Annotated in this window: 46 protein-coding genes; 17 read left to right on the top strand and 29 right to left on the bottom strand. The window is 75.2% G+C overall.

The window, feature by feature from the left end; genetic code table 11:
• A partial coding sequence (locus tag AC067J_RS40655; RefSeq protein ID WP_478307845.1) for an AfsR/SARP family transcriptional regulator occupies window positions 1-1,403 on the bottom strand: 1,403 nt, incomplete at its 3' end.
• Window positions 1,404-1,579: 176 nt separating this feature from the next.
• Between AC067J_RS40655 and AC067J_RS40650 the strand changes: the two genes are divergently transcribed.
• Window positions 1,580-2,119 carry a hypothetical protein gene (locus AC067J_RS40650; RefSeq protein ID WP_478307844.1) on the top strand — a complete coding sequence of 180 codons (540 nt, stop codon included), beginning with the start codon at window positions 1,580-1,582 and terminating at the stop codon, window positions 2,117-2,119.
• Between the two features lie 113 nt (window positions 2,120-2,232).
• On the opposite strand, the gene AC067J_RS40645 is transcribed toward AC067J_RS40650, so the two are convergent.
• From AC067J_RS40645 to AC067J_RS40630, 4 genes are all read right to left on the bottom strand, one after another.
• The gene (locus AC067J_RS40645; protein WP_478307843.1) at window positions 2,233-2,712 is read right to left on the bottom strand and encodes an ATP-binding protein; all 480 of its coding nucleotides are present in this window, start codon (window positions 2,710-2,712) and stop codon (window positions 2,233-2,235) included.
• A gap of 133 nt (window positions 2,713-2,845) precedes the next feature.
• Window positions 2,846-3,238: an STAS domain-containing protein gene (locus AC067J_RS40640; protein WP_478307842.1), complete on the bottom strand. Its 393-nt coding sequence runs from the start codon at window positions 3,236-3,238 to the stop codon at window positions 2,846-2,848.
• A gap of 118 nt (window positions 3,239-3,356) precedes the next feature.
• Entirely contained in the window at window positions 3,357-4,292 is a 936-nt protein-coding gene (locus AC067J_RS40635) for an RNA polymerase sigma factor SigF (RefSeq protein WP_478307841.1), read from the bottom strand.
• A gap of 262 nt (window positions 4,293-4,554) precedes the next feature.
• The gene (locus AC067J_RS40630; RefSeq protein WP_478307840.1) at window positions 4,555-4,989 is read right to left on the bottom strand and encodes a WhiB family transcriptional regulator; all 435 of its coding nucleotides are present in this window, start codon (window positions 4,987-4,989) and stop codon (window positions 4,555-4,557) included.
• Between the two features lie 445 nt (window positions 4,990-5,434).
• Between AC067J_RS40630 and AC067J_RS40625 the strand changes: the two genes are divergently transcribed.
• Window positions 5,435-6,808 carry an MFS transporter gene (locus tag AC067J_RS40625; RefSeq protein ID WP_478307839.1) on the top strand — a complete coding sequence of 458 codons (1,374 nt, stop codon included), beginning with the start codon at window positions 5,435-5,437 and terminating at the stop codon, window positions 6,806-6,808.
• Between the two features lie 154 nt (window positions 6,809-6,962).
• Here the strand turns inward: AC067J_RS40625 and AC067J_RS40620 are convergent, their stop codons facing one another.
• On the bottom strand, window positions 6,963-7,643 hold the full coding sequence (locus tag AC067J_RS40620; RefSeq protein WP_478307838.1) for a polysaccharide deacetylase family protein: 681 nt from the start codon (window positions 7,641-7,643) through the stop codon (window positions 6,963-6,965).
• 315 nt (window positions 7,644-7,958) lie between these two features.
• On the opposite strand from AC067J_RS40620, the gene AC067J_RS40615 reads away from it, so the two are divergent.
• Window positions 7,959-9,683: a hypothetical protein gene (locus tag AC067J_RS40615; RefSeq protein ID WP_478307837.1), complete on the top strand. Its 1,725-nt coding sequence runs from the start codon at window positions 7,959-7,961 to the stop codon at window positions 9,681-9,683.
• 216 nt (window positions 9,684-9,899) lie between these two features.
• Window positions 9,900-10,121 carry a hypothetical protein gene (locus AC067J_RS40610; protein ID WP_478307836.1) on the top strand — a complete coding sequence of 74 codons (222 nt, stop codon included), beginning with the start codon at window positions 9,900-9,902 and terminating at the stop codon, window positions 10,119-10,121.
• 104 nt (window positions 10,122-10,225) lie between these two features.
• Here AC067J_RS40610 and AC067J_RS40605 read toward each other — a convergent pair whose 3' ends face one another.
• Window positions 10,226-11,758: an MFS transporter gene (locus AC067J_RS40605; protein WP_478307835.1), complete on the bottom strand. Its 1,533-nt coding sequence runs from the start codon at window positions 11,756-11,758 to the stop codon at window positions 10,226-10,228.
• A gap of 131 nt (window positions 11,759-11,889) precedes the next feature.
• On the opposite strand from AC067J_RS40605, the gene AC067J_RS40600 reads away from it, so the two are divergent.
• A complete protein-coding gene (locus tag AC067J_RS40600; RefSeq protein ID WP_478307834.1) occupies window positions 11,890-12,378 on the top strand; it encodes a MarR family winged helix-turn-helix transcriptional regulator in 489 nt (162 codons plus the stop codon).
• 284 nt (window positions 12,379-12,662) lie between these two features.
• Here the strand turns inward: AC067J_RS40600 and AC067J_RS40595 are convergent, their stop codons facing one another.
• The 3 genes from AC067J_RS40595 to AC067J_RS40585 all read right to left on the bottom strand — a co-directional run bounded on the left by AC067J_RS40595 (window position 12,663) and on the right by AC067J_RS40585 (window position 15,218).
• Entirely contained in the window at window positions 12,663-12,851 is a 189-nt protein-coding gene (locus AC067J_RS40595; protein ID WP_478307833.1) for a peptidoglycan-binding domain-containing protein, read from the bottom strand.
• Window positions 12,852-13,175: 324 nt separating this feature from the next.
• The gene (locus AC067J_RS40590; protein WP_478307832.1) at window positions 13,176-13,712 is read right to left on the bottom strand and encodes an AAA family ATPase; all 537 of its coding nucleotides are present in this window, start codon (window positions 13,710-13,712) and stop codon (window positions 13,176-13,178) included.
• 174 nt (window positions 13,713-13,886) lie between these two features.
• The gene (locus tag AC067J_RS40585) at window positions 13,887-15,218 is read right to left on the bottom strand and encodes a hypothetical protein (protein ID WP_478307831.1); all 1,332 of its coding nucleotides are present in this window, start codon (window positions 15,216-15,218) and stop codon (window positions 13,887-13,889) included.
• 268 nt (window positions 15,219-15,486) lie between these two features.
• Between AC067J_RS40585 and AC067J_RS40580 the strand changes: the two genes are divergently transcribed.
• Window positions 15,487-16,008, top strand: a complete 522-nt coding sequence (locus tag AC067J_RS40580) for a GNAT family N-acetyltransferase (RefSeq protein WP_478307830.1) — start codon at window positions 15,487-15,489, stop codon at window positions 16,006-16,008.
• A gap of 72 nt (window positions 16,009-16,080) precedes the next feature.
• On the opposite strand, the gene AC067J_RS40575 is transcribed toward AC067J_RS40580, so the two are convergent.
• The 7 genes from AC067J_RS40575 to AC067J_RS40545 form a co-directional block, all read right to left on the bottom strand.
• Window positions 16,081-16,725, bottom strand: coding sequence for a dihydrofolate reductase family protein (locus AC067J_RS40575; RefSeq protein ID WP_478307829.1), 645 nt, complete (start codon window positions 16,723-16,725; stop codon window positions 16,081-16,083).
• A 190-nt stretch (window positions 16,726-16,915) separates the two neighbouring features.
• The gene (locus tag AC067J_RS40570; protein WP_478307828.1) at window positions 16,916-18,076 is read right to left on the bottom strand and encodes a hypothetical protein; all 1,161 of its coding nucleotides are present in this window, start codon (window positions 18,074-18,076) and stop codon (window positions 16,916-16,918) included.
• 113 nt (window positions 18,077-18,189) lie between these two features.
• Complete coding sequence (locus AC067J_RS40565) at window positions 18,190-19,851, bottom strand: cytochrome P450 (protein ID WP_478307827.1); 1,662 nt, start codon at window positions 19,849-19,851, stop codon at window positions 18,190-18,192.
• Between the two features lie 102 nt (window positions 19,852-19,953).
• Window positions 19,954-20,574 carry a GTP-binding protein gene (locus AC067J_RS40560; protein ID WP_478307826.1) on the bottom strand — a complete coding sequence of 207 codons (621 nt, stop codon included), beginning with the start codon at window positions 20,572-20,574 and terminating at the stop codon, window positions 19,954-19,956.
• Complete coding sequence (locus AC067J_RS40555; RefSeq protein ID WP_478307825.1) at window positions 20,555-20,914, bottom strand: DUF742 domain-containing protein; 360 nt, start codon at window positions 20,912-20,914, stop codon at window positions 20,555-20,557. Before AC067J_RS40555 ends, AC067J_RS40560 begins: the two co-directional genes overlap by 20 nt.
• The gene (locus AC067J_RS40550) at window positions 20,911-21,318 is read right to left on the bottom strand and encodes a roadblock/LC7 domain-containing protein (RefSeq protein ID WP_478307824.1); all 408 of its coding nucleotides are present in this window, start codon (window positions 21,316-21,318) and stop codon (window positions 20,911-20,913) included. The genes AC067J_RS40555 and AC067J_RS40550 overlap by 4 nt, the downstream gene beginning before the upstream one ends.
• Window positions 21,315-22,916 carry an ATP-binding protein gene (locus AC067J_RS40545; RefSeq protein WP_478307823.1) on the bottom strand — a complete coding sequence of 534 codons (1,602 nt, stop codon included), beginning with the start codon at window positions 22,914-22,916 and terminating at the stop codon, window positions 21,315-21,317. Before AC067J_RS40545 ends, AC067J_RS40550 begins: the two co-directional genes overlap by 4 nt.
• Window positions 22,917-23,560: 644 nt before the next feature.
• On the opposite strand from AC067J_RS40545, the gene AC067J_RS40540 reads away from it, so the two are divergent.
• Window positions 23,561-24,703, top strand: coding sequence for a polysaccharide deacetylase family protein (locus AC067J_RS40540; protein ID WP_478307822.1), 1,143 nt, complete (start codon window positions 23,561-23,563; stop codon window positions 24,701-24,703).
• A 315-nt stretch (window positions 24,704-25,018) separates the two neighbouring features.
• The gene (locus AC067J_RS40535) at window positions 25,019-25,528 is read left to right on the top strand and encodes a hypothetical protein (protein ID WP_478307821.1); all 510 of its coding nucleotides are present in this window, start codon (window positions 25,019-25,021) and stop codon (window positions 25,526-25,528) included.
• 67 nt (window positions 25,529-25,595) lie between these two features.
• On the opposite strand, the gene AC067J_RS40530 is transcribed toward AC067J_RS40535, so the two are convergent.
• Window positions 25,596-26,198, bottom strand: coding sequence for a choice-of-anchor C family protein (locus AC067J_RS40530; protein ID WP_478307820.1), 603 nt, complete (start codon window positions 26,196-26,198; stop codon window positions 25,596-25,598).
• A gap of 687 nt (window positions 26,199-26,885) precedes the next feature.
• Here AC067J_RS40530 and AC067J_RS40525 point away from each other — a divergent pair.
• The 3 genes from AC067J_RS40525 to AC067J_RS40515 all read left to right on the top strand — a co-directional run bounded on the left by AC067J_RS40525 (window position 26,886) and on the right by AC067J_RS40515 (window position 30,362).
• Complete coding sequence (locus AC067J_RS40525; protein WP_478307819.1) at window positions 26,886-27,707, top strand: hypothetical protein; 822 nt, start codon at window positions 26,886-26,888, stop codon at window positions 27,705-27,707.
• Window positions 27,708-28,025: 318 nt separating this feature from the next.
• Entirely contained in the window at window positions 28,026-28,613 is a 588-nt protein-coding gene (locus tag AC067J_RS40520; protein ID WP_478307818.1) for a lytic polysaccharide monooxygenase, read from the top strand.
• A 696-nt stretch (window positions 28,614-29,309) separates the two neighbouring features.
• Window positions 29,310-30,362: a hypothetical protein gene (locus tag AC067J_RS40515; RefSeq protein ID WP_478307817.1), complete on the top strand. Its 1,053-nt coding sequence runs from the start codon at window positions 29,310-29,312 to the stop codon at window positions 30,360-30,362.
• Here AC067J_RS40515 and AC067J_RS40510 read toward each other — a convergent pair.
• Together AC067J_RS40510 and AC067J_RS40505 are read right to left on the bottom strand one after the other, a co-directional pair.
• Complete coding sequence (locus AC067J_RS40510) at window positions 30,356-30,778, bottom strand: DUF1801 domain-containing protein (RefSeq protein ID WP_478307816.1); 423 nt, start codon at window positions 30,776-30,778, stop codon at window positions 30,356-30,358. The genes AC067J_RS40515 and AC067J_RS40510 overlap by 7 nt on opposite strands.
• Window positions 30,779-30,897: 119 nt before the next feature.
• The gene (locus AC067J_RS40505; protein ID WP_478307815.1) at window positions 30,898-31,569 is read right to left on the bottom strand and encodes a hypothetical protein; all 672 of its coding nucleotides are present in this window, start codon (window positions 31,567-31,569) and stop codon (window positions 30,898-30,900) included.
• 197 nt (window positions 31,570-31,766) lie between these two features.
• Between AC067J_RS40505 and AC067J_RS40500 the strand changes: the two genes are divergently transcribed.
• Entirely contained in the window at window positions 31,767-32,678 is a 912-nt protein-coding gene (locus AC067J_RS40500) for a glutaminase (protein WP_478307847.1), read from the top strand.
• A gap of 66 nt (window positions 32,679-32,744) precedes the next feature.
• Here AC067J_RS40500 and AC067J_RS40495 read toward each other — a convergent pair whose 3' ends face one another.
• Window positions 32,745-33,209 carry an NTP pyrophosphohydrolase gene (locus tag AC067J_RS40495; protein ID WP_478307814.1) on the bottom strand — a complete coding sequence of 155 codons (465 nt, stop codon included), beginning with the start codon at window positions 33,207-33,209 and terminating at the stop codon, window positions 32,745-32,747.
• A gap of 51 nt (window positions 33,210-33,260) precedes the next feature.
• Window positions 33,261-33,584, bottom strand: a complete 324-nt coding sequence (locus AC067J_RS40490; protein ID WP_478307813.1) for a DHCW motif cupin fold protein — start codon at window positions 33,582-33,584, stop codon at window positions 33,261-33,263.
• Between the two features lie 170 nt (window positions 33,585-33,754).
• Between AC067J_RS40490 and AC067J_RS40485 the strand changes: the two genes are divergently transcribed.
• Window positions 33,755-34,513, top strand: coding sequence for a GNAT family N-acetyltransferase (locus AC067J_RS40485; protein WP_478307812.1), 759 nt, complete (start codon window positions 33,755-33,757; stop codon window positions 34,511-34,513).
• Window positions 34,514-34,616: 103 nt separating this feature from the next.
• On the opposite strand, the gene AC067J_RS40480 is transcribed toward AC067J_RS40485, so the two are convergent.
• The 4 genes from AC067J_RS40480 to AC067J_RS40465 form a co-directional block, all read right to left on the bottom strand.
• The gene (locus AC067J_RS40480; protein WP_478307811.1) at window positions 34,617-35,225 is read right to left on the bottom strand and encodes a Fic family protein; all 609 of its coding nucleotides are present in this window, start codon (window positions 35,223-35,225) and stop codon (window positions 34,617-34,619) included.
• Window positions 35,212-35,910 carry a hypothetical protein gene (locus AC067J_RS40475; protein WP_478307810.1) on the bottom strand — a complete coding sequence of 233 codons (699 nt, stop codon included), beginning with the start codon at window positions 35,908-35,910 and terminating at the stop codon, window positions 35,212-35,214. Before AC067J_RS40475 ends, AC067J_RS40480 begins: the two co-directional genes overlap by 14 nt.
• A gap of 261 nt (window positions 35,911-36,171) precedes the next feature.
• Entirely contained in the window at window positions 36,172-37,095 is a 924-nt protein-coding gene (locus tag AC067J_RS40470) for an aldo/keto reductase (RefSeq protein ID WP_478307846.1), read from the bottom strand.
• A gap of 2 nt (window positions 37,096-37,097) precedes the next feature.
• Complete coding sequence (locus tag AC067J_RS40465) at window positions 37,098-38,252, bottom strand: NAD-dependent epimerase/dehydratase family protein (protein ID WP_478307809.1); 1,155 nt, start codon at window positions 38,250-38,252, stop codon at window positions 37,098-37,100.
• Window positions 38,253-38,342: 90 nt separating this feature from the next.
• On the opposite strand from AC067J_RS40465, the gene AC067J_RS40460 reads away from it, so the two are divergent.
• Window positions 38,343-39,248, top strand: coding sequence for a LysR family transcriptional regulator (locus AC067J_RS40460; protein ID WP_478307808.1), 906 nt, complete (start codon window positions 38,343-38,345; stop codon window positions 39,246-39,248).
• Between the two features lie 234 nt (window positions 39,249-39,482).
• Here the strand turns inward: AC067J_RS40460 and AC067J_RS40455 are convergent, their stop codons facing one another.
• Complete coding sequence (locus AC067J_RS40455; protein ID WP_478307807.1) at window positions 39,483-40,274, bottom strand: MHYT domain-containing protein; 792 nt, start codon at window positions 40,272-40,274, stop codon at window positions 39,483-39,485.
• Window positions 40,275-41,062: 788 nt separating this feature from the next.
• Here AC067J_RS40455 and AC067J_RS40450 point away from each other — a divergent pair.
• Entirely contained in the window at window positions 41,063-41,542 is a 480-nt protein-coding gene (locus tag AC067J_RS40450; RefSeq protein WP_478307806.1) for a hypothetical protein, read from the top strand.
• A gap of 129 nt (window positions 41,543-41,671) precedes the next feature.
• On the opposite strand, the gene AC067J_RS40445 is transcribed toward AC067J_RS40450, so the two are convergent.
• The gene (locus AC067J_RS40445; protein WP_478307805.1) at window positions 41,672-42,769 is read right to left on the bottom strand and encodes a baeRF3 domain-containing protein; all 1,098 of its coding nucleotides are present in this window, start codon (window positions 42,767-42,769) and stop codon (window positions 41,672-41,674) included.
• 94 nt (window positions 42,770-42,863) lie between these two features.
• On the bottom strand, window positions 42,864-43,106 hold the full coding sequence (locus tag AC067J_RS40440) for an FxLYD domain-containing protein (protein WP_478307804.1): 243 nt from the start codon (window positions 43,104-43,106) through the stop codon (window positions 42,864-42,866).
• Window positions 43,107-43,167: 61 nt separating this feature from the next.
• Between AC067J_RS40440 and AC067J_RS40435 the strand changes: the two genes are divergently transcribed.
• Window positions 43,168-43,473 carry a hypothetical protein gene (locus tag AC067J_RS40435; RefSeq protein ID WP_478307803.1) on the top strand — a complete coding sequence of 102 codons (306 nt, stop codon included), beginning with the start codon at window positions 43,168-43,170 and terminating at the stop codon, window positions 43,471-43,473.
• A 497-nt stretch (window positions 43,474-43,970) separates the two neighbouring features.
• Complete coding sequence (locus AC067J_RS40430; protein ID WP_478307802.1) at window positions 43,971-45,155, top strand: M20 metallopeptidase family protein; 1,185 nt, start codon at window positions 43,971-43,973, stop codon at window positions 45,153-45,155.
• Window positions 45,156-45,278 lie beyond the last annotated feature (123 nt).

Genomic DNA, 45,278 nt, shown 5'->3' with positions numbered 1-45,278 from the left:
GGCGCCAACGGCGCCCCCACCGAGAACCCCTGCAGATCCGCATACAACTGACCACCCGGAAACCGACCCCGCACCCGGTGCGCCCACTGGACGACGAGGGTGCTCTTGCCGACACCGGCACTGCCCGAGACCACCCGGATCGGGGCCGCAGCGGTGGCGGTGGCCGTCCCGGCCGCGGCCCCGGGGCCGGTCTGCTCGGCGAAGCCGTCGAGTGCCGCCAGCTCCTCGTCGCGTCCGGTGAACGTGGCCAGTGGGGGCGGTAGTTGAGCCGGTTTGGGTATGGTCCCGGCCCGTCTCTCCACCTCGTCGCGTCCGGATCCGCCCTGCCAGGGACCGCCCTGCCCGGTGTCCCTCCAGTCGGTGTCTCTCCGGCCGGTGTCCGCCCGGCCCGCGTCCGCCCGGCCCGTGTGCCCGTCTCCGGTGCGCCCCTGCCCGGCGCCGCGCCGGCCGGAGGCGCGCCGGTCCGGCCCGCGCACGGTCGTACGACGTTCCTCGGTGCCGCCAGGGCCGCCGCTGCCGCCCGTCCCGCTCCTGTCCGTCCTGCTCCCGCTCCTCCCGTCGGCGTCCGGCCGTCGGCCGTCCGGTCGTGCCGGTCCGGTGGTCAGCAACTCCAGGTGCAGGCGCTGGAGTTCGGTGCTCGGGTCGAGTCCGAGCTCATCCGCGAGCCGTCCGGCGAAGCGGCGGTGGACGGCGAGGGCGTCGGCGGTCCGGCCGGAGCGGTGCAGGGCGCGCATCAGCTGGCCGACGAACCGTTCCCGGAGCGGGTGCTCGGCCACCAGCGCGGTCAGCTCCGGCACCGTCGCCCGGTGCCGCCCCAGGGCCGCCTCCAGGTCGAGGCAGTCCTCCCAGGCGGTCAGCCGCAACTCGTCCAGCGCGACGGCGCCCGCCGCCAGCAACTGCCCCGGGAGCCCGTCCAGGACCGGCCCGCGCCACAGCGCGAGCGCCTCCCGCAGACCCGCCGCCGCGGCGGAGGCTCCACCACCGGCGTTCCCACCACCGGCGTGCCCGCCTGCGTTCCCGTCGCTCGTCCCGTTGTCCTTCCCGCCGGCGGCGGCCGTGGCGCGGGCCTGCGCGACCTGGTCGGCGAAGGTCCGCGCGTCCAGCCGGTGGCCGTCCAGGGCGATTCGGTAGCCGTGGCCGTCCGTCAGCAGCACGGGCGGGCCGCCCGGATCGGCTCTGCCGAAGAGGCGGCGGACCATCCCGGCCAGGTTGCGGACCTGGCGGTCGGCGGTGGCCGGCGGATGGTCGTCCCAGACGGCGTCGACCAGGCGGGCGACCGGGACGGAGCCCTCCGCGTTCAGCAGCAGGGCTGCGAGCAGCCGCTCCTGCCGGTCGCCCCCCAGCCGGACCCGGTTGCCCGTGTCGGTCCGTACCTCCAGCGGTCCCAGAATCCCGAACTCCATGCGTTCCCCTCCTCAGGGTGCTGCACACCGCTGTCGGACCGTCGCTTTTGGTGACGATTCGATGACCAGATCATGCCAGATCGGTGCTGCGGATTGAGAGGGTCGGACACGCACCGGGCCTTCGAAGGTCCGGGAGCTTTCCCACTACTTGCCTGGAATCTCTGGAGGAACAGTCCATGAACCTCACCAAGCGCCTCGCCACCGCGGCGGCCGTCGCCGCGGCCCTGGTGGTCCCGCTGACCGCCGCCCCGGCGAACGCCGCGACCGGGCCGGCCACCCACTACGGGATGACCTGGCAGGTCCTCAACTACGGGCCGGACGACACCGTCCAGGTCGGCGGCCCGGGTGGCACGCCGAGTGACGCCTACCACGGCGACACCCCGCCGTCGGCCTCGCTGCCCGTGCTCTGCCTCAACGTGGACGGCAGCCCGGCACCGGCCGGGATCAGCATCGGCTTCTACAACGGCTGGGCCCAGGGCACCGTGGCGCTCAGCCGCCCGGTGAAGGGCAGCCGCCTGAACAGCCGCGCGGCGGCCGACAGCGTCTGCTCGTCCACCTTCGGTGCCGGCTGGCGCGAGGCCGAGTTCCACGACGGCCACTACGGCCCGGACCTCGCCCAGCCCGGCGGCTGGAGCTTCTGGGCCTACGGCGACATCCCCAACAACACCCGCTTCTGGACCGCGATCAACGACCAGCCCGCCAACCCCTGGAGCTGATCCCCGCACCGCCGCTGCCCGCGTCCGGACGCGGGCAGCGGCCCGCCACGGTTCCGCCGCCCGCGGCGGTCCCGGCTCCGGTTCCGCTTCCGGGGCCGGGACCGCCGGGTGGCTCAGGCCGGAGCCGGCAGCAGCCGTCGGCTGTCGATCTCCGCCCAGACCGCCTTGCCGCGTTCGTGTAGTTCGGCGCCCCACCGGTCGGCCGCCCGCTGCACGATGAACAGGCCGTGCCCGCCGGGCAGTCCGGGCAGGTGCGGCAGCCGGGGCTCCGGCAGGGCCGAGGACCCGTCGCTGACCTCGATCCGCAGACGCGTCTCCGAGGCGTCGAGCACCAGCTCCAACGGGCCTCCGCCGTGCATCATCGCGTTGGCCACCAGCTCGGCCACGAGCAGCACGACGTCGTCGACCACGTCGGGATCCGCGCCGTCCTCGGGCCGCAGCCAGGACCAGTCGGCCAGCGCCTCGCCGGTGAACGCCCGGGAGCGGGCGACCGGCTTGGGAATCCCGGCCAGCCGCAGCCGCCGACGCTGCCCGCTCGTCGGACGGCCGCTCCCGGACCGGCTGCCGTCGAGCGCGCCGCGGCTCGTCGCCATGGATGGCTCACCCCTTCCTCGCATGGCTGATGAGAGGTCGTCTGGTCGGTTTCCCCGGGGTACCGGAGTTATTCCTGCGCCTGGCGCGGAGGCCGGGCCCGCCGAGTCGCGCCGGGGAGCCCCGGTGCGCGGATCAGGCGGCGAGTGCGGCGGGCACCGTGTCGTGGATCGAGAAGACCGCACCGGCCCCGGTGAGCTCCAGCAGGCGGGAGACCTGCGGGGACGGCGCGGCGAGCCGGAACTCGACGTTCGCGCTGCCGGCGGCGAGCCGCGCCTTCAGCAGCAGGTTGAGTCCGGAGGAGTCGCAGAAGCCGACCTCGTGCAGGTCCACGACCATCCGCCGGGGGCGCCGGGCGACGAGCTCGGTGAGGGCCCGTTCGGCCGGCGCGAGGCTGTCGATGTCGAGATCGCCGCTCAGCGCGCAGACGGCCGACTCCGAGCCGGTGAGGCTGACCTCGACGCCCGGCGGGGTGGGCACGGTGGCAGCGGGGGCGGCCACCGGGTACTGGTCGTCCTGGGCTGGCATGGTTCGTGCCCTTCTCTCCGGGTGCTCCCGGTGACCTTACGCCGATGAGAGGCCGTCAGCCAGGGGCGTGGTGCGGTAAGCGGTCCCGGCCCCGGCGGCGGGTGGGGACGAGGGGCCCTCAGGGCTGGTCGAGGCCGTCGCGGAGCCGCTTCAGGATGCGGCTGAGCAGACGGGAGACGTGCATCTGGGAGACCCCGAGCCGGGCGCCGATCTGCGACTGGGTGAGTTCCTCGGTGAACCGCATCGAGAGGATCAGCCGGTCGCGCTCGGGCAGTTCGGCGATCAGCGGCTTCAGCGCGACGAGGCTCTCGACCAGTTCCAGCCGACCGTCCACACCGCCGAGGCGCTGCAGCGGCGAGTCAGTGGCGTCGGGGTCGGCCGAGGAGTCCAGCGAGCCGGCGGAGTGGCCGTTCGCCGCGGCGAGGCCCTCGACGATCTCTTCCGGTGTGAGGGAGAGCTCCTCCGCGAGCTCCGCCACGGTGGGCGCGCGGTCGAGCCGCTGCGCGAGCCGCTCCTGGGCCTTGGCCAGGGAGATCCGCAGCTCCTGGAGCCTGCGCGGGACGTGCACCGCCCACGTGGTGTCGCGAAAGTGCCGACGGATCTCACCGAGGATCGTGGGCATCGCGAAGGTGGTGAACTCCACGCCGTGGCTGTGGTCGAAGCGGTCGATCGCCTTGATCAGGCCGATGGTGCCGACCTGGAGGAGGTCCTCGTGGGGCTCGCGGCCGGAGGAGAAGCGGCGCATCGCGTACCGGACCAGGGACGTGTTGAGCTCGATGAGCGTGCCCCGGACGTACGAGTACTCGCGGGTGCCCTCCTCCAGGTCACGGAGCCGCAGGAGCAGGGTCCGGGTCAGCTCGCGGGCGTCGGCCGGGGCGACCCCGGACGGGTCCGGCACCTCGGGCAGCTCCGGCTGCTCCGGCTGCTCGTCGTGGCGCGGCTGCCCGTGCGGCGGAGCGGGCCGGTCGGTGGCGGGGGCGGCCTCCCTCGGTCCGGCCTGGCCGGGGACGGCCGACTGGACGGGGGCGAGGAGAGCATCACTGGGCGCAGCCATGTCAGTCCTTTCATCGGTTCCGCGATGACTCGGACGGCTCTACCCGGGACCGGCGGGGTGATGCCCCCCGGCCGTGTGGCGGTTTCGTGAAAGGGCGGGGCGGTTCGTGAAGCCGGGGGCCGGTGCGACGGCCTCCCGGGGGCGCTCGCGGGCGCTCAAGGCTGCTCAAGGCTGCTCGGGGACGGGGACGGGGACGGGGCCGGCGGCGGGACCGGCGGAGGGCGTGCGGGCCGGGTGGACCCGCGGCGGAGGCGGGGTCCCGTCAGGCCACGTCGTGGGAACGGCGGGGGACGGGCCGGTCGTGGTCGGTCCGGTCGGTGCCGGTGCTGTCGCGCTCCTTCCGCTCGCACTCCTTCCTCTCGCGGTCGGTCCTCTCACGGGCGGTCCGGTCGCGGTCGGTCCGGTCGCGGGCGGACCTGCCGCGGGCCGGCCGGAGCAGGTCGGCGCGTTCCGCCTCGGTCAGCCCGCCCCAGACGCCGTAGGCCTCGTCGGCCAGCAGGGCGTACTCCAGACAGGCCCGGCTGACCGGGCAGCGGGCGCAGACGCGTTTGGCGGCCAGGTCGCGGTCGTCGTGGGCCTGGCCGCGCTCGCCCGTGGGGTGGAAGAAGAGACGGCTGTCGGCGTGCCGGCAGGCCGCGCGGGTCTGCCAGCTCCCGTGGTGGTCGAAGACGCCGGGACGGCGGGGGAGGTCGCTCATGGCCCCCGTCTGACCCGTCCCGCCGGGAGTAAACCGCCGCCCGCTCCCCGGCGGGGCGGCCGGCCCGGGGCGGTGGTCCGGGGCGGCGGTCGGGTCGGCGGCCGGCCCGGGTCGGGCCGGTCCGGGGCGGTGGCCGGGGACGGCCGGCGGGGTGTCGAGCGTCACACCGCGCGGCCCGGACCGTCCGCGGACCCCCGGACGGCCCGTCACGACCGGGCGGACGCCGTTCCGGCAGGGGCCGAGGGCCCGTCCGATTCGGGACCTCCGTCCCCTCCCGTGCTGACCTTCGACCCCGCGGACGGGCCGCACGGGCGGGCAACCGTGGACGGTCGCCCGGTGGTTCCGGGCGAGCGGGCCACCTCCTCGGAGGCGGCCCGCCTACCGTCGTCTACGCGGCGTACGGGGTGCGGGAGCACCGCCGTACGCTCCGGAGGACCCGACTTCCATGTCACGCACCATCGACAACGCCCCGTATACCGCCTTCCACCGCAGGCTCGCCCTCGCCTGCTCCGGTGGGCCCCTGCTCGACGGGTACATCCTGAGCATCGTCGGCGTCGCCCTCATCGGCATGCGCCCCGAGCTCGGACTCTCGGCCACCGACGTCAGCCTGATCGGCGCCGCCGCCCTGATCGGCATGTTCGTCGGCGGCGCGCTCTTCGGCGTGCTGACCGACCGGATCGGGCGGGAGGTGATGTACACCGCCGACCTGATCGTGATGATCGTCTGCTCGGTCCTCTCCTTCTGGGTGGACGCCGTCTGGGCGATCACGCTGCTGCGTTTCGTGCTCGGCATGGCGGTGGCCGCCGACTACCCGATCGCGACCTCGCTGCTGGCCGAGTGGCTGCCCGCCAAGGACCGCGGACGGCTGCTCGGCCAGCAGATCGTGGCCTGGTACGCCGGCTCGGTGCTCGCCTACCTGACGGGCTACCTGTTCCTGCGGATCGGCGGGCCGGGCAGCTGGCGCTGGATGCTGGCCAGCTCCGCCGTGCTGTGCGTGGTGTTCCTGGTGATCCGCCGCGGCTCGCCGGAGTCCCCGCGCTGGCTCGCCGCCAACGGGCGGGTCGGCGAGGCGGTACGCGTCGTCGAGAAGCACCTCGGTGTCCGGGTGGACGGCCGCGAGCTGATGCCAGAGCCGGCCGAGCCGGGCCGCGCCACCGGACTGCGCCTGCTGATGACCCCGCCGTACCGGCGCCGCACCCTGTTCTGCGGCCTGTTCTTCCTCTGCCAGGTCGCCCCGCTCTTCGCGATGCTCACCTTCGGCCCGCAGATCCTCGCCGCCTTCGGCATGCCGGGCGGCACCGTGCTGGAGACGCTCGGCACCGGCCTGGTGAGCCTGGTGTTCCTGCTGGGCTGCTACCCGGCGCTGCGCCTGATCGACACCTGGGGCCGCCGGCCGGTGATCATCCGGTCGTTCGCCCTGATGATCGTCCCGCTGGCCGTCCTGGGCCTCTGGCCGTCCGCCCCGGCCGTCGTCGTGGTCGTCGCGCTGTGCGCGTACGCCTTCCTGTGCGGCGGACCGAACGTGCTCGACTGGACCTACCCCAACGAACTCTTCCCGACCGAGATCAGGGCGACCGCCGTCGGCGTCGCGACCTCCGTGAGCCGTATCGGCGCGGCGGTCGGGACCTACCTCCTGCCGCTGTCGCTGACCGGTCTGGGCACCGGGCCGACCATGCTCATCGCGGCCGGTGTCACCGCGGCCGGCCTGCTGGTCTGCGTGCTGTGGGCGGAGGAGACCCGGGGCACCGCCCTGGGCGCGACCGCTGCGCCGCACGCTGCGCCCGTCCGGGCCCGACGGGCCCCGCAGCCGGTGCGCTGAGAGCCGGCCGCCGGTGGGCCGGGACCGGTCCACCGGCGGCCGCGGCCGGGCAGGACGGGCGGCGGCCCGCCCTGCCCGGTCCTGTGCGGACCTCCGTGGCCCGGTCCGACTGCGGTCCGGCAGCCCGGCACGTCGGCGGCAGCTCGACTCCAGCTCAACGGCAGTTCAGGAGACCGAAGGAGTAGCCCCGGGCCTTCAGGGTGCGCAGGATGCCGGGCAGCGCCGCGACGGTCTGGGCACGGTTGCCGCCGCCGTCGTGCAGCAGGACGACCGCGCCCGGCTTGACGCCGTCGAGCACCCGCCGCTCGATCGCCGCCCGGCCGGGCAGCGACCAGTCCCGCGGGTCGACGCTCCACAGGCTCACGGTCTTGCCCAGCCCGGCCGCCCGGGACCGGACCGTCGAGTTCACCCCGCCGTAGGGCGGCCGCAGGCACCCCGGCGTCGAGCCGGTCTGCGCGCGGATCCGGGCGTCGGTCGCGGTGACCTGGTCCCGGAAGGCCGAGTTGGAGAGCGACCTGAGATCGGGGTGGGACCAGCTGTGGTTCTGGACGCTGTGCCCCTGCGCGGCCACCCGGCGCGTCAACTCCGGGTAACGGGCGACGTTCTGGCCGATCTCGAAGAAGGTGGCGCGCGCTCCGTACTGGGCCAGGGCGGAGAGGACCTGCGGCGTGTACGGGCCCGGTCCGTCGTCGAAGGTGAGGTAGACGACCCGGTTGCCGGCGGCGTGCGCCGAGGTCGCGGGCAGGGCGATCACGGCCGTGGCGGCCGCGGCCAGGGTGCTGACCAGGAGACGGGCGGTACGGCCGGGCCGGCCCGACCCACGAGGCGAAGACATCCGTCCTCCCAACGGCTGCGGGGCGCCGGCCGGACCTCGTGCCCGGGCGCGCGCCCGCATCCCGCCACCGTAGCCCCGGGGACCGCTCCGACGACCCGCCAAAACCGGCCTCGAACGGCGGGGACGCGTCCGACGCCCACCGCGCGCCCCCGCCCACCGCGCGTCCCCACCCACCGCGCGTCCCCACCCACCGCGCGTCCCCACCCACCGCGCGTCCCCACCCACCGCGCGCCCCCACCCCGGGACCGGGCCGCCGCGTCCGGATCGCGATATCGGCGTGGCATCGTCGTGTCCCGGACGCGGAAGACTCGACGCATGCGGATGGCGGGGGAGCGGGACGCGCTGCGCACGGTGGTGCGCTGGGCGGGGCATCCGGGGACGCTGGGCGCCGTCGTGGCGCTGCTCCTCAACGACCACGCGGGCAAACGGGCCTGGCCGGACACCCTGGTCACCGGCAAGGTCAGCGACCTCGCCTGGATGCTCGTCGCGCCCCCGGTCACGGCCCTGCTGGCGACCCTCCTGCTGGCGGCCACCCCGCTGCGCCTGCGCGGCGACCGGCCCGCGGTGGTCGGCCTGGCCGTCACGGCGGTGAGCTTCGGCTTCGCCAAGTCCGGGCCGCTGGGTGGCGAAATCGCTTCGGCCGTCTGGTCGTCGAGCGGGCTGCCGAGCCGGATCGAGGGGGACCCGACCGACCTGGCCGCGCTACCGCTGCTCGGGCTGAGCTGGTGGCTGTGGACCCGGGCCCGCACGGACCGGCACCAGGGCCGGCATCAGGAGCAGGGCCACGAGCAGGACCGGCACCGTGGCCGGCGCCGGTGGCCGTGGGCGGCACTGGTGGGGGTGCCGCTGGCGGTGGTCGCGATGGTGGCCACGTCGGAGGCGCCCAGCCCGGGGCCGATGCTCTGGTCGGCCGGACAGCAGCCGATGCTGGAGGTCGAGAGGGTGCGGTGGACGACGGCGGACGGCGGCCTCACCTGGACCCAGGTGAAGCGGTGGCCGCTCGTCACGGACGTCCCGCCGGACCGGAGGCCGTGGGCCCGTTCCTGTCTGACCGCCGAGCCCCGGCACTGCTTCCGTCTGCTCGACGCCACCTCGCCGATCGAGGTCACCGAGGACGGCGGCCGCGAGTGGCGGGTCGCCTTCGACCCCGGCTCGCCCCTGCGCCGGACGCCCCCGCCGCCGGCGCCGGCGCCGTCCACACCGGCGGCGCTCCCGACGCCCACCCCGTTCACGCCGCCCCAGCCCCTGCCGCCCCTCCCGGACATGCCGGTCCTGGAGAGCCCGGTGACGGCGGTGCCGGTGCCGGACCCGCCCACCGTCGATCCGCCCGTGCCGACACAGCCGCCGATCCCGCTCGACCCGACCCTCGCGCCGCCGCCCTCACCCCCGGCGAACACGGGCGCCTACCCCGCCGAACTGGTGGTCGCCGACATCCCCGGCGGCTGGGCGGTGCTCGCCGACTACTCCGGCTTCGGACTCGTCCGCGGAGACCGGAACGGCACCTGGACGATCCAGGACTATCCGGACCGCACGACCGCCGTCCGGGCCGAGGAGCCGCGCTCCTGGGCCCGGGGCATCCCGGTGGCGGTCATCGCCGGTTTCGCGGCGGCCCTCGCGGCCGCTGCCGGCCGCCTGCTGCGCACCACCGCGCGGGGCCACCGCGGCCGCCCCGCCCTCGGACTGGTGCCCCGTCAGGTGATCTGCCTGCTGTGGCTCTGGCTCGCGACCTGGCTCTGCGGGGGCCGACTCCTGTGGACCCTCTCCGGGGCGGGGGTGGCCGGGGTGCTGTCGCTGCTGCTGCTCCCGATCCTGGCCGTGCTGTCGAACGGTCCGCGGCCGCCCTGGCGCACCGTCCTCGCCCTGGTCGCCCTCGGCTCGGCGGTCGCCGCCGTCGCGTTGACGCCCTACCTCCTCTGGGCCGACGGGCAGGTGGGGGCCTGGTCCCACGCCTCGTACCTGGCCCTCACCTACGGCCTGGTGGGCACGGCCGTCGGCGCGGGCCTCGGCGTGTTCCTCGGACGGCCCCGACGGGCCGACTGACGGCCCGGACACCCGGACGCCCTTATGCCCGTACGTCCGCCCGGGCCCGCCCGGTTCGGCCCGGCGCCGCCGCTTCCGGTGCGTCCCGCGCGGGACCGGCCACTTCGTGCCGGACTGCGGGCCTCCTGCTGATTCGGACACGAGCGGGGAGGAGGCTCCCCGGTGGCACCGAGCGCGGAAGCCGGTGCCGTCGTCGCGAAGGAGGGACGCACCGTCATGGCAGTGCGCAGCGTGGTCTCCACCCTGGCCCTGGCCGGACTCCTGGCCGTCGGCGCCGGGACGGCCCCGGCGGACGCGGCCGGATGCGTGTCCTACGGCTACTACCCGAACGGCGCGGCCTGCCACACCGCGGGCCGGGCCCTGGTCGCGTCGGGGTGGACGACCGCCTACCGCTGCGACAGCGGACCGCGGGTGGCCCTCCTCTACGTCTGGCCCTGAGCGGCCGAGGCAGCGGGCTGGCACCGGCGGCGTCGGCGGTCGCCGGGACCGGCCGCGCCGGGGAACGTCCGCTCCGGACGGGCCCGCCGGCTCGCCCGCCGCCCTCAGACGTCGGTGACGGTTGCGGTGGCCGGGGTGGCCGGGGTGGCCGGGGTGGCCGGGGTGGCCGGGGTGGCCGGGGTGGCGCCGCCGTGCTGATCGTCCTCGGGGCGGCCCTTCGCGGGCAGCAGGAAGGTGACGGCGAGGAACGCGGCCAGCAGGCAGGCCTGGACGACGAGGGCGTGCCGGAACCCGCCGGTGAAGTCGCCGGTCCCGGCCCGGTCGAAGAAGACCGAGCCGAAGACCGCGACGCCGACGGACCCTCCGATGGCCTGCACGGCCGAGAGGACGCCGGAGGCGGAGCCGATCTCGTGGTCGTCGACGGCGGCGAGCACGAAGCTGAACAGTGCCGCGATCACCATGCCCGAGCCGATGCCTGCCACGACCACGCCGGGGGCGATGTCCAGGACCGAGAAGGACGCGGTGTCGTCCAGGCCGCCGAGTTCGAACCAGAGCAGGACCGCGCCGAGGAGCTGGACGAGCGGGCCGATCTGGAGCACCTTGCGGCCGATCCGGTCCGCCAGCACGGCGCCGCTCACCGCGCCGCCGATCGCGGTGCCGATCGCGAGCGGGAGGTTGCCGAGCCCGGCCTCGCCGGCGGTGAAGTGCCGGCCGATCTGCAGGTAGAGGGTCAGCACGAGCTGGGTGCCGACGAGCCCGGCGAAGAACAGGGCGATGCCGCCGAGCCCGACGGTGAAGGCGGGCTTGCGCAGCAGGTCCGGGGTCACCAGCGGTTCACGGCCCGCGGCGGCCGTCCGGCGCTGCCGGAGGGCGAACAGCGCGAAGCCGAGTGCGGACGCGGCCGTCGACAGCCAGGTCCACAGCGGCCAGCCGTCCTCCTGCCCCTGGTTGAGCGGCAGCACCAGCAGGGCGCAGGAGGCGACGACCAGTCCGGCGCCGACCAGGTCGACCCGTACCGTCCGGTCGCCGGGCCTCGCCGGGATGAACCTGGCCGCGACGACCAGGGCGGTGATGCCGATCGGCAGGTTGACCAGGAAGACCGAGCGCCAGCCCAGCCCGAGGAGGTCGCTCTCGATGAGGCCGCCGCCCAGGACCGGGCCGATGATGCCGCCCAGCCCGAGGACCGGGCCGAAGACGGCGAAGACCCTGGTGAGTTCCGGGCCGGAGAAGTTCTCCCGCAGCAGGCCCAGGCCCTGGGGGAGGAGCAGTGCCCCGGCGGCGCCCTGGAGCAGGCGGCAGGCGATCAGCGACCCGGTGTCCGGCGCGAGCGCGCAGAGCAGCGAGGTGGCGGTGAAGGCGGCCAGGCCGAGCAGGAACATGCGGCGGCGTCCGTAGCGGTCGCCGAGCCGGCCGCCGAGGACCAGCCCGGCTCCCAGGGTCAGGGCGTACCCGCCGATCACCCACTGGAGGCCGACGGGCGTCGCGCCGAGGGACTCCTCCAGGGCGGGGCCGGCGACGTTGACGATCGAGGCGTCGAGGAGGTCCATGATCTCCGCGACGAGCATGACCACGAGGATCAGCCACCGCCACCGGTAGGGCTCGGTTGCCGCGCGGGTGGTGGGGGACGGGTCGTGCATCGCGATACCTCCATCATGAAGTAATTCCATGGTGAAGGTAAAATGAGAGCGGTAGGTTGTCAAAGCGGATCCGTCGGAAGCGGGCCGTCGGAAGCGAACCGCGCGACGGGAGAGGAAGGGTGGCTGGCCCCATGGAGGAACCGGCGCGCGCCGAGGTGGCGGCGCAGCACGAGCGGTTGATGGAAGGGCTGCGGACCTACGGCGGTCACTACGCGGAGCTGAGCAGGCGCTTCGCCGCCTGGCTGGGCCTGCACTCCACCGATGCGACCGCCGTGCTGGAGATCGCCGCCGCCGAGGAGCGGGGTGCTCCGCTCTCGCCGGCGCGCCTGAGCGAGCGGATCTCCCTGTCCACGGGCGCCACGACCGCGCTGCTCAACCGGCTGGAGGCGGCCGGGCACATCACCCGCACCCGCGAGCACTCCGACCGGCGGGTGGTCACCCTGCGCGGCGGCGCCCACATCCAGGACCGGGCCGACGAGTTCTTCGGTCCGCTCGCCCGCCGTCTGGACGCCGCCATGGCCCACTACCCGCCGGACCTCCTGGACCGCTTCGAGTCCTTGGTGGCCGACCTGAACGCGACCGTGGATGCCCACCTCGCCGAGCCGGGCAGCGGCGACTGACGAGCGGCCGGGGTCGGGACCGGGGTCGGGACCGGGACCGGGGGCCGGAACCCGGGCCGGATGCCTGCGGTGCGGGGCGCCCGGCCGCCGGGTTCGGCCCCCGTCCGGCCCCGTCCGGCCCCGTTCGGCCCGGTCCGGCAACGCCCCGGCCCCTCTTGGGAGTCGGGGCCGACCCGCCGCCCGGAGGACTGCCCCCGTGCCCACTCCCGTCGGTACGCGTGACGCGGCCCGGCGCCCCGGACCGACCGGAGCACCGGGCCACGTCACGCGCCCCGGGGGAGGACTCAGCCCGGGTAGGGGTCGTAGCAGTCGGGGACGGGGTTGTAGAGGGCGTCCCAGGTGGCCGGGCCGACGATCCCGTCCCGGGGGAGCCCGTGACAGCCCTGGATCCACCTGATCTTGGTGCGGGTCGAGGGGCCGAAGACGCCGTCCACGGTGAGCTTGGGGACGCGCCCCAGACGTTGGTCAGGCACTGCGCCTGCTTGACGGCGGCGCCGGTCGAGCCCTGGCTGAGCACGGGGCGGTGGCTCGACGAGGTGTAGGAGCAGCCGCCGGGGACGGCGGCGGCGCCCTGGGGCGCGATCAGGCCGGCCGCGCCCAGGGCGAGCGCGGCGGTGAGGGCGGCGGCGACGGTTCGGCGTTGCACGGGCGGTTCCCCTTCGTCGGCGCGGGCCGCGACGGACCGTCACGGCCTTGCGCTCCCACCCTAGGAGCCCTGCTCCCGGGGTCGGCAGGGCGCGACAGGACGCGCACGGAGCGTTCTTCCGGCGCGGGGGCGGCCCCGCCGTCGGCCGGGTTCAGGGCCGGGGCGTCCAGCCGGGCGGGGTGAGCCCGGTGTCGGCGAGGATCAGCCGGACGGTGTGCTCCAGGCCGCTGGTCTGGGGGACCACTCGTTCGAGGCCGCCGGGCAGCACGTCCCCGGGGCGGTACCACTCCGCCATCTCCTCGGGGGAGAAGTCGGCGGACTGCGGTCGGGTGCCGTGCCGTCGAACGGTCTCGTCGAACGCGACCTCCAGGTAGTACAGCCGGCTGAGCCCCCGGTGGTCGGCGACGAGCCGGGCGAGCACGGGCCCGTAGTGGGCGGCGTACATGATGCCCTCGACGACGACGTGGAACCCGTGGTCGAGCGCGTGCCGGGCGACCACGTCGACGAGCCCGACGCAGGCCCCGCCCGGGACGTCGCGCTCGCGCAGGACCGTCCGGCGCAGGACATCCTGGGAGACGACCGCGAGGCCCCTGCCGTACCGCGCGCGGAGCTGTGCGGCGACCGAGGACTTCCCCGAGCCGCTGTTGCCGCGGACGACCACCAGTACTGTGTCCTGACCGCCTGTCACCCCGGCAGGGTACCGGGGTTCACCGCGACGGCCGCACGAATCGCACGGTCCGCGCGGGTCGCGGACCGCCGGTCGGGGCGGACGGGACGGGGCGGGGCGGACGGGACGGGGCGGCGCGGACGGAACGGCCGTCACCGCCCGGGGCCCGCGCGAAGCGTGCGGGGCCGGGCAGGCCTACCCGAGCGCGTGCACGATCCCGCCCAGCAGGTGTTCGAGGGCCGACCGCAGGGGCAGGACGAGTGGTCCCGCGGCCACGGCCACCGTCAGGGCGACGGCCAGCCGCGGGGTCTCCCGCCGGTGCGGGAGGACGCCGAGGACGAGCACCAGCGAGGCGATCACCAGGGGCGGCCCCAGCGCCACCACCCATGCCGGCAGCGGACCGAGCGTCACCGGGGAGTGCCGGGCACCGGACAGGCCCAGCCAGCCGACCGAGAGCAGCAGGCTGAGGTCGATCAGCCGGGGTACCGCCGGGGACACCCGGATCCGGCCGTCGAGGTTGCGCCGGAACGAGAACACCATCAGCAGCACCATGACGGACAGGACGGCCAGCTCGACGCGCAGGACGCCCGGGAGGTCGGGCGGGGGGAACCGTCCGGTGCTGAAGACCCAGGTGACGGCCGCGGCGGGCACACCGAGCAGCCCGGCCCAGAGCAGGCACAGCCGCAGGACCAGGGCCGGAGCGGGTCGCCAGATGCTGCCCCCCGACGGCACGGGCCGGTTCTGCGACCGGGCGAGCAGCGCGGCGATCAGCGCGTCCTCGGGCCGGTTCTCCAGGCCGTTCCCCGGCGCCTCGCCGCGCCTCCGGAAGCCGTGCTCCAGCGCCTCGCGGCGCCGACGCACGACGTGCGGCCGCACCTCGTGTCCGCGGCTGACGGCGCTGAGGTAGCCGAACACGAGGAGGACGGCGACGACCGCGACCGCCGCGGGCAGCCGGCCGGCGGGTCCCGCGCCGCTGGGCGGCGCCATCCAGGCGGCGGTGAACGCCACGACGAAGACCGCGATCAGGGCCATGCCGCGGACGGCGTCGAACGGGGCGGCCAGATCCGAGCGGCCGACTCCGGCGGACGTGCCCACCGCCAGCCAGAGCACGGAGAGCAGCAACCACTGGGTCGCGACGGCCATCGGCAGCAGGTCGGGCAACTGCCCGGAGAGGATGTCCCCGACGGCGGCGCCGAACGAGCGGGACTGCCCTCCCACCCCGAACGCGTAGGCCAGGACGAGCAGCAGCAACTGCGCCACGCCGAGCAGGCGGCCGGTGTCGTCCCAGAAGTCCCGGGAGGTGACGGCGCGCGCGATGGCCCCGGCCTGGACGCCCAGGAGGACGAGCACCAGCAGGACCGGCATGGCTATCACGCCGAAGGCGGCGTCCGGGTCCATGGTGGTCAGATGGGCGGGGATGCCGAGCGCGTCGGCGACGTGCTGCCCGCCCCGGATCACCGCGCCCATCCACGCGGGTCGGGCTTCGTCCGGCACCGTGGCGGCGCCGATGACCGTGACCGCTCCCACCTGTCCCCCTACGCTCGCGCCTGGACGGCCCCGTCCCGGGCCCGGGGCCGGCGTTCCGCCTTCGTCCGGACGGGTCGAGACGTCCGGACGCCAGCCCAAGAATGCTGCTGCGAACCGTGGTTGGGAACGGCGATCGGGTTCCGTTCACCGAGCGGGGACCGTCCTGTGACAGTGCGGCGGGACCGGGGGCGCGCCCGGTGCGGGTGGTGCGGGTGGTGCCGGGCACGCACGGGGCCGGCTGTCGGTCGCCCGGCCTAGGGTGGGTGCCATGGACGATGCCACTGCCGACCGCGTGACGCTGATGCCCTGGGCCGAGGGCGACCTGTGGGTGCTGCGCCGGGCCAACACGCCCGGGATGACGGAACACCTGGGAGGTCCCGAGGCCGAGGAGAAGCTGACGGCGCGCCATCGCCGCTACCTCGACCTCGCCGCCGGGCGGATGTACCGGGTGGTCCTGGCCGACTCCGGGGAGACCGTCGGGTCGATCGGGTTCTGGGAGCACGCGGCGGGCGACGAGACCGTGTGGGAGACCGGCTGGGCGGTGCTACCGGAGTTCCAGGGCCGGGGCCTCGCCGCGGCGGCGGCCCGCGAGGTCGTCGCCGCGGCGCGGTCGGCCGGGCGCCACCGCAGCATCCACGCCTACCCGGCCGTCGACCACCCCGCCTCGAACGCCGTCTGCCGCCGGGCGGGCTTCGAACTGCTCGGCCAGACCGACTTCGAGTACCCCAAGGGCCAGTGGATCCGGTCCAACGACTGGGCGGTGGACCTCGGCGGCGTCACCGGCACGTAGCGGCCCCGCCGCCCGGTCCCGACCGCCTCAGGCCCGGGGACGGTCCCGCGCGCCTCAGGCCCGGGGCGCGCCTCAGGCCCGGGTGAAGGTCAGGTGGGTGACGCCGCAGGGGCTGCTGACGGCTTCGGTGCGGAAGCGCTGTTCGAGGCCTTCGAGACCGTCCCAGAGCCGTTCGCCGCGGCCGAGGAGGATGGGCACGACGACCACGTGCAGGTGGTCGACCAGGTCGGCGGCGAGGTAGTCGCGGATCGTGGCCGGGCCGCCGCCGAGCCGGACGTCGAGGCCGCCCGCGGCCGCGCGGGCCCGGTCGAGCACCTCGGCCGGCGGGCCGTCGACGAAGTGGAACGTGGTGCCGCCCGCCATCTCCAGGGAGGGGCGCGGGTGGTGGGTCAGGACGAAGACCGGCGTGTGGAACGGCGGTTCCGGCCCCCACCAGCCGGTCCACTCCTGGTCCTGCCACGGGCCGCGCTGCGGGCCGAACTTGTTGCGCCCCATGATCTCGGCGCCGATCCCGTCGCCCCAGGCCCGTGCCATGGCGTCGTCCACGCCGGTGTCACCGCCCTCCTCGCCCTGCATCCGGCGGAAGGTCCTGGTCCGGAAGAACCAGCTGTGGAGCCGTTCGCCGGCGTGGCCGAACGGCGCCTCCAGGCTCTGTCCCTCGCCCGTGCCGTAGCCGTCGAGGGACACCGAGAAGTTGTGGACGCGTACCAGGGACACGGGGACACCCTCCGGCGGACGGTACTCCGGGGCGGACCGGCCGCACCGGCTCCGGGCCGACTCTAGCCCTGCTCCGGTCGTCCCGCCCGGCGCCGCGCCCCGGCGCGCCGCCGCCGTGTCGCGCCGCCGCCGTGTCGCGCCGAGCCGCGGCGGGCCTCCGGCGTCGCGCCGCCCCGGTCCTGGCCGGCTCTCAGCCGTCGGCCTGCTTCCGGCCGCGGGCGCGCAGCTGCAGGCGCCACGGGTCGCCCGGCTTGTCGGCGTGCAGCCTGATCAGGCCGGAGCGCGGGACGGAGAGAGTCCGCATGGCCTCGCCGTGCGCGCTGACGTACAGGGAGCCCTCGGTCGTCCAGCCCGTCCGCGGCGGGCACTTGCAGTCGCCGATCCGTTCGCCCTGCCAGCAGCTGCAGATGAACGTCGCGTTCCAGGAGGAGGAGTTGGCGTGGATGACGACCTCGGAGGGCGAGTCGGGGCGGATGGCCAGGACGGTGTCGCCGCAGCCCTCGCGGTCCTGGAACAGTTCGTCGATCTCCGAGGGCCCGAACAGCCGTACCGACCAGGCGCACTTGCCGGATCCCTCGACGCTGAGGTGAGTGGCCTCCCGGGGCACCACGGTGCGGGCCAGGCCGCGTTCCTCGCTGCCGTAGTGGAACAGCAGCGACGAGTGGGTCTCCACCTGGGTCGGGGTGCGAGTGACGGGGGTGACGGTGACGTGCCCCTCCTTGGTCGACGCTTCGACCCAGGCGATCGCCACGGCGTCGGGCTCGGGTTTCTCGATGCGGAACTCCAGGGCGGTCGGCTGGTTCCAGACCCCGGAGTAGTGGTGCTTCTCCCCCGCCCGGCGCTGGGGGACCGGGCCGGGCCGGTCCTTGGGCACCTGGACGCGGTGGAGGCGGGGGAGTCCGTCGTCCTCGGCGGAGGCGACCGTCGGCTCGGGTACTCCCTCCGCGGATGTCCCGTCCTTCGGCTCCGAAGGCGCGGGCCTGGCTGCGGGCTTGGCCCTGGACGCGGACTTGGACGCGGCCCTCGACGCGGGCTTCGCATCGGCTGCCGCCTTGGCCGCGGACTCCCGCTTGGCGGCGGGCGCGGCGGCGGGCGCGGCCCCGGCTGCGGGCGTGCGCGCGGCCCCCGCGCGTGCCGAACCGTCGGACGGGGCCCGGCGTCCCTTCACCGGCGCGGGCTCCTTGGCCTTCGCGGCCGTCGCGGCGGAAGCGGCGGAAGCGGCCGAAGCGGCGGCCGCCAGGGCCGACTCGGCGGCGCTCCGGGCGGCGTCGACGGCCTGCTTCCGCAGTACCGCCGCCGCGACCAGGCACCCCAGGGCGAACCCCAGGATCCCGACAGTGGCAACCGTCATCGTCCCCCCAGTGATCCACGTGTCCTCGGGGTGAGGTTAGGCCCTCGCTCGCTGCGACAACCAGCCTTCGTACAGGAGGAGTTGTGGCGGCTGCCGCTGCCGGGGCGCGCGATTCAGCGCCGGAACAGTCCGGTCAGGGTGCTCCACCAGCCGCGCCGCTGCCGGGGGACGGGCACCGGAGCGGCCGGTGCCCGCCCGGGCCGGTCACCGGCGGGTGAAGCCGGTGCTGTCGGTGCTGCCGCTGCCGCTGCCGCCGATGCCGACGGTGCCACCGATGGGCCCGATCGCGCGGGAGGCCGGACGGCCGACGGTGCGGCACCGGCGGCCGCCCCGGGCCGCGCCGCAGCGGGAGCCTCCTCCCCGGCCGGGTCGGTCCGCGGGGTGAACTCCACCGGCAGCGCGACCAGATGCCGCGAGAGCCAGGCCGAGGTCCAGGTCAGTTCGGACTCGGGAACGGCGAGCTGGAGGTCCGGCAGGCGGGTCAGCAGGATGTCGATCCCGGTCTCCGCGATGGCCCGGCCGATGTCCTGGCCGGGGCACTCGTGCGGGCCGCTGCCGAACGCCAGGTGGGAGCGGTTGCCGTGGAGCGGTTTGGTCAGGTCGGGGCGGACGACCGGGTCGACGTTCCCGGCGGCGAGGCCCAGCAGCAGCATGTCCCCGGCCTTGATCCGCTGACCGCCGAGCTCGGTGTCGCCGGTGGCCCAGCGGCCCGCGACGAGCGTCATCGGCGCGGAGTCCCAGAGAACCTGGTCCAGGGCGTCCGGCACGGTCATGTGCCCGCCGGAGAGGTGGGCCCGGAACCGTTCGTCGGTGAGGATGAGCTTCAGGGTGTCCGCGATCAGGTTGACGGTCGTCTCGTTCGCCGCCAGCAGCACGACCCGCAGGTGCTCCAGCACCTCGTCGTCGGTGAGTCCGGCCGGGTGCGCCATCAGCCGCGAGACGAGGTCGGGGCCGGGCGTGATCCGCTTGCGCTCCATCGTCCGGCGCAGCGAGGCCACGACGTAGTCGTTGCTGGCGATCGCCGTCTCGGTGCCCTTCATCAGGTCCCGGGCGGCGTCGACCAGCCGGGGCCCGTACTCCTCGGGCATCCCGACCAGTTGGGTCAGCACCAGCATCGGCAGGTGCTCGGCGAACCGGGTGACCAGTTCGCCGTGCCCGGTCGGGCCGAACTCCCGGACCAGCTGGTCGGTGAAGCGGGTGACGTAGCGGCGGATGCCGCGCCGGTCGAAGCCGTTCAGGCCGTCGTTGACGGCGCCGCGCAGGCGCCGGTGCTCGGCGCCGTCCGCGAACACGCAGAGCGGCTGCCAGGCGATCACCGGCATCAGTGGGGAGTCGGCGGAGACCAGGCCCTCCTGGAAGGCCGTCCAGCGGCGCGAGTCCCTGGAGAACCGGGAGGGGGTGCGCATGACGGTGAGATTGGCGGAGTGGCCGAGGACCAGCCAGGCGGGGAGGTCGCCGTGCAGCAGGACGGGAGCCACCTCGCCGTGCTCGGCGCGCAGCCGCTCGTACAGGCCCGCCGGGTCCGCCTCGGCCTCCGGGCCGTAGAGCCGCCGGAGGCCGGCGGTGCCGAACGCCCGGAGTCCGAGCTCGCGTTGTCCGAGGTCGGGCGGTCCGGCCTCGTGGAGCCCGAGGCCGTCGATCCCGAGTTCCTGGAGGCCCTGGAGCTCCTGGAGCCTCTTCAGGTCCTGGAGGTCCTGGAGGTCGGCGCCGGGCCGGTGGGCGGGGCAGCCGCTCGGCGGGACGAGGGCGGCGTCGTCGGGGAACGGGCTGGTCACGATGGCTCCGAAAGTCGTCGGAAGGCGGAAGGCGGAAGGCGGGGCGGGGCGGGGCACGGCGGTCGTCCGGGCCGGCGGGGAGCGCCCGCCGGCCCGGCGCGGTCACCGCACCGGCGGCGGCCCCGCGAGGTCGTACAGGTAGTGCATGAGGGCCAGCAGGACGTCCCGGCCGGACTCGCGGACCCGGGCGTCGCAGGCCACGATCGGCACCTCGGCTGGCAGGTCGAGCGCGAGCCGCAGCTCCTCCTGCTCGTACGTGGGCGACTCGGGGAAGACGTTGGCCGCGACCACGAAGGGCACGCCGCGGTCCTCCAGGCGTCCGATCACGTCGAAGCTGATCTCCAGCCGGCGGGTGTCGACCAGGACGACGGCACCGAGCGCCCCCTCGAAGAGGCCGTTCCACAGGAACCAGAACCGCTCCTGCCCGGGCGTGCCGAACAGGTACAGCACCAGTTCGTCGCTGATGCTGATGCGGCCGAAGTCCATGGCGACCGTGGTGGAGGACTTGCGCTCGATGCCGGCGATGTCGTCGACGTCCGCGCCGGCCTCGGTCATCGTCTCCTCGGTGGTCAGCGGGCGGATCTCGCTCACCGAACCGACCAGGGTGGTCTTGCCGACGCCGAAGCCGCCGACGACCACCACCTTGACCGCCGTGGCGGCCGAGTCCGGGAGCAGATCCGCGCTCGACGGCCCCAGCACCGTCTCAGAGCCTCTGAAGTCCATGCATCACCGCCTCCAACAGGGCACGGTCGGGGAGAAGCGCGGGCGGGACGGAGGCACGGGCCTCGATCCGCTCCTCGTCGAGGAGGTCCGCCAGCAGCACGGTGACCGCGCTGACGGGCAGCCGCAGGTAGGCGGAGACCTCGGCGACGGACAGCGGCGACCCGCAGATCCGCAGGATCGCCGCGTGCTCCGGCGGCATGGTCGGGGTCGGCTCCGAGCGGGCGACGATCAGGGTGACCAGGTCGAACGCGGTACGTCCGGCCGGACCACCGCGGCCGCGCGTGATCACGTAGAGGCGTTCCGGGGCCTCGTCGCCCCAGTCCTGGCCGGCTGTGCTCATACGACGGGCTCACCCCTGCGCGGAGGCGTACTGAGATGCTCACCGATCCGCGCGACCAGGTCCCGCATCCGCTGGCCCATGAGTCCGGCGTCCACGCCCTCGTCGGCCAGCACCGCGAGGTAGGCCCGGGCGCCGGCCGCCATCAGGTAGAAGAACCCGCCGCCCATCTCGATCACGACCAGCCGCATCCTGCCGTCGCCGTGCGGGAACTCGTGCCCCACGGCGGCGGCGAGGCTCTGCAGCCCGGCGCAGGCGGCGGCGAGCCGGTCGGCGGTGTCGGTCTCGGTCCCGTGCTGGGCCATCCGCAGGCCGTCGGCGGAGAGCACGACGACGTTGCGGACGTGCGGCACCTCCTCCGCCAGTTGCTTCAGCATCCAGTCCATGTTGGTTCGCTGGTGGATCACCGCTCGTCCCTCCCCGCCGACTCGTCGCTGCTGTGGCCCGCCGTGCCGGCGGACGGTGCGGTCCCGTTGACTCCCTCGTGGAAGGCGGCCAGCCACAGGCCGGGCTGTACCGCCCCGCCCGGGGGCTCGGCCACCGCCCGTGGAGGCGGGGGAGCGCCGCCGGTGCGGGAGGCCGCGGGGACTCCGTTCCGGGACGGTGCCGGGGCTTCGCTCCGGGACGGCGCGGCGGCGACACCCCGGGCGGGGGTGGCGGTCCGGGAGGGGGCGGCGTGCCGCCGGCGCCGCGGCAGGCCGTTGGCGGTCCGCTCGCCGACCACCGCCGGGGCCTCGTCCCCGGCCGGGACCGTCCCCGCGGCGGTCCGCCGCGCCGGCCCCGTGTGCGGCCGGCGGTCGTCCACCGGCAGCGGGCCGGAGGAGCCCGTGACGCCGATGCCGTGGGCGCGGCCCGTGGCGGGGGCGGTGGTGATGAGTTCCTGCGGCACGACCAGGACGGCCCGCACACCGCCGTACGCGGACGGGCGCAGTGAGACCTGGAAGCCGTACGCCCTGGAGAGCCGGCCGACCACGGCCAGGCCGAGCCGGGGCGTCTCGCCGAGGTCGTTGAGGTCGATGCCGGCCTGTGCCTCGCGGAGCATCCGCTCGGCGCGGGCCCGGCCCTCCTCGCTCAGGCTGAGGCCGCCGTCCTCGATCTCGATCGCGATGCCGGTCTGCACCTCGACGGCGGTCAGGTGCACGTTGGTGTGCGGCGGGGAGTAGCGGGTGGCGTTGTCCAGGAGTTCGGCTACCGCGTGGATGAGCGGTTCGACGGCCGGGCCGACGACGGCGACGTCCGAGACGGGGTGCAGCTCCACCCGCTGGTAGTCGAGGATCCGGGACATGCCGCCGCGCAGCACGCTGTACAGCGGCACCGCCTTGTTCCACTGGCGGCCGGGGCGCGCGCCGCCGAGCACGGCGATGCTGTCCGCGAGACGGCCGATCAGCGCGTTGCCGTGGTCCAGGAGGAGCAGGTCGTCGAAGACGTCGGGGTCGTTGCCGTGCCGGTGCTCCATGCCGCGCAGCTCACTGGCCTGCCGGTGGACGATCGCCTGCACCCGGCGGGCGATGTTGACGAAGGCCCGCTGGGCGGACTCGCGCATGCCCTCCTCGGTGTCGACCGCCTCCAGCACGGCGCGGAGCAGCGCGTGTTGGGCGACCCGGAACTCCGGTCCGACGAGGACGTCCTGCGATTCGTTCGCCGTGATGACGTCGTCCAGGGACTCGCCCCGCTGGAGGCGGACCACCGCGTCGGGCAGGCCGATCCTGGCCAGTCGGACCGTCTCGGCCTCCTGCCGCGACAGCCGGCGGCGCAGTTCGTCCTCCCGCTGGGCGCACCGTTCGCGCAGGGCCTCGGTCGCCCGGCCCCGGCGGGCGGCCTCGGCGGCCACCAGGGCCACCGCGAGCGTTCCGACCGCGGCGCACCAGGCGACCGGCGTGCGGGAGCCGGCGGAGGCCGTCGACACGGCGAGGACGGCGACGGTCGCCGTCACGACGGTGGGCAGGAGCCAGACGAGTACGGGAGCGGAGCGCCGGCCTCCGGGTGACGATCCAGCACCAAGCATTCAGCATCCTCATAGATGATCGGAAGAGTAGGGGGAGGGACGTGCGGGGCCGGTGCTCCGCGAACCGCCCTCGGGTCCCGGCGTCCGGGGCGGTGTTGGCACCAGGTTTACCGTGCCCGCGGCCCACCGAACCGCAGGCCGCGTCCAGTTCGCCAATGCGGGCGGTATCCCGGAGAACCGGCCACGCGGAGGGGGTGGTTCGTGCTAACGCGCGGTGCCGACCACACTGGGTCCACGCCCGCGGGGAGCCCTGCCGTGGCTCCCGCTCCCGCCGCTCCTGCTGTTGCTGTCGCTCCTGCCGTTCCCGCCGTTCCCGCCGTTCCTGCTGTTCCTGCTGTTCCTGCTGTTCCTGCGCCCGCCGCTCCTGCCGTTCCCGCTTCCGTCTCCTCGTGCCCGCCCCGGCCCGCCGGGGCGGAACTACCCCACAGGAGGTCTCGTCGCGCGCGCCGCTCGTCCGTATGATCGGGCTTCCTGCCGTTGGGGCTTGTGGGGGACGGGAGTTGCGCTGTCCGTTGTCCGCGGCGGCGCCTGTGGACCGGGTGGTCCCCAGTGTCATGCAGCAGTCACCAGCAGCCTCACCGGGCCGGGTCCGACCGGTCCGGGAGAGGTCCGAGGGAGGGGCGGGCGCCATGCGATTCGCGGGTGTGGGTCTGACGCGAGACGGATACCGGATAGCCGTCGTGGACGCGGCCGGCGGCCGGCCGGAAGCGGTCGAGGTGTACGAACACTGCCCTCTGGAGCGGCCGTTGGCGAGGCTCGCCGAGTTGGCGGAGCAGTCGCCCGCCGGCTTCGCGGTGGTCGTCGACAGTGCCAACGGGATCCTCGACGGCTCCCTCACCGCTGCCGGGATCACGGTACTCCGCGCCGACCCACCGGTTCTGACGGACGGTCGGATCACGGCGGAGGTGCTCGCCGAACTCGGCCGGTCCCGGTCGGACGAACTGGTGGCACTCGGCGCCGGGGGCTGGACCATGAGCGGCCGCGAGGAGGAGATCGCCGCCGCGGAGAAGGCGTCCGGCCCCGTCGAGCAGCGCCTCGCGGCGGAGGGCCGCTGCCTGCTGGGCGGCCCCGGCAGCGCGGACAGCACCGGCGGCCCCGAGACAACGGCGGGCTCCGCGCCGATGGTGGCCCTGACCTTCGACGACGGCCCGGACCCGGAGTTCACCCCGCAGGTGCTGGACGTGCTGCGCCGCCACGACGCCCCGGCGGCGTTCTTCTGCATCGGCCTGCACGTCCTGGCCCACCCCGACGTGGTGCGCCGGACCGCCGCCGAGGGGCACACCCTGGGCAACCACAGCTGGTCGCACGCCTACCTGCCCGACCTCGGCCCGGTCGGGCTGCGGGAGCAGCTCGGCTTCACCTCGGAGGCGCTCGCCGCGGCGGCCGGTCTGGACGCGCCGGTGGAGTGGCTCCGCCCCCCGTACGGAGGGCGGAGCCCCGAACTGCTGGAGCGGGTGGCCGAGTCGGGCCTCACCACGGTGCTCTGGGACGTGGAGACCAACGACTGGGCGCGGCCGGGGCCCGAGGTGATCGCCGAACGCGTGCTCCGGCAGGTCCGGCCCGGCTCGATGGTGCTGATGCACGACGGCGGCGGGGACCGTTCGCAGACCGTCGCCGCCCTTCCCGCGGTGATCACCGGGCTGCGCGAACGCGGCTACCGGCTGGTCGGCCTCGACGAGTTGCTCGCCGGCCGGTCGCCGGCCGGACGGGGCACCCCGGCGGGCGGACCCGTGGCCGCGGGCCCGCCCCGCGTCCCCGCGCCCCGCGCGTCGGCATCCCGGACGTAGGGCGGCGGGTAGACGTTCGCGGACGGTCCGGACCGGTCGGTCCGGTAGGGGGCCGGCGGCGGTCCGGCGGCTGCTAGAAGGGTGACGGGCGGGCGTTCGCCCGTCGTCATCAGCTGAGGGGGTTCCGTGATGACGGCAGTGTCGATGGAAGATTCCGGGTCCGCCGGGTCCGCCGGGTCCGCCGGGTCGGTCGGGTCGGTCGGGTCGGTCGGGTCGGTCGGGTCCTCCCGGCGGCCCGGGCGGCGCGGGAGGACCGGGTGGCTCGCCCGATTCGCCGGCCGTACCGCGCTGGCGGCCGTCGCCGCCCTCGCTCCGGTGCTCGTCGCCGTCCCGGCCGCGTCCGCCGCGCCGACGGGACTGGACGGCACCTGGTCCTGTTCGGTGCCGTCCGGCTACGTCTACGACCTGGTCGTCGCCGACTCCTCCTGCGGGAGCTACAGGCCCCTGTACCGCCTGCGCACCCCGGTGGACGGGCTCGTCTCGTGCGTCACCGCGCGCGGTTTCGTCTACGACCAGGCCGCGCTGACCTCCAACTGCAGCATGCTCAAGAGCTCGTCGTCGGCGTCCTACCGGCTGCGGGTCCCGGGGGACCTGGTCAGCTCCTGCGTCACCGCCACCGGTTTCGTCCACGACCTCGTCACCCAGCGCGCGGACTGCAGCATGAGTCCCGGGTCGACCAACCCGTCGTACCGGCTGCGCGTCCCGGTCGACGGCCTCTGGGCGTGCACCGTCCCCGGGGGCTGGAGCTACTCGGCCACCGTCACCAACCGCGACTGCAGCCACAGCATCACCGCCAACGTCACGAAGTACCGCCTCAAGGCGTGACGCCCGGCGGCGGGTGGAGCCGACGGCGCGCGCCGTCGGCTCCACCGGCGCGTCCTCCGGCGCCGGGTCAGCCGCAGGTGGGACAGGGCTGGCACGCCTGGACCTGGACGTTGTCCAGGACGGGGCCGGCGTTGCTGCCGGCGGTGGTGCTCCGGAAGGCCAGCGTGGTCGAGGGGTTGGTGGCCACGAAGGTGAACTGGCGGGTCACGTACCCCATGGCGGTGCGGGTCTTCCCGGTGATGTCGAAGGAGAAGGCCTGGAACTCCTGGCCGTCGACGAGCGCCTGGCCGGTCTTCAGGGCGGGCCCGGCGTTCGGGTTCCCGGCGATGGAGTAGCTCACCGTGTAGGAGGTGCCGGGCGTCGTCGTGAAGGTCTGCGAGACGGTGCCCGCGTTCGAGCCGTTGAGGTCGACCGACTGGTCGCCCTCGGCGGCCTGCCAGAACCCGGCGCCGATCAGGTCCACCGAACCGGCGGCGACCTGCCACGGCCCGATGCTCTGTCCGGCCCCGAGGCCCTGGAAGGTGTTCGCCGCCACCTTGGGCGTCTCGAAGCTGCCGTCGTCGAAGCGGCTGAGCGCGCGGGTCGCGCCCGCCGCGATCCCGCTCCCGGCGAGCAGCAGGGCGATGGCGGCGGCCGTGGCGGCGGTCGTGCGGATGCGCGAGATCGACATGGAATTCTCCCAGGGTGCGGGCCCGTTGCCGGGCCGGTGATCGGCCGGACACCCGAGATCGTCCGGGGTTCGTGGGGTCGGGGCCAAGGGTGGTGCGGCAGCGCCCCGTGGTGCGGACCTCCGCCGCCGGGCCCCCGCGCGCCGGTTTGCCGTCCGTCCGTGCGGTGCCGGGGGCGGGCGCCCGGTCGGTGGCGCGCTGACCTGCTCCTTCTCCGCCGGTGCGCAGCCGGCCGGCGCGCCGGGGCGCCGTCGTGCGGGCCGGCGGGCGGCGCCTCCGACGCGGTGGTCCAGTGGTGCACGAAGCTTCGTGCGCCGTCGATCCGATTCGTGCACGCCCCAGCGTGCGCGGGAGGCGCGGGGCCGGGTGTCCGGGCGGGTGTTCCGGTGGGCGCCCCGGCGGGCCAACTTGTGGATTCGGCGCCGAACCGTCCGTGCGCGCCGGTAGCCTCTCGACGGATGGTCGGCGTTCTCCCCGTACCGGCCCAAGGAGGCTTCTGTGGAAGGGACTTCGGTGCGAGGCCTGGAGCCGCGGAACCGGCCGGGCGCGCGGGGGAGGGCGTCCGGCGTCCGGAGACCGGCCGTCGAGTCCACCGGGACGACCGGGCAGGGCCGGCCGTGGGCGGGCCGGACGGCGCGGACCTGCGGTCGGCCGGCCGCGCTGTCCGCCGCACCGAAGGGCCTCGTCCGATGACCTTCCCGCGGCACCGGACATCCTCCCCGGTCGACGGCGGTCCGCGCCGGGGCGCGGTCGACCCCGTCCTGGCCGACCGCATCACCGACGCCGTGCTGCTCGCGGGCCTGCCGGTCGCCTTCGGCGACGAGGGTCCCGGCGTGCGCGTCCGCCCCGCGGAACCGGCGGACGACACCGACCGCTGCGAGGGCCTGGCCGCCGTCGACTGGCTGCCCTCCCGGCGCCTGGCCGACGCGGCCGCCATGGAGGATCCGCGGCACGCGGCGGGCTCCGCCCGGCAGGTGGTCGGGGTGGGCATGGTCAACGCGCTCGCCGAGTTCCTCCCGGCGTTCGGCCTCGACGTGAGCCGTGGCCGGTCCGGCCGGGAGCTCCGGGTGAGCGGGTCGGCGGGTGCCGGGCTGCGCGTGCCGCCGGACGTCCTGGTCCGCCGGCCGGCGGGGGCCACACCGGCCGAACTCGGCCTCGCGGAGGAGCTCGTGGACGCCGTCCGGCGCAGCGCCGTGCTCGCGGGACTGCCCGTCGCGGGGCATCTGGGCGCCGCCGGTGTCACCCTCGGTCCGTGGCCCGCCGGGGAGGGCGGGGGCGGTGCCGAAGGGGGCGCGGACATCGGCTGGAACCCGTCGCGGCGGCTCACCGATCTGGCCGACAGCGCCTCCGCGGGCGCCGGCCTCGCGGTGGCTGCCCGCGCGTCCGTCCACGCGGCGATGCTCCACGCGCTCGGCACGGTCCTCGGCGCGTGCGGGACGCAGCTGCGCTGGTTCCACGCCCGCAACCGGCTGCGCGCCCTCGGCGAGTCCACCCCCGCCATCCGGCACTGACGCTCGCCTGCCTGTCCGCCTGTCCGCCTGCGCGCCTGCCCACCCGCCTGCCCGGTGTCGCGGCGGCGGGTCCGGCCGCCGCCGTCCCCGCCGTCCCCGCCGTCCCCGTCGGACGGCGGGCCGGGTGCGTCCGGCGGGCCCTCCTTGCGGTTTGGTCTGGACCACATGTCGATCTGGTCCAGACCATTGACGGCCTATCGGGCGATGCCTACGGTATGGGGCACCTACCTGGCGCAGGCATGCCAAGATCTCGCGGACGGCGCACCCCCACGCGCCTCCTGCGTCGGGCGCACTCCCCATCCCCCACGGAGGAGAACCATGCGCAAACGCCACATCGTCGGCGCGGCCCTGGCCGCGGTCGCCGTGCCGCTCACGCTGGCCGTACCGGCCCAGTCGCACGGATTCATCAACCTGCCGCCGAGCCGCTCCGCGCTCTGCGGCGCCGGCGTCGTCAAGAACTGCGGCGACATCCAGTGGGAGCCGCAGTCGGTCGAGGGCCCGAAGGGCTTCCCGACCAGAGGCCCCGCCGACGGCACCATCTGCGCGGGCGCCGACGCGCGCTGGGCGCCGCTGGACAACCCGCGCAACGGAACCTGGCCGACCACGAAGGTGACGGCCGGCCAGCAGCTCACGTTCACCTGGGAGATCGAGGCCAGGCACTCGACCACCAACTTCAGGTACTTCCTCACCAAGCCCGGCTACAGCGCGACCCAGAAGATCACCCGGGCCGCCCTGGACCTCACCCCGTTCCTGACCGTCCCGTACAACGGACGGCAGCCGGCCGCCACCACCACCCACACCGCGACCCTCCCGACCGGCCGCACCGGTCACCACGTGGTCGTCGCGGTCTGGGACGTCGCGGACACGGCGAACGCCTTCTACTCCTGCACCGACGTCCTCTTCTGACCCCCACCACCGGACGACCCGCGTCACCGGACGACCCGCGCCATCCGGGCCCGCCGCCCCCGCCTACCGGGGCCGGCGGGCCCTCCGGGTGTCCGGGCGAGCCCGTCCCCCGGCCCGTGCACTTCCGTCCCGAACCGACGGTTGCGGGCCGTAGCGGCCCCCGGGCGCCGGAGCGAGGCCGCGTCCGAGCCGCGCTACCGGCCGGTGGCCGGGGCGCCGAGCTCGACCGATGGCGCCACGTGGCCCTCTCCACCTCCATCTGACGGGCGTCGGGCGGGCGCCCCCACCGCCCGCCCGACGGTGGGGCCCGCCTTCGGCTGCCACACCGGGTGAGGCTGTGGCCCGGGGTTGTGGCCTGGCGCTGTGACCCGGGGCTGTGACCTGGGTTTCTGCGTGGTGATCGGTGCTTCGGCGGGCCTGACCGGCCGGGGCCGGTGGCCGCCGCCGGCCGGTGGCCGCTGCCACCGGTGCCGCCGTGCCCGGACGGTTGCCCGGAGCCGCCCGCCATCTCGCCGCGGCCGTGCGGGGATCGGGCTGCCACGGGCGCGGGACCTCCGGTGACCGCGCGGTCCGCCGCCCGGAAAAGGACTGTCGCGGAAGGTAGTGGTGCGGTTATGGTGAGTGACGGTCGGGCTGTGTGCCGGCCGGCTGCGGCCGGCGGGGCGTGATCCGTCGTCGGGGCGGGAGGGTGCGGCAGTGGCGGTCACCGAGGTGAGGGTCGGCCGGGAGCGGGTACGGCTGGAGGCGGCGGAGCTGTGCGCCGTCCGCTTCGTGCCGACCGCCTCGGTGGTGCTGCCGGACCACGTGGAGGTCTACCGGATCGGGGTCGGCTGGGGCGAGCCGGTTCCCTGTTCGGAGGGCGACCGCGCACGCTGGGAGGGCGCCGTACGCACGTTCCTCGACTGTCTGTCACGCGCCCTGGAGGAGCTGTACCGGGCACACGGCGGCCACCGCGCCCACGTCGACCTGGCGAAGGGGTCGAGGGGCTGGCACGGCATCGGCCGACCGCGCAGGTGGCCCGGCTGGGAGCGGCGGGCCGCCGAACGGTCGGCGCACGCGCAGCAGGTCTTCGCGCTGGAGCTGTACCGGGCGACCGAGGCCTACCGGCCGGTGCTGGCGGAGCTCGAACGGCGGGAGTCGGAGGCGCGGGCGGCCAGGCTGGCGGCCGAGGAGGCCCGTCGGCGGGAGGCGCAGCGGAGGCGGGCGGTGGTCGAGGGGATCGCGGCCCGTGCGGTGTGGCTGCACCGGCCGGGAGGCCCGGGCGAGTCCGTCCGCATTCACCGCCGTGACGTGCCGACGGCGGAGCCGGTGACCGTACCGACGGAGCCGGAGGCTCCCCGGGAGCCGGTGACGGCGAAGGAACTGGCGACGGCCCTGCTGGCCCTGGCGTACGCAGCGGGCGGCCCGGGCAGCTCCGGCGGCTCCGGCAGTACCGGCGGCCCCTGCGAGTTCCGGTGGGACGCCAGGGCCCGCGCCGCGACCGAGGAGGAGTGCCGTGCACAGGGCGTCGACGTGACCTTCCACGACTGGTGGTGCGAGGCGGTCGGAGGCCATTGGCTCGCGGACCCCGCAGGCCCGCGACCGGCCGTCGCGGTCCCCGGCCCGAAGTGGCGGAGCAGCGGTCCCGGCCTCGGCGGCACCGGCCTGTCCGGCTCCGGAGGCTTCTCCGGCGGACACGGCGCCGGCGGCTACGGCGGGCACGGGGGTTTCGGCGGCTTCGGCGGCTTCGGCGGCTTCGGCGGTTACTGAACCGGCCCGGACGGCCCCTGCCGGTCGCGTTTGAGCACCCGCCAGCCGCCGGCCCGGTTGTCGGCGACGATCTGCCGGAACATGGCCGACAGCGCCGCCTCGTTGAGCGCCTCGCCCTCCCGGACGGCCACCGTGCGGGCGGTCTTGTTGTCGTGGCCGCCGGTGACGATGCCCTCGGGGTCGGGCACGATGCCGCCGTCGTAGAGGAAGACGTTGACGTGGTCCTTGGCCGCGAGCAGCGCGCAGATGTTGCCCTGGAGCACGAAGTACGGCTGGACGGTCCGTTTGACCGTTTCCGTGACCTCCGGGTCGGCCTCGTGGACGAGGTCCCTGACCCGACGGCAGACCTCCTGCTGCCAGCCGGGCAGGGCGTCGATGTAGGCGTCCACGCGGGGGTCGGTCTCGTAACCGGCCATGGCGCTGCTCCTCGGGACCGGGGCGGATGGGCTGTCCCGGACGATTCTGCTCCCGGTCCCGGCAGAGCGGGCGAACACCGCGCCGCCCCACCACCCGCCCCGCCACCCCGGCGGAACGGTCAGGCGTGCGCGGAACGCCGGGTGAGCCCGGCGCGGACGGCGACGTCCAGGGCCGGCTCCAGCAGCAGCAGCGGTGGGCGGTCGCCGTTCCCGGTGCCCGCCGCCGCCAGCAGCTCCGCCACCACGGCACTGTCGACGGTGCGGGCCTCGGCGCATCGCAGGAACCGGACCAGGGCCTCGGTGAACGCCGGCTCGTCCGCGCGCCCCACGGCGGCCAGGCCGATCGCCTCGCCGAGGAACTCCTCCTCGGAACCCAGCCACTCGGCGGCCCCGGACAGCCCGTCGTCCAGGACGGCGGCGGGGTAGGGGATGCGGTGCCAGGCGCCGTCCTCCCACCAGTAGAGGAACCCGAACAGGTTGCCCCGGGCGTCCTCGCGCAGCTGCTCCCAGGGCAGCCAGTCCGGGCCCCCGGCGAGGAAGTCGATCTGCTCGCCGTCGATGTGGGTCTCGCTCCCGTCGGAGTCCTGGCCGCAGAAGACCGCGTGCCCGTCGTCGAGCATGGTGACGCGCCACCAGTAGGACCCGGCGGTGGCGTCGCACCACACCCCGTGCTCGTCCAGCCAGTAGCCCTCGGGATCACCCGTGGCGGCTTCCAGCAGAGCGAAGGCGACGGCCCTCGCCCACACGCCGTCCGCGTGGTCCAGGTCCTCGGGCCGGCTCGGCCTGTGCATGGTGGTGTCCCCCTCCGTCGGATCCCGGACAGCCTGCCACATCCCACATCCCCGCCTCCCCGTCCCCCACCTCCCCGCACCCCCGCACCCCCGCACCCCTCCTCCTCGCACCCCTCTCCGGCCGGGGCTGCTCACGCGGGGCGGCCCCCGGGTTCTCGCAGGTCGGCGCGGTCGACCAGAATGACGGCGTGGACGATGTGGACTACCAGGTGCTGTTGCACGAGGCGATGGAGGCGGCCCGCCGGTCGCCGCTGCGCGGAAGGGTCGCCGACTACATCCCGGCGCTCGCGAAGGCCGACCCGGCGGGATTCGGGATGGCGATCGCCACCGTGGACGGTGAGGTGTTCGGGGCGGGGGACTGGCGGCACCCGTTCTCGATCCAGTCGGTGTCGAAGCTGTTCACCCTGGCCTTGGCCCTCGCCGAGGGCGGCGACGGGCTCTGGAACGGGGTGGGCCGGGAGCCGTCCGGAAACCCGTTCAACTCGCTGGTCCAGCTGGAGTCCGAGCAGGGCATCCCGCGCAACCCGTTCATCAACGCGGGCGCGCTGGTCGTGACGGACCGGCTGCTGAAGCTCACCGGCGACGCGGTCGGGGCGGTCCGGGAGTTCCTGCGCGCCGAGTCCGGCAACCAGGCCGTCGCGGTGGACGACTCGGTGGCGTCCTCCGAGGCGCAGCACGGGCACCGCAACGCCGCGATGGCGCACTTCATGGCGAGCTACGGCAACCTGCGCAACCCGGTCGACAGCGTCCTCGCGCACTACTACGCGCACTGCGCGATCGAGGCCAGCTGCCGCGACCTCGCGCTGGCCGGGCTCTTCCTCGCCCGGCACGGGGTGCGGGCCGACGGCTCGCGGCTGCTGACACGCAGCGAGGCCAAGCGGATCAACGCGGTGCTGCTCACCTGCGGCACGTACGACGCGGCGGGCGAGTTCGCCTACCGGGTCGGTCTGCCGGGCAAGAGCGGGGTCGGCGGCGGGGTGCTGGCCGTCCTTCCGGGCAGGGGCACGGTCTGCGTCTGGAGCCCGGGGCTGGACGCCGCCGGGAACTCGGTGCTCGGCGTCGCGGCCCTCGACGCGCTGACGACCGCGACCGGCTGGTCCGTGTTCTGAGCCGGCGGCCCGCCCCGGAGCCGGGCGCCGTACGGCCCATCGCACTCGCGGGCCGCACGGCGGCGTTCACACGGGCCGGACCGCCCGGGGCCCGACGACGTCGGCGCCGAGCGCGATGACCCGGGCCCGCAGGCCGCGATCCGCGGTGACGACCAGGCACTTCCGCCCGGGGACGGCGGCCAGCGCCGCTTCGACGAGGCCGACGATCCGGTCGTCACCGCTGCCGGGCGCGGTCTCGACCCGGACCGGCGGCGACGAGGCGACGCCGCGGGCTGCGCCCTCCACCACCAGGACCACCTCCAGCGGTCCGGAGTGCGCCCACACCGGACCGTCGGCCCGCGCCGCCAGGCCGTCGTCCGCGACACCGGTCAGGCCGTCGCGCAGCCGCTCCGCCGCGCCCCGCCGGTCGCGCCACCAGCCGTCGGGCACCGATCCCACGACGTTGGCTGCGTCCACGACCAGTAGCGGCACCGGCTGGTGCTCCTGCTTCTGCTCCTGCTCCGCGGTCCCGCCCGCATCGCCTTCACCCATGGCCCGCAAGTCTGCCACGGGCCGGCGGGCGCATCCGGCCCCGCACGGCTGTCAGTCGACGACGAACAGCCGCGCACCCTCCCGCGTGCTCGAACGGTGCGGCTCCATGTCGTTCCCGACCTGGTAGCTGCTGCCCGCGGTGATCGTGACGACCTCGCCGTTCGCCAGCTCCGTGGTGAGCGTCCCCTCCAGGACCAGCAGGACGTGGCCCCGGCTGCACCAGTGGTCGGCCACGTACCCCGGGCTGTACTCCACCATCCGGACGCGTACGGAACCGAACTCGCGCGTCCGCCACGTCGCCGTCCCGGAGTCGCCCGCGTGTTCCGTCGAGGGCACCGACGCCCAGTCGGTGGTTCCGAAGTGAATGCCCGTCATGTCCATCCGGCGAGCCTAGTGCGCGCCGCATGACGGCGCGGGCCCGCCCCCGCCCTGCTGTGGCGCCCCGCCGCAGGCCTGGCTGCCCGGCAGCGGACCGGGAGGACGTTCGACGGCCGGGTGCCGAAATCCACAGGCCGACGGGGTGCCCGGGGTGACAGGATCGGGCCATGCCGACGGATCGTGTGCTGGTGGAAGCCCGTGCGCTGTGGGAGGAACTGGCCGCCGTGCCGGTGTCGTTCGCACCGCCCGGGGGTGTGGCCGTGGCCGTGTCGCCGAAGTCGGGGCTGTGCCCGTCCGGCTGGGTGGGCCTGGTCGTCCTGGGCGGATCGGCGATCGTGACCGCGCCCGGGGAGGAAGCGGCCGCTGCGGTTCGCGAGGCCCTGGCGCCGCTTCCGGCGGAGGCTCTCGTCGACGCCGACGCGGTTCGCGGTGTGCTGCCGGTGGCCCGGGTCCTCGGCCCCGCAGCGCTGGCCTACGTGTCCGGGGACGCGTTCCGCCCCGTGCCGCCGGAGCAGCCGACGGCGGGGCGCCGGCCGGTGGCGGGGCACCTGCCGACGGTCGAGCACCTGCCGGCCGGGCACCCGGACCTGGTACGCCTGGAGGAGTCGGCGGGCGCAGAGGAAGCCGGGGAGGCGGGCCTGGACGAGATCACCTCTCCCGCGTTCGTGGTCCGGGAGGCCGGCCGGGTGGTCGCTGCCGCCGGCTACCGCGCCTGGCCGGCCCGGACCGCCCACCTCAGTGTGCTGACCGCGCCCGCCCGGCGCGGTCGGGGCCTGGCCCGGGCGGTGGGCTCGGCGGCGACGGCGCACGCGCTCGACGCCGGGCTGCTCCCGCAGTGGCGGGCCCGCGTACCGGCGTCCAGGCGGGTCGCGGCCGCCTTGGGCTTCCGGGAACTCGGCGCACAGCTGAGCATCGAACTCTCCTGACCTGCGCGGTCGCCGCGGCGTGCGGGTCCTGCCTGGCCTCCGGGGGAGGATCGGAACGGCCGGTGGCGGAAGCGGAAGTTGTCGGTGCTCGCGCCCGAACGCTTCAGTGCCGGCGGCGGTTGAGCACCCCGATGAGAATCGCAAGGTCGGCGGCGCCGGCCGGGTCGTCCGCGTAGCGGGTGGTCTGGAGGGGGCCGACCTCAGGAAGGACGATGTCCTCCCGGGCCAGGACGTGGACCAAGGTCAACAGCGCGGCGCGGGCATTGCCGTCGGCGAAGGGGTGGAAGAACGCCACATCGAGGTAGGCGCGGGCCGCGCGGGACGCCAGCGGGATGTTCGGGTCGGTCGTCTCGCGCAGGCAGGAATCGAAATCGGCCTGTGTGCGAGGGGTCAGACCGTAGCGCTCTCGGCCGGCCTTCGCATAGGCGTCGCTCACGCGGAACGGTGCCCCTGGCGCAGCGAGGACTTCGCGCTGCCAACCGGCCAGCAGGGCGAAGTCCAGCGGGGTGCGGCGTGCGGCATCTTCTCGGGCCGAGGCGTGTGCGGCGAGCAGACGCTCGGCGCGAATCGGGTCGCGCCGGCGCACCGTCCCCTCGCACCAGGACCGGAACCCATCGCGGTCGGGCGGGATCCGCTGCAGGGCCGGTGCGCGTTGCCAGTCGGCCTCACGGCGCACGCGCAGCCAGACCGAAAGGCTGTCAGTGGCGGTCATGGAGATCCTCCAGAGCCGCCCTCTCCTGGTGGTCCTGGTACGGGGCGTGGCCGGTGAGGCCGGCGGCGAGGTCCTCGCCGACGGATTCGATCAGCGTCCGTTCCGGGGTGACCCAGCTCTTGAACCGGCCGCCGATCGCGCTCTCCACCGCTCGCGCGGCTTCGGCCCGGTCCATGCCGGTGCTGGTGAGGAACCAGCCCAGGACGATCGAGGCCTGGCCGTGCCAGCCGCCCTCCGCGCCCGAGTCCAGCGTGTGGGTCACGAGCCGGACGCAGGCCCGTTCCAGGTGCCAGCTGCGATCCTCGGGCGAGGCGTCCGGCGGCGGCGCCAGCTCGGCGAAGCGCTGGGCTGTCCGCTCCAGCCACTCCCGCCACTCCAACAGCGCGGATACGACGCGTTCTGCGGTCTCGTCCGGGGTCGTCACCGAGCTCGGCCCGCTGACCCAGTTGCCGATGGGCCCGCCGTCGCGGTAGCACCAGCTCCATCCCCAGGCCCAGGTGCCGTACCGCTCCCGGATGATCGCGTCTATCTGACTCTCGCACCAGTGTTCGCCCTGCCACCAGCCGGCCATACCGGAGAGCACCGGTGGCACCCACTCGCGGACCAGCGAGCGGAGACGGGCTTCCTCGCCCTCGTCCCAGGCGAACGGGTGGCGGGCAGGGTCGAGCTCATCCCAGTTCCGCATGCCCTCATAGGTGGTGCGGGGCACACGGTTCTCGGGGAAGGGCAGGGTGTCACGGTTGTACGTCAGCGCTGGCCACTCTTCCGGTTCGATGTGATCGGCCCATCAGTCTCGGCTCAAAGCCCGTGGTACCGCGAACCGTTTTTCGGACCGCACCCCGTGCGGCGCCATGTGTTTCCGCTTGGTGCTGCGGCCCGGGGCTGTCCCGGCCTGCGGCTGCCCGGGTCTGCGGCTACCGCGGCCTCGGGTTGCATCAGCCTCGGGCTACTTCGGCCGGGCCGCCGTCGCGGGCGGCTGCGCCGGATCCGTGAACGGCACGGCGAGGGCGGTGAGTTCGTCGGGGCGGAGGACGAGGTCGGCGGCGGCCGCGGAGTCCCGGATGCTGGCGGGGCGGCGGGCACCGGGGATCGGGACGACGACGGGCGAGAGGGCGAGGAGCCAGGCGAGGCCGACCTGCTGGGGAGAGACGCCGCGTTCGGCGGCGATCCGGTGGAAGGCGGTGCGCGCGGCGGTGCCCTCCGAGGGGTCGTCCAGGACGCTGTGGGCGAGGCCGCCGAGCGGGCTCCACGGCAGGAACGCCAGGCCCAGCCGTTCGCAGAGCCGGAGCTCCGGCTCACCGGTGCGCACGGCGGGGGAGAACCGGTTCTGCACTGAGACCAGCCCCGGGCCGAGGACGTCCCGGGCCGTCAGGATCTGCTGCTCGTCGACGTTGGAGATGCCCGCGGCCAGGACCTTCCCGGCGTCCAGCAGATCGCGCATCGCGCCCACCGACTCGGCCCAGGGCACCCGGGGGTCGGGCTTGTGCAGCTGGTAGAGGCCGATCGCCTCGACGCCGAGGCGGCGCAGCGAGTCCTCACAGGCCCGCCGGAGGTGCTCGGGCCGGCCGTCGACAGTCCAGGAGCCGTCCCCGGGCCGGCCGCGGCCGCCCTTGGTGGCGACCAGCACCGCCGCCCGGTCGCCGGCCGACCGGGCGGCCAGGGCCCGGGCGACCAGCCGTTCGTTGTGGCCGACCTCGTCGGCGTGCCAGTGGTAGGAGTCGGCGGTGTCGAGCAGGGTGACGCCGGCGTCGAGCGCGGCGTGCAGGGTGGTGAGAGCGGCGTCGGCGTCGGGACGTCCCTCGACCGAGAGCGGCATCGCGCCGAGCCCGATCGCGCCGACCGCCCGGTCACCGATGGTGCGCTGTCGCACGGTCATGCCGCCTTTCCGTCGCGCACGCCGGCGCCCTGGTGTTCGGATCCTTCGTGGCCCTGGCGACCGCCGCGGTCCTCGTGCTCCTGGCGGTTCTCGAAGCCTCGGCGGTTCTCGAAGCTCGCGCCGTTGTCGCCGCCGTCGCCGCCGTCGAGGCCGGCGCGGTCCTCGGGCCGTTCGAGGGCCTCGGCGACGGCGCCGGGCAGCCACTGTGCCGTGGGCGAGAACCGCAGCCCGAGCCCGGCGGCGCGCCGGTTGTCCAGCGGGTACCAGCGGTCGAAGGAGAACGGCGAGTGGTCCGCGCCCTCGGCCCGCCGGTAGCGGGCGGTCGTCCCGAGCCGCTGCGCGATCAGTTCGCAGAGCGCGACCGCGTCGAGCGGCCCGTCCGAGCCGGCGTTCACCGCGCCGACCGCCGCCGAGGAGGCGGTGCGCACCAGGGCGGCGGCGATCTCCTCGTGGTGGACGAACGAGGTCGGCTGCGGCCGCTCGTGCACGGCGACCGGCCGGCCGGCGGCGATCAGCCCGGTGTAGTGCGCGAGCCGGCCGGTGAAGTCCTTCGCGCCGCCGCCCAGGACGTGCGCGCTGCGCACGCTCGCCCAGGAGAACGGCGGGTCCGCGGCGAGCACCGCCTCGGCCTGCCGCTTCCCCTCGGCGTAGCCGGTCGCCTCGTCGAAGTGCCGGGCGAGTGCGGCCGGGTCCTGCCACGGAAGGCCGAGGTCGACCGTCCAGCCGGCCGGGTCGACGGCCTCCTCCGCCACCGGCACACCCGGGGTGGTGCGGACCAGCGGTGAGGTCGCCGGGTCGTACGCCTCCATGGTCGAGGTCATCACGTAGCGGTCGGTGCGGCCGGCGAAGACGCGGCGGGCCACGACGGCCTGGGCGGGGGTGTAGAGGACCTGGTCGATCACCGCGTCGAAGGTCCGGTCGCCGAGCGCGGCGGTCAGTCCGGCCTCGTCCGAGCGGTCGGCGCGCACGTGGTCGACGCCGGGCGGCTGCGGGGCGGAGCCCCGGTTGACCACGGTGACGCGGACTCCGGCCGCGCGCAGCAGGGCGACCAGGTGCGCGCCGAAGTACCGGCTCCCGCCGATCACGCACGCGGTGCGCAGGCCGCCGCCGGGCCGGCCGCTGCTCGAATCGTTCTGTGGGACGTTTTCCATGGCCACCACCCTGTCGGCGTATCGTCATCAGCAGAACTACCGACTTGCTGAACACGTCATCAGTGGAACTGTCGACGGGGAGGGTGCGCGATGATCGACGTCCGGAGGCTCACGATGCTCCAGGCGGTCGCCGAGCACGGCAGCTTCAACCAGGCCGCGGCTGCTCTGCTGCTCACGCCGTCCGCCGTCTCGCAGCAGATCGCGGCACTGGAACGGGGACTCGGCACGGCGGTGGTGGAGCGCTCGACCCGCGGGGTGCGGCTCACCGAGGCCGGACGGCTGCTGGTGGAGGCCGCCACCGCGATCACCGCCGAACTCCGGCACGCGCAGGAGCAGATCGGCCGGCTCGGCGCGGCCCGGCCCCGGCTCACCCTCGCCACCTTCACCAGCGGCGGCCGGCACCTGCTGCCCGCCGTCCTCACCCGGTTCGCGGCGGCGCACCCCGAAGTCGAGCTGCGGATCGTCGAGCGGGAGCCGGAGTTCAGCCTCCCGATGGTCCGCGAGGGAACGGCGGACCTCGCCCTCGCCTACCACTTCGACGGGCCGCTGCCCGTGCTGCCCGGGGACCGCTCCGGGCTCGACTGGACGCCGCTGATGGAGGACCCGCTCTCGGTGGTGCTGCCGGAGGACCACCGCCTGGCCGGCCGGGAGAGCCTCGACCTGGCCGAACTCGCCGATGAGAGATGGGTGCTGGGCTGCCTGAGGACCGAGACGTTCCTTCGCCGCCACGCGGCCCTCGCCGGCTTCGAGCTCCAGGTCGCGGGTTCCACCACCGACTACTTCTTCGCCCGCTCCCTGGTGGCGGCCGGGGTCGGCGTCTCCCTGGTGCCGTACGTCGCGCTCGACCCGGCCCTCCCCGGCACCCGGGTGGTATCGGTGACACCGCCGCGCCCGGCGCGCCACTTCGGCATCGCCCGGGCCCGGCGCCGCCGTCCCCACGCGTACGCCGAGGCTCTGGCCGCCCTGCTCTGCGACCACGTCGCCACGGCGGGCTGACGGGGGGCGGCTCTCCCGTCGGGTCCAGGCAGCCCGGACCGGCCCGGACCAGCGCGGACCGGCGCGGACCCCGGACCCTGGAGCCTGAACCCCGACGACGACGGGGATCGGCGCCGCCGAGGAGACCGCGGAACCGGCCGGCCGCAGGGCGGATGCCGCGACGGCCCGGTACGGAGGGGTCTCCGTACCGGGCCGTCGGGGGTGGTGCCGGGCGGGTGGCGCCGGACCGTCGGGTCAGTCACGCCGCTCGAACAGCCGTACCGGGATCGGTTCCGGCCGGGAGCGGCCCGAGAGCGAGGAGTCCTGCGGGGACAGCATGAGCGCGATCCCGCCGAGCGCGAGGAGGACGAGGACCGCCACCGCGAGCGGGGTGATGAACTGCGAGGCGGGCAGGCCGGCGGTGGGCGTGCGGCCGTCCAGCACGACGGAGACGGAGGCCATGCCGGTGTAGTGCATGGCCACGACGGCGACGCCCGCGATCAGCGCGGACGCGAGCGACGCCAGCATGCCGGTGATGTTGAGCGTCATCCACAGTGCGGCGGTGGCCGCGAACACGGCGATCGCGATGGAGGCGGTCACGATGAGCGGCTCGTACGAGACCTTCCCCTGGACGTGCATGGCGGCCATGCCGAGGTAGTGCATCGCGGCGACGCCGAGGCCGGTGACCGCTCCGCCGACCAGCAGCGTGCTCACACTGCGCGGCCGGTAGCCGACGTAGAGGATGCCGAGACCGACCACGCCGATCGCGAGCAGCAGGCTGAACAGCGTCAGCGGCACGTTGTAGAGGATCGTCGACCCGGTGACGGTGAAGCCGAGCATCGCGAGGAAGTGCATCGTCCAGATGCCGCAGCCGATCTCGACGGCGCCCAGCAGCAGCCAGCCGAGGCGCCTGCGCGGTGGCAGGTCCAGGGCGCGGACGGTGCACCGCAGGCCGAGTGCGGCTCCGGTGCAGGCGACCAGGTAGGAGAGGACCGGGTTGATCCAGCCGTAATGGAAACCGTCGATGGGGGCGGTATGGGGGTGCATGCGGTACCTGAACTGACGTGTCGCTGATGGATGGTGGGAGGGCACGCGCGCAGCGCGGCCCGGCTGTCCCGGCGGCCCGGAGGACCGGGGAAGCGGGGGGAGCAAGGGGACCGGGTGGATCAGGGGAGGCAAGGGGGTCGGGGGCGGCGGAGCCGTACCGAGGCGGTTCGGCGACCGTCGGCGGTCCCGGTTCGGACGCATGACGGCGTGCGGCCCACTGCGATCCCGGCACGCTTCTCCTCGACGACGCTGATGACCCCGGCGGCCCGTCAGGCGTCGAGGGTCACGGGCGCCACGGAGTGTCGGCAGGCGGGAGCGGGCTCCGGGAAGGGGCGGAGCGGACACGGCGCGACGTTCTTCGTCGGACGGGCGCCGTGACGGGAAGCCGTCTGCCGGGCCTCACGTGCGGGTACATACTATCGAGCCGTCGGTCAAGGGTTTTACGGGGGGTGCGTCTACGGACGATCCCGCTGCCCGCACTCCCCGGGCCGGCGCGGTGTGCCGCCCGTGGCCCGCCGTCAGTCCGGCCGGGGACCGCCCGCCGCACCGCACCGCCGTCCGCCCGCCCTCGTGCCTGCCGGACCGCCCGCCCGCGTGCCGTCGCCGGTCGCCGGCCTGCCACCCGTACGCAGCCCGCTCGCCACGCACCCGCCCGCCGCCCGCACGCCGCTCCACCCGTCGAACGCGCGGACGGCGGCCCGGCCCGCCGGATTGCCGCCCGGAAGCCGGGGCCGGCGAACCGGCGGGAACGGCGTACGGGCGGGCCGGAACTGGGACATGATCGGAGGGTGTCGACCGAGAACGCGCCTCCGCCGCCCCCGACCGCCTCGCTCGTCTTCTGGGCCGGTCGCTGTGACCGCCACGCCGGGACGGTGGAGCGCGAACTGGTCCGGTGGGGGCACTACTTCCCCGACGGACCGCCGGACGCGGAGGACGCGCTGATCCTGCTGCGCCGCACCGTCCGGGAGATGCGGTCCGAGCCCGGGCCGGACGGCCTCCGCGCGGTCCGCCTCCGCGCCGCGGACCTCCTGGAGCGGGCCGCCGCTCCGCTGGACGCGGCGCGGCTGTTCAACGCCCGCACGCTCACCCCGGCCGTCCTGCCCCTGATCGCCCACCACCTCCGCACCGCCGGCGCCGCCATGGCCGCCGCCCGCACCTACCTGGAGGCGGGTGCTCCGGCAGGGGACCCGTCCTCGACGGCTCCTGCACCGCTCCCGCGACCGACCCCGCACGACGGCGACGTCCGGCCGGGAGCCACCGGCCGCTAGCGTCCGTCCGCAGACGGCACGGCACGAAGCGGCAGGGCACGGAGCGGCACGGCTCCGCCGCGCAGGCGTGCGCGGCGGGGCCGTGCCGGGGAACGGGGACGGGCGGGGGTACCTCAGCGCCTCAGTACCTCAGTACCTCAGGACCGCGGCGATGTGGCCCATGTCGGTCAGCTTCCCGTCGGGGACGAAGTCGACCTGGGCGCCCGCGTCCAGGGCGTGCTCGATGATCTCGTCGACGATGTCCTCGCGCGCCCCGGTCTCCTGCCGGTCCGCCGGGACGAGGTGGGCGCCGTCGTCGCGGACGGTCGCGCGGTAGTTGTCCTCGACGACCAGCCGTCCGATCCGTCCGTCGCCCGTGGTCTGCCAGACCTCGTCGAGGCCGGCGGCCAGCAGTTGGCGGCCGCGGGCGCGGTCCAGTTCGGCCGCGGCGTCCTCCGCGGCCCGGGCGGCCTGTTGCGCGAGAGCGGGCCGGACCGCCTCCAGCAGTGCCTGGGCCGGCCCCTCGGCGAGGCCTCCCACCGGCAGCGTCGAGGCGGGCCCGGGCGTGGCGGTCCAGAGGTCCTGGAAGAGGGCCAGCGCCTGGGCCTCGCCCGCCACGTGCAGGGGCCGGGGGTCCTCGGCGAGCACCGTCCGCAGGCCGGCGTCCGCCTCGCGGAAGAACTGGCGGGTCGCCTCGTCGCGGAAGGTGCTCGGCAGGTCGCCGATCCGCTCCTTGCGTTCGGCGTCCGGGTCCTCCAGGCTCCGGCTGAAGGGGAAGCCGCCGCCGGACCGCTCCTCCAGGTGCTCGGCGGTGCCCGCCCACAGGCTGATGCGGTCGGCGGCGAGCGCCAGGACCCAGTAGGGGCGGTCGGCTTCGCGGGCGGCGACCAGGTTGCGGGTGAGGTAGGTGTCCGACACGACCGTGCGCGCCGGCACGCTCCGGGCCAGTGACCACACCTGGTGCTCGCCGGGCGAGACGAACAGGGCCAGGCCGTCCTCCGCGTGGACGAGGTCGACCTCCTTCAGCGCCTGGTCGAGCTGACCGGTCACGTCGAGCCGGTCGGCCCGGGAGACCGCCGGGTCGGCGTCGATCCTGGCCTTCGCCTCGGCGACGAGATTCCGCAGGAGAACCGGGTCCTGTGCGTTGTCCGGCTCCCTCCGGTGGGTCGGCATCAGGATCGACACCGCCGGGTAGGGGCGGGCGCGGCGAAGCTCGGAGAGCGTCGAAGCGGTCAGGTCGGAACGCATGGGTCGTACCTTTCGTCAGGACTCGTGCAGTGGGCCCGCGCACGTGATCGGGGACGTGGTGGCCGCGGGCCGCACGGCGTTTTCCTGCCGGCCCTCAGTACCTCTGGGCCTTGACCACGATCGGAGTCAACGTCAGGTCGGCAGGCTGGCGGCTGAACGCGATCGGATCGGCCTTGCCGCCCGGCGCGATGTTCTCGGCACCGACCACCGTCGTGTCGACGGTGTTGCCGGACGCGTCGGTGAAGTCGACCTGGACCGCGTAGGAGGCGGGCTCCCGGGTGCTGTTGACGATCGTCACCACCGCCGCGTGGAGGCCGCCGGTGGTGCTCCGCGGCACGCCGGTGAGGGTGACGTCGGAGAGCGCGTTGCCGCTGCCCGTGACTCCTTGGAGGACCTCGGTGGCCCTCTGGCGGTTCTGGGCGGCCTGGGCGTCGGCCGACGCCTGGAACGAGGACGCGGCCGCCTGGGCGGAGACGGAGCGGGCGGAGGCCTCGGCCAAGGCCGACTCCGCCTTCGAGGCGAGGGCGGAGGGCGGCTCGCCCGAGAAGGTCGACGGGTTCGGCGCCTCCGTCAGCGTCGTCCGGGGGGCCGTGGTCGGCGTCGTGGGCGACGAGCTGCTGCACGCCGCGACCACGAGGACGACGGCTCCCGTGAGGGCGGCGAGGGCCGCCGCACTCCGCGCCCGCCTGTTCCCGCTGCCGTGAGAGGGATGGAGCCTTCGCATCTCGTGAACCTTTCGACCGTCCGTCCGGCTGCCGGTGGGCGCCGTTCCCATGCTCGGCCCGGTGCGGACGGGATGACGAGCGCTGCTGGCCCATTTGGGATGCCCCGCCGGTGCCGCCGGGCGCCGCAAGGTGCGGGCGTCGACGCCCGCCGACGCCCCCGACACCCGGAGGTCCGGCGCGGTCGGTCCCGCCCGTCCGGCAGCACGCCGTACGGCCGGGCCCTCGTCGGCCCGGCCGTCCGCCGCCACCGCCGCCACCGCCGCCACCGCCGTGGTCCGCCGGTCCGGGCCGGCCGCCGGGGCGGGGTGCCGGGGTCGGGTGCCGCCCACCGCACCGCCGGCGGACGCGTGGAACGGACGGCTCCTCATCGCGCGATCCTGCGGGATCGCTTGAACTCCGGTCGGGGGATTGGGGATCATCGAACACGTTCGCACTGCACGAGCTCCCGCCGCGCGCGGGTTCGACAGGAGGCACCTGTGTCCCTGCACGACGACGCTCTCGGGCTGGCCCCGGATCTGGTCCGGCTCCGCCACGACCTCCACCGGTTCCCCGAGTTGGGCCTCGGTCTCCCGCGCACCCAGGAGCGGGTGCTGGAGGCCCTCGACGGACTGCCGCTGGAGGTGAGCCAGGGTTCGGCGCTGAGCTCGGTCACCGCGGTGCTGCGCGGCGGCCGGCCGGGACCGGCGGTGCTGTTGCGCGGCGACATGGACGGTCTTCCCGTCGCGGAGAAGGCCCCGGTGCCGTTCGCCGCAGGCAACGGTGCCATGCACGCCTGCGGACACGATCTGCACACCGCCATGCTCGCCGGTGCGGCGCAGTTGCTGGCCGCACGGCGGGAGCAGCTCCACGGGGACGTGGTCTTCATGTTCCAGCCCGGCGAGGAGGGTTGGGACGGGGCCGGCGCCATGCTGGCCGAAGGCGTGCTGGACGCGGCGGGCCGCCGCCCGGTCGCGGCCTACGCCCTGCACGTGGCGTCGACCATGCCGCACGGGGAGTTCGGCTCCCGGCGCGGACCGGTCCTCGCCGCGTCCGCCGCGCTGCACGTCACCGTCCAGGGTGCGGGCGGCCACGGCGCGCTGCCGCACCGGGCCAAGGACCCCGTCACGGCGGCCTGCGAGATGGTGACCGCGCTGCAGACCATGGTGACCCGCCGCTTCGACGTGTTCGACCCGGTGGTGATCACCGTCGGACTCCTCCGGGCCGGGACCCAGCGCAACATCATCCCCGAGACCGCGCACTTCGAGGCGACGGTGCGCACCTTCTCCGCCGAGGCGGGGGCCCGGGTCGCCGACACCTCGGTCGAGCTGGTCAGGGCCATCGCGGCCGCCCACGGCCTGGGGGTGCAGGTCGAGTACGTCCCCGAGTACCCGGTCACCGTGACCGACGGGGACGAGACCGACTTCCTGGCGGACACCGTCCGGGAGGTCCTCGGCGAGGAGCGCTTCCGGATGATGCCGAACCCGATCCCCGGGTCGGAGGACTTCTCCCGGATACTCGACGCCGTTCCGGGCTCGTTCGCGTGGCTCGGCGCGGCTCCGAAGGGGGTCGACCCGGAGAACCTGCCGGCCAACCACTCGCCCCACGCGGAGTTCGACGACGCGGTGCTCGCCGACGGCGCCGCCCTCTACGCCGAACTCGCCGCCCGCCGGCTCGCGGCCTGAGCCCCGTCCCCCGGGTCCGCCGTCCGGCTGCCGGCGGCGGCCGCCGCGAGGGGCCCCCCGGGCACGGGATCGCCCCCGGACGCCCCCCGCCACGTACCGCGCCGCGGGCGCGCCCCCGGCCCC

The organism is Kitasatospora sp. NPDC042419 (assembly GCF_056437345.1).
This window is presented reverse-complemented; position numbering and strand designations above follow the sequence as displayed.

Excerpts from the sequence above, each read along its gene's own strand:
- AC067J_RS40650 (WP_478307844.1), top strand. The coding sequence starts at position 1,580 with ATGAACCTCACCAAGCGCCTCGCCACCGCGGCGGCCGTCGCCGCGGCC.
- AC067J_RS40645 (WP_478307843.1), bottom strand. The coding sequence starts at position 2,712 with ATGGCGACGAGCCGCGGCGCGCTCGACGGCAGCCGGTCCGGGAGCGGC.
- AC067J_RS40640 (WP_478307842.1), bottom strand. The coding sequence starts at position 3,238 with ATGCCAGCCCAGGACGACCAGTACCCGGTGGCCGCCCCCGCTGCCACC.
- AC067J_RS40635 (WP_478307841.1), bottom strand. The coding sequence starts at position 4,292 with ATGGCTGCGCCCAGTGATGCTCTCCTCGCCCCCGTCCAGTCGGCCGTC.
- AC067J_RS40630 (WP_478307840.1), bottom strand. The coding sequence starts at position 4,989 with ATGAGCGACCTCCCCCGCCGTCCCGGCGTCTTCGACCACCACGGGAGC.
- AC067J_RS40625 (WP_478307839.1), top strand. The coding sequence starts at position 5,435 with ATGTCACGCACCATCGACAACGCCCCGTATACCGCCTTCCACCGCAGG.
- AC067J_RS40620 (WP_478307838.1), bottom strand. The coding sequence starts at position 7,643 with ATGTCTTCGCCTCGTGGGTCGGGCCGGCCCGGCCGTACCGCCCGTCTC.
- AC067J_RS40615 (WP_478307837.1), top strand. The coding sequence starts at position 7,959 with ATGCGGATGGCGGGGGAGCGGGACGCGCTGCGCACGGTGGTGCGCTGG.
- AC067J_RS40610 (WP_478307836.1), top strand. The coding sequence starts at position 9,900 with ATGGCAGTGCGCAGCGTGGTCTCCACCCTGGCCCTGGCCGGACTCCTG.
- AC067J_RS40605 (WP_478307835.1), bottom strand. The coding sequence starts at position 11,758 with ATGCACGACCCGTCCCCCACCACCCGCGCGGCAACCGAGCCCTACCGG.
- AC067J_RS40600 (WP_478307834.1), top strand. The coding sequence starts at position 11,890 with ATGGAGGAACCGGCGCGCGCCGAGGTGGCGGCGCAGCACGAGCGGTTG.
- AC067J_RS40580 (WP_478307830.1), top strand. The coding sequence starts at position 15,487 with ATGGACGATGCCACTGCCGACCGCGTGACGCTGATGCCCTGGGCCGAG.
- AC067J_RS40570 (WP_478307828.1), bottom strand. The coding sequence starts at position 18,076 with ATGACGGTTGCCACTGTCGGGATCCTGGGGTTCGCCCTGGGGTGCCTG.
- AC067J_RS40560 (WP_478307826.1), bottom strand. The coding sequence starts at position 20,574 with ATGGACTTCAGAGGCTCTGAGACGGTGCTGGGGCCGTCGAGCGCGGAT.
- AC067J_RS40555 (WP_478307825.1), bottom strand. The coding sequence starts at position 20,914 with ATGAGCACAGCCGGCCAGGACTGGGGCGACGAGGCCCCGGAACGCCTC.
- AC067J_RS40545 (WP_478307823.1), bottom strand. The coding sequence starts at position 22,916 with ATGCTTGGTGCTGGATCGTCACCCGGAGGCCGGCGCTCCGCTCCCGTA.
- AC067J_RS40530 (WP_478307820.1), bottom strand. The coding sequence starts at position 26,198 with ATGTCGATCTCGCGCATCCGCACGACCGCCGCCACGGCCGCCGCCATC.
- AC067J_RS40525 (WP_478307819.1), top strand. The coding sequence starts at position 26,886 with ATGACCTTCCCGCGGCACCGGACATCCTCCCCGGTCGACGGCGGTCCG.
- AC067J_RS40520 (WP_478307818.1), top strand. The coding sequence starts at position 28,026 with ATGCGCAAACGCCACATCGTCGGCGCGGCCCTGGCCGCGGTCGCCGTG.
- AC067J_RS40510 (WP_478307816.1), bottom strand. The coding sequence starts at position 30,778 with ATGGCCGGTTACGAGACCGACCCCCGCGTGGACGCCTACATCGACGCC.
- AC067J_RS40505 (WP_478307815.1), bottom strand. The coding sequence starts at position 31,569 with ATGCACAGGCCGAGCCGGCCCGAGGACCTGGACCACGCGGACGGCGTG.
- AC067J_RS40495 (WP_478307814.1), bottom strand. The coding sequence starts at position 33,209 with ATGGGTGAAGGCGATGCGGGCGGGACCGCGGAGCAGGAGCAGAAGCAG.
- AC067J_RS40490 (WP_478307813.1), bottom strand. The coding sequence starts at position 33,584 with ATGACGGGCATTCACTTCGGAACCACCGACTGGGCGTCGGTGCCCTCG.
- AC067J_RS40485 (WP_478307812.1), top strand. The coding sequence starts at position 33,755 with ATGCCGACGGATCGTGTGCTGGTGGAAGCCCGTGCGCTGTGGGAGGAA.
- AC067J_RS40480 (WP_478307811.1), bottom strand. The coding sequence starts at position 35,225 with ATGACCGCCACTGACAGCCTTTCGGTCTGGCTGCGCGTGCGCCGTGAG.
- AC067J_RS40475 (WP_478307810.1), bottom strand. The coding sequence starts at position 35,910 with ATGCGGAACTGGGATGAGCTCGACCCTGCCCGCCACCCGTTCGCCTGG.
- AC067J_RS40465 (WP_478307809.1), bottom strand. The coding sequence starts at position 38,252 with ATGGAAAACGTCCCACAGAACGATTCGAGCAGCGGCCGGCCCGGCGGC.
- AC067J_RS40460 (WP_478307808.1), top strand. The coding sequence starts at position 38,343 with ATGATCGACGTCCGGAGGCTCACGATGCTCCAGGCGGTCGCCGAGCAC.
- AC067J_RS40455 (WP_478307807.1), bottom strand. The coding sequence starts at position 40,274 with ATGCACCCCCATACCGCCCCCATCGACGGTTTCCATTACGGCTGGATC.
- AC067J_RS40445 (WP_478307805.1), bottom strand. The coding sequence starts at position 42,769 with ATGCGTTCCGACCTGACCGCTTCGACGCTCTCCGAGCTTCGCCGCGCC.